This window comes from Tuberibacillus calidus DSM 17572 (assembly GCF_000430685.1).
Taxonomy (GTDB): Bacteria; Bacillota; Bacilli; order Bacillales; family Sporolactobacillaceae; genus Tuberibacillus; species Tuberibacillus calidus.
In genome coordinates this window covers 1-57,671 of sequence record NZ_AUMM01000004.1, presented here as the reverse complement: position 1 = coordinate 57,671, position 57,671 = coordinate 1, and the positions used below count along the sequence as shown (strand labels likewise).

Here is a 57,671-nt window from a genome sequence, read left to right as displayed (position 1 = left end):
TCTTCATTAAGGACGGAAAGCCCCACCTATTGTTTAGCGCTGAGGGACTGCGCACCTTGCGTGATACAGCGATCAACATCTATGATGCGTCCCCTGAAAAAACGGGGAAATGGACCGCTGAGCGGCGTAGCACGTCATCGGAAATGTCGATCATCCCCTTTATAATCGATCAAAATACCGTTGGTTGGCTGGACTACGTCTCCGATGAACATTACCAAATCGGCCTGGCTGCCACTCAGCCCTCAATCATCAAAGAAAGTTTAGCGTATCATACCAATTTTTCTCAATCATTGTCCAATGCCGTTTTATCACTGTCGCGCGTATTTATGTTTATCTTGTTATCGATTGCGTATACCATTCCGACGATATTGGCATACGGGATGATCACCTTTTTCAAAATAGAACTCATCGAACGGGATTCCCCTATCGTTAAGTGGGTGCTTCTGGCTGTGTTCTTTGTTTCCCAAATCTTTTTATTGAACCATTTGGAGGGAGCTGCGTTTTACAGATACGCCCCAAGATATCTGACTTTCCCGTTCAACCACTGGATCATCCCCATCGTCATGGGGGCCATTACCTTACTTCTTGTGAAAGGGTTGGCATCAAAAGAATGGTCGGTGATTTCCAAAACCTTCTATGCCATGGCCTTGTTTTCAATAATGGAATGGTTCACGTTCGGCCCGTATTTCTTTTGAATGGCGAAGGACGTCTTGCGGTTTTCGCAATGCGTCCTTTTATTTCGCCTTTTGGACAAATTGGAAATTATGCGCGATACAGTTTGTAAAGTGCTTGCGTGCCGCTGTTTTCTTCCCCCATCGCTGCCAATTCCTCGTAACGTTCTTTTGCCAAGGCTAGCCCGGGCGTGAGAAGCCCCATTTGTTTGGCGCTTTCCAAAGCAATGGTCATGTCTTTTATAAAGTGCTTGACATAAAAGCCTGGCGCAAAATCACCTTTTAACATACGCGGCCCAAGATTAGACAAGGAGAAACTGCCAGCTGCACCCGTTGAGATGCTCTGCAACATTTTTTCCATATCCAGCCCTGCCCGTTCGCCGTAGGCAAGCGCTTCACAGACGCCGAGCATGTTGCTAGCAATGGCAATTTGATTGGCCATTTTTGTATGTTGGCCGGAGCCGGCTTTTCCTTGATAAACAATATTTTTGCCCATCGCCTCAAAAATCGGCCGTACGCGCTGAAACGCCGCCTCGTCACCACCGACCATGATCGAGAGCGTGCCATTTTTTGCCCCGACATCACCACCGGAAACAGGCGCATCCAAGGCAGCAATCCCTTTGGCTTTCGCCTCTTCATAAATTTTCTGAGCTAGAAGCGGTGAAGACGTCGTCATATCTATGACAACCGAGCCTTCTTTCGCATTGGCCAAAATCCCGTTTTCCCCCAAATAGACTGCTTCCACATCTTGGGGATAACCAACGATCGTGATGATGACTTCGGAACTTTTGGTCAAGGCACTGACAGAATCTTTCCAGACGGCTCCTTCCTGAATTAGCGGTTCGGCTTTTGCTTTTGTCCGATTGTAAATATTTACAGAATAACCCGCCTTCAGCAAATTCCTTACCATTCCCCCGCCCATAACACCGGTGCCAATAAAGCCGATTTTTTCCATGTCATATACCTCCCGCATTAAGAATTAAGGTTCCGGATTTATGGTAACACATGTCCACTTACCCCTCTAGCAAACAAAGCGGCAATGACTAAGCCCTTTTCAGAAAAGTCACTACTAACTGTCATTTCATATGACAAATCTAGGACAAAGGTCCTATAAGGGAGGGAGAAAGCTGTCGAAAAAAGCAAAAACGCAAGAAAACATACTGCATTTAGCCAAAAAATCGATTCCCGAAAGGCGCGACGGCATCCACGCGAAATGGAGGGAGAAGACGGCACTTTGGGAGATCACGCGCGACTGACCGGATGGTTTATTCGGCTTTGGATTTTTAATGGTTTTCAAGGTGAAGGCATTGCCGCCTATAGCGGACCCGCCTCGACCACCCGGCCAAAAACACAATAAAGACAACAGCTCCCACAAAAAGCCATAGCCCGCTTTAATCGGATATAGCTAGCTCAAAGCGATCATTTTTCCAGCGGTAAAGCAGAGTCACCCTTTCTTTAAAAATCAAAAACAGCCTTCCTATTGGCAAAGGCTGCAAAAATAAAAGACCTTTGCCTGTATTAAGGCAAAGGTCTCGCCAACAACGTCCGTTGCCAACAAGGCCGGGGCATTATACCCGAACTGACGACCTTGTTGTGAAAAGGCTACTCCCCTTTGGGCTACTTTTGTTACTTACATTTTATGAATAAGAAAAAAAATATTCAATACCTTTTTGTAGACATTTCTTAACAAATTCTGATTTGCTCTATGGCTGGATATGTAACGGCCGTGATGGAGGCGGCGGTATTTTACTCGAAGGCTATCTCAACATTCCTCAAGAAACACGCTCTGCCTAGCATTTATGCGAAAGTAGGTTACCTTTATGCTGGACTGGAAAATTTTTATCCATTCTTGCTAGCATGAAAAATCATTGGTGAGAAGAACATGGACCGCATCCTCCTTTGATGACCCCCTCCAAAGACCTTCCAATTGCGGTCGTTTGATCGTGACAATGGTCTATACGGTTCAAGAAGTCCAGCCATATTTTAATGGTGAGAATTTTTTAAAAGGGGGTTGTCACATGAGCGATGCCAACCGGAATTACGACCAAAACCGACCGGAGTTGATGCCGTTCGGTGGAGGGCTTTTGCGGAGAATCGATGAATTTTTTGCGGCTAATCCGCAACACAGCATATTAGATGCGATCGATGCGTTTTTCCAAAATCACCCTTTTGCAGCTGGCTTTCCGGTTGACCTTTATGAAACGCAAACCGAGTGGATCGTCAAAGCGGACCTTCCTGGAGTTCGTAAAGAGGATATTCATATCGAAACGCTGGGAGACCGGCTGAAAATTGCCATCGTGAACTCGGAACAAATGGAAGAAAATAATGAAGTCTATAATTATTATCGTCGGGAACGTCGCATGCAAAGGTCGGAGCGCATCATTCCCTTACCGTATACCATTGATAAGCGAAGAACTAAAGCGCGGTTTCAAAATGGGATCCTCGAAATCCGCGGCCCAAAATATCCGAAAACGAGCAATACTTTAGAGGTCGAATAGGGAGATAACATGTAGGATCTTTGGTAAGTTTCGCGAAAAAGGAAATATGTCATATGTCTTAATGCATGCCGCTTTTATTATGAAAACTTGACTCTGCTAAAGAAAACTTGACTCTGCGAAGCCTTTTAGGCGAAGGCAGAGTCTTAGTTGCACTTATGCTGGCCCGATTTAAAGCCAGTGCAAGCCTTTTAGGCAGGCGGAGCCTTAGTTGCCCTTCGATAAAAGAGGCTGACTCAATCGTTCGGACCAGCCCACCAAAACCATCTACAGTATTTATGGACCGTCGTGTAAGTCAGCCTCCTTATGAATCAACCTCTATTTTCCACTAGGATCATATTCATCCCAAACGAGCTTAGTGACCTTCGTATAATTACCGCGCCGAATTTCTTCTGCCGTTGCGTTTTCGTTTAATTCCTCATCGTCATCGATGCCAGTGGCAATGGTCGGCGCTTCATTTTTTATGCGCTTTTTTTTGTCCACGTTATATGCCTCCTGTTATTCTTCGTAAATCATTTTCCGCGTCATCCCACCGTCAACAATTAGATTGATGCCGGTGACAAAGTCGTTGTCTTCATCGGTTAGGTAAAGACAAGCCTTAGCGATATCTTCGGGTTTACCGACTCTTTTTGAAAAATGTTGGGCGTGGTCGGTTTCTTTTAACGCACTATAGTCCCCTGTTTCGATCCAGCCCGGACTGATGGCGTTCACGGTAATGCGCGCCTCGCTTAAGGAAGCCGCTAGCGCATGGGTAAGCCCGAGAACCCCGCCCTTTGACGCGGCATACGCCTCAGAATTTTTTTCGGACATAAGAGCACGGGTTGAGGCAATGTTGACGATCGAGCCGTGGATGCCGCTTTCTTTCATGAGCCGGGCGGCTTCTCTTGCACAGAGGAAATATCCGCGGAGGTTGATATTCAGCACATCATCCCATTCAGCTACCGTCAATTCCTCAAGAGGTTTGAATCGGGAAACACCGGCATTGTTGATCAGAACATCCAGCCTGTGATAACGTTGCCGGACTATTTGAAAGAGCGCACTAATCTGCTCTGGCTCTCTGACGTCTGTCTGAATAAAAACAACGTCCCCACCTTGAGCCTTAATTTCGCTAACTGTCTGTTCAGCATGATCTCGGTCAACATCAGCAATGACCACTCTGTCACCGCGTGCCGCAAAGGCCTTCGCAATCCCCTTGCCAATCCCTTGGGCACCGCCCGTCACAACCACACACCTAACTCTATCCAACACAACCACCTCTCCCATTCTAGTATGTGCAAAAACATCGGGGGTCAGTCCCCCATTACACTAAAGTGTTGAAGCAAAAAATGTGGATAACTTAACTACAGATTTCCATAATCGCCCATTATAGGCGAAAAGAGGGCGGATTGCAGGCTATTTATCCACATTATCCACAAATTTAACCGTTTTTATCGCTTTCATTCTTTAAAGCGATGGGGGACTGACCCCCTATCGTGACGCGCCAGTTGTGGTTGACGGTAGCGTTTATGATTTTGTGTTCTAATATGTAGTTGGCAATGAGTTCGGAGACATCGATGGGGATGTCTTTTACGACCGGGCAGCCCTTGTACATCACGTAATCACCGCCACCACCGGCACGGTAATTGTTCATGACAACGTCGAGCTCTTGGTGGGCTTCAAGCGGCTTACCCTTGTATTTTAAAACGGTCACGCGGGAACCCTTTGGCCGCTTGATATCTATTTCGTATTCAATCCCTTCCCACATGTCATAGTTATAATGCTGCGGTTTCGGTTTTAGAAATTCATCGCTGACCCGTACAGAACCATCGGCTTCTAAATCAAAATAAGTGGCAGACTTCTCAAGGGCCTCTTTAACGATTTGCCCAGTCACTCTAAGGACAACGAGCGTATTCGGATAAATATAATTTGAGACCACATGGCGCATGGTCACATCTCTTGGGAATCCCGGCGATTGATTGTCAAAAAGAGCTGTATTGGACACTTCCACACCAGCTGCATCCATTTGAACGCGATTAATAAATTCAATTAAAGGATGATCTTCCATCCGAATAAGCATCGGATCGCTTGCGGTCATATCGCCTTGAATATGCCCGATCGGTTGATCCAACCACTCTTGAACAGCCCTCTCATATTCTTGAACCATGGCGATGACGTCCTGGTCGGGTTCCACCCCCTCCGAAGAGAGCCATTCGGAAACTTTACCAACGACATGGTACCGTCCGTTTTCCTTTCTCATATCAACCGTGACCTTGCCAAGTCCCATCCCATTACACCCCGGCTGTAAAATAACGACCCCATTGACCGTAACACCGGAAAGCTGTCGATGTTGATGGCCCGTAAGCAAAACATCGATGCCCGGCACATCCATGCATAATTGATAACCTTGGTTTTCCCCCGTCAGCGTCTCAATGGGTTCCCCTGTGTCAAGATCCCGTTCAAACCCGCCGTGATAAGAAACAACGACTAAGTCGACCTGTTCTTTTTCCCTTAAAAAAGGCACCCATTTCTGCGCGGTTTTTACCGCATCGTCAAAACGCATGCCGCGTATATGTTCTTCTTTTTCCCAATTCGGTATGTATTGTGTTGTCAGTCCAAGAACACCGATCCGCGGCCCGTTCGGGAATGCCTTAATCAAATAAGGCTGTCCAAAATAAGGTTCTCCCGTTTCCGCATTAACAATATTGGCGGAAAGCCAAGGATAGCGGGATTCGCGAATCGCTTGTTTCAATAGCTCGAGGCCATAGTTAAACTCATGGTTACCAATGACGCCGGCATCATAGCCAAGCGCGTTCAGAATTTTAATCATCGGGTTTGGCTTCTCCCGTTGAAACTTTGCAAAATGGTAAGTCAGCGGTGTCCCCTGAATGACATCACCGTTATCAATCGTTAATACAGCATGATTTAAATCGCGTTCCCTTTTAATCAATGTGGCAACTTTGGCAAGACCGAGCTCGGCCGGGCGATTGGTTCCATAGTTGAGCGGTAAGACATTTCCGTGCACATCACTCGTTTCCAAAATGCCCAATCTAAAATTCTCCATTCTCTCGTTCCTTTCAGACTCGTTTATCGTTTTTTATACTGGCAAAAAATATACAATTTTAGACTAAACAAAGGTCAACTAAGCCTTTGCCTTTGCCCAATAGGCTTGGCAGAGTTTTCTTTAGTATAGCAAAACAAAAGTTTTTATATAAAGTCATGAGGAGTCATCAAGTTCTTGCGTGAAGTGTGTTCAAGGTCATTTTCCATATTTATGGGGCCTATATGTTCAAAAAAAGGATCCCAACTTTCTTGCCCGAGCGAATACTAGGGTCCATCTCATACGGCGGTTCGGCTTCAAGAATGTTTCCCCTCTTCATACAGCAAGACGTGAGAATATCCACTTGCCGGCTTACTCCCTTTAGAGACATCATATTTGGCAGCTTTCATCAAAAATCCGAGAGCCTTAACATTTTGAGACTCGCTTCAACTGAAACCTTCATTAAAGATTTATCATTTTTTTACAATAAAAATAAATTATTATAAAAAATAATGGGTGACGATTCACATATTTATGCTATATTAAAAAGTACAAGGATTTATTAAATCTTTTAGGGGGGTTCAATTTATGCTTAAAAGATTGACGATGTTACTTGCCGCATTCGCACTAATGATTGGAATACTTGCCGGCTGCGGCAACAATGACAACAAAAGCGATGGAAGTGGCAAAACGATTGATGAACTGAAAGTTAGCTTCGTTCCATCTAAAGATCCAGATGAAATTATTACCGCTACAGAACCGTTAAAAAAGCTTTTAAAAGACGAATTGAAGAAGTTGGGCTATAACGTTAAAAAAGTATCCATTGATGTCGGTACAACATACGAAGCTGTCGGTGAAGCACTTTCTTCGGGCACAACCGATGTCGGCCTGATTCCGGGCGGAACTTACGTCTTATATGATGACGGCGCTGATGTCATTTTAACGGCTACCCGCGCCGGTTTGTCCAATGACTCGAAAAATCCGAAAGACTGGAACGATAACAAACCGACAAAACCGACCGATGAACAAGTTACGTACTATAAAGGCTTAATCATTGCCGGGCCGTCTCCGAAAGGCCAAGAATTAGCAAAGAAAGTGAACAACGGGGAGAAATTGACATGGGATGATTTAAACAGCGCGAACTGGGCTGTCATGGGTTCTTCTTCTTCATCCGGCTACATATACCCAACATTATGGCTCCAAGACAATTATAAGAAGAACATCACCGATTTGGCTCATGTCGTGCAATCCGACTCATACGGCAGTTCATTTGCCCGCCTGGCTGCAGGACAAGTGGACGTTCTGACCGTTTATGCAGACGGACGCCGCGATTATGAAAAAGACTGGACAACGAAATTTGGCGGCAAACATTCCATCTGGGATGATACAAACGTCATCGGCGTGACCGATAATATTTACAACGATACCGTTAGCGTCAGCAAAAACTCCAAAATCATGACGGATGATTTCAAAAAAGCGTTGCAAAAAGCCTTTATCAACATCGCGAAAACAGATGAAGGTAAAAAGGTTATCGCGATTTACAGCCACGAAGGTTATAAACCGGCGAAATCCTCCAATTACGATGCTGAAAGAAAAGCTCAACAACTGCTTCAAAGTTTGAAAAAATAATCATTTTCACAATTAGGGAGAAAAGAGAACATCATTTCATAATGAATGTTCTCTTTTTTCCATCGTATTCTATCATACAAAAAGACTAGGGGCTGGGCCCTCATTGACTTGAGTTTACTAGGATTGGAGTATAACGATGATTGAATTTAACAATGTCGAAAAAACCTATCCCAATGGGACGAAAGCCTTACAAAATATTAACTTAACCATTGAACAAGGTGAATTTGTCGCCATCATCGGTTTATCCGGCGCTGGTAAGTCTACACTTATTCGCTGTATTAACCGCATGCATGACATCACCGGCGGCAAATTAATCGTCGACGGCGTCGATGTCACGAAATTGAAAGGAAAGCAAATCCGCCGCTTCCGCCGGAGAATCGGAATGATCTTTCAATCTTTTAACTTAGTCACACGAACGACGGTTATTAAAAACGTCCTCGTCTCCTTTGTCCCGGATCTACCCTTTTGGCGCAAACTCACCGGACTTTACACAAAGGATCAGAAAATAAAAGCTTTGGAAGCGCTCGATAAAGTAGGCATTCTTGATAAAGCTTATATCCGTGTCGACCAGTTGTCCGGCGGTCAACAACAGCGCGTGGCGCTTGCCCGGACGTTAGCACAAAATCCGGATATTATATTGGCCGACGAACCGATTGCTTCTTTGGATCCAGTCACAGCTCGGCTCGTAATGGATGATTTTAAAAGAATCAATAAAGAAATGAACATTACCGTGCTTTTAAACATCCACCATGTCGAAGTAGCCCTTGAGTACGCCGACCGCATCATTGGGATTCGCAAGGGCGAAGTCGTATTTGACGGCCCATCTAAAGATGTGACTCGGGAGATCTTAAACGAGATATACGGCGGCAATGTCGAGGAATTCGGGGCCGCTTCAGAGGAGAGGGAGCAACATGTATGATAAACTCTTCCCTCCGAAAAAGTTTGTGCTGCCAAACGGAAAGGTCGTTCTGCAAAAGCGATCACGCGTCCCTTTTATCACGCTGATTGTCATCATTGCTGCTGTGATTTCTTATCGTTTTACGGAATTCAGTTTCCAAGTTTTATTTACACGTATCAATGAATTTTTCAAAATTATCGGCGATATGATACCGCCCAACTGGGACTATTTTCCACAGCTTTGGAAAGCCTTATTGGACACGCTGAAAATGTCATTGATCGGTTCGTTTATCGGGGCAATTCTTGCGCTTCCTTTCGCGGTCTTATCATCTTCCAATATTATTAAAAGCAAGACCGTCGTTTCCGTTTTTAAAATCATTTTGAGCTTAATCAGAACAATGCCGACACTCGTTTCCGCCTTAATCGCGACGTTTATCTTTGGATTAGGCCCCATGGCTGGGACAGTAGCCATTATGCTGTTTACCCTTTCCTATGTGGGCAAATTGCTGTATGAAGCGATCGAAAACGTTGACATGGGCGCATTTGAAGCCATGGAATCCATCGGCATGACACGGATCCAGTCGTTCCGCTATGCGGTAATTCCACAAGTATTACCCGGTTATCTCTCGCAATCCTTGTTCTGCTTTGAAGGAAATGTCCGCTATGCTGCCATTCTCGGTTATGTTGGCGCGGGGGGTGTCGGACTTCTCATCAATGAAGGCTTGGGCTGGCGTGATTATCCGAGCGTCGGCATGATCATTCTCGCCTTGGTCGTGACAGTCTTTATCATTGAAAGAGTCAGTGAACACTTCCGGAAAAAGCTTATTTAAAGGAGTTTATACGGACTATGACCACAGTTGAGAAACAGTTAAAAGCAGCCCCCCGCCGTTACGGCTATATTTTAACCATTACCGCTATCACGCTGTTTTTGTTATATTGGTCCTCTTCCGCCATCGACTTTAGCAAAGTCGATGAAAAAGGCATTGCCATCGCAGAGGGCATTATTAAAGGGCTTCTTCAACCCGATCTCAGCCTTTTTAACCTAACAAAACAAAGCGTACCTTATCTGCTTGTTGAAACCTTAGCCATTGCTTTCTTGGGCACCATTGTCGGCGCGATTTTATCCATTCCGTTTGCTTTTTTGGCTGCCTCCAATATCGTCCCGAAACCGGTCGCTTGGCTGACGCGCTTATTATTAATTATCATTCGCACGATCCCCGCCTTGGTGTATGGGCTCATGTTCATTCGCGTGACCGGTCCAGGGCCGTTTGCCGGGGTGTTAACCGTTGGCATCACATCGATTGGGATGCTCTCCAAATTATATGTGGACGCCATTGAAGAATTGGATACGAAAGTTTTAGAATCGATGACGTCCATCGGCTGCTCCACTTTCGAGAAAATTCGTTACGGGATTGTTCCGCAGCTCTTATCCATATTCATGTCCGTGACGATTTACCGCTTTGACATGAATATGCGGGATGCAGCGACTCTTGGCCTTGTCGGTGCCGGCGGGATCGGGGCACCACTCATGTTTGCCATGCGCAGTTATCGGTGGAACCAGGTCGGATCCATCCTCATTGGGCTAGTTATCTTGATCTTAATCATTGAGTTGTTCTCCAACTGGCTGCGCGCCAAACTTGTTAAAGGATAAACAGACCTTTATCTACATGAAAGGCCGTCTCCAACATCCTTGATCGTTGGATGGGAGACGGCTTTTCTGCTATTTACACGACACGTTACTTAATCAACATAAGTGATGGCTTGGCTGCCGAATTGATGCCAAGCTTCAAGAAAATCGCGTTTCGGAGCTTTGGCATTTTTCCTGCCAGTTAGCGGATCATTGAAGAAGACGTTGTCCTTCTCATAGCCCGTGAGGAGAACGGCATGTTCCTTTTTCGTCACGCGGATTGCCCCGCTTCTCGTTTCCCAAGTAACCCATTCAGTGTCCGGGACTTTTTTATACGTGCTTGAGACGATGACCCAAACCGGCCGTCCTTTATCTAAATAATCCGTGACGGTATCAAAAGACGTGCCGCTTAAATCCTTGATTCTTCCCGGCAAGTATTTTTCAGCCAAGTCAGCGATCGGTTTATGATAGACACCTAACCCTGGTTTTTTATAGGAATAAAGACTGCCGACAAAACCCGTATTCGGATTGCCAAAATAAATTTTCCCATTCACTATTTTCATAGGGGTTGGATCTTTTTTTAATTGTTTGGCCAGCGTCATTTTATCGACATGGGCACCAGCATGCGCCAAAAGCATGGCGAGGCTTGTCACTTCACAACCTCTCGGCAATTCAGGCAACTGTTTGATAAGTGGGGCATCAATCAATTGTCGTGGCTCGTTTTCCACGGTTTGATCCATGACGATCTTGTAGTACCCCGTCGGAAAAACTTTTCTCGCAATAACAGGCTGCTCGTTCCATTCCATATATAAAAAAGTGACAGCTAAGATCACGACAAAACCATAGAATAAGAGCTGCATCAAAAGTTTCACAGATTTACCCTACTTTAACAAATTGCTAGTCTTTCAATTATAATATAAAATAAACAGAACGAATGGTACATACATCCGAATGGTGGAAATAGGTATATAAGGGAGGGGGTCCCGTCGTGTATAAAAAATTTATTTTGGGGATGATCCTGAGCTTCGGCCTTGCGATAATGCTTGCCGGCTGCACCAAGGATGATTTGCCAAAACCTGAAACCACATTTTCTAAGTATGTGAAAGCCTGGAAGACCCAGAATTTTTCTGAAATGTATGCCCTGCTCTCCAAAAGCGCTAAAGCAGACATTTCCGAGGATCAATTTGTGAAACGCTATAAAGACATCTTTGGCGGTATTGAGGCGCAGGATTTAAAAATCACCTTCGACAAGCCGAAGGAAAAACGCGATTTAGAAAAGATGAAACAAGAGACGCTGACCTACCACGTCAAAATGAATACCATCGCTGGCCCGATAACCTTTAGTGGCAAGGCAACACTGACAAAGGTTAATCAAAAGGATAAGTCTTTCAAATGGACGGTCAATTGGAAACCGGACATGATCTTACCCGGTCTAAAGGAAGGCCAATTCATTCGCGTTAAAACGATACCGTCTGAACGCGGCGAAATCGTGGATACCAATGGCAACGGCCTCGCCATCAATGGGGAAGCGGTACAAATCGGTCTCTATCCAAAAGAACTGGAAGGCCATGCCGACACGAAAGCTAGACTTGCCAAATTGCTTCATATTCCTGAATCAAGCATTGAAGACGCACTCAGCGCGGGTTGGGTGACACCGGAGAGCTTCGTTCCGGTTAAAACGGTCTCAGCGTTGGATACTGATTTAATTGACCAAGCTGTAAAACTCACCGGCGTTTTGACCCAAAAGAAAAACGCCCGTGTTTATCCATGTGGCGCCGCATGCAGCCATTTGATTGGCTATGTCGGCACCATCACGAAAGAGGAATTGGACAAAAATAAAGGCAAGGGCTATAACGCACAAAGTCTTATTGGAAAAAGAGGGCTGGAACAGCTTTTTGAAAATCAACTGCGCGGGATCGACGGCGCGGAAATTTACATCGCTGATGAAAACGGGAATCCGTTAAAAACGATCGCAAAGAAACAAGCGAAAAACGGTGAAGATATTCAATTAACTATTGATGCTGAAGTTCAAAAAACACTCTATAACCAACTGAAAAAAGATACGGGAACCGCCGTTGCCATCAATCCTAAGACAGGTGAAGTCCTTGGTCTTGTCAGCACGCCGGCCTTTGATCCCAATCAATTTATCCTTGGGATGACCCAAACCGAATACAACCAGCTTGTCAATAATCCAGGAAAACCGCTATTGAATCGGTTTACGGCCAAATTCCCACCTGGATCCTCGATTAAGCCGCTTATCTCGGCGATTGGATTGGAAACAGGTGCTATTACCCCTGATACCGTCATGAAAATCAGCGGGAAAACGTGGAAAAAGGCAAACTGGAAAGGGGATTTTCACATCACCCGCGTCGATTCATTGCCAGAAGTGAATTTACGGGATGCACTTGTCCATTCTGATAATATTTACTTTGCCCGGCTCGCGCTTTCCATTGGAAAAGTTAAATTGATCAATGGCTTAAAAGATTTCGGCTTTGGCGAAAAACTGCCATTTGCCTACCCTATGGAAACATCGCAAATTGCCAATAACGGCACAATCACCAGTGAAGCCATGCTCGCCAACTCCGGTTACGGGCAAGGCGAAATCGAGATGAACCCGCTTCATCTAGCCTTAACCTACACGGCTTTTGTCAATAACGGCAACATCATTAAACCGCAACTTATTAAAAAGGATAGTAAACCTGAATATTGGCTAAAAAATGTCATCCCAAGCTCGGCAGTGAAAACCATTTATAATGATCTCGTGCAAATTGTGGCAAGCCCTGAAGGCACCGCCTACAACCCGCGAATCGACAATTTACCGCCTTTAGCGGGTAAAACCGGGACGGCTGAACTGAAGGAAAAACAAGGTGAAAAAGGAAAAGAAGACGGATGGTTTGTCGCCTTCAATACGAATCAACCAAGTCTTGAAATCGCGATGATGATTGAAGGTGTCCAAGATAAAGGCGGAAGCCACTATGTTGTCGGTAAAGTCAAAAATGCGTTTCACACGTTGTTAAAATAAAGATAGGCTGACTCATAAGAGCTCTGTCCACTGTCTACTTGACAGGGTGCAGTTCACTTTTGAGTCAGCCTCCATTTTTTATACTCGTAAAAAATATCAATCATTTTTCATCCAGTATAAGGGCAGCGAAAGCACTGCCATTACCCAAAAGGGTTGGTAGAGCCACTGTTAATAAAGAGCATAAATTGATAATTGATTGCAGGCGGTAAGCAATACGAAACCACTTAAACGTATTGAAAAAGGGAAAAACTGATAGGAATAGACCCTATCAGTCCAAATTTTTTACATCAAATTAATGCTAATTGTTCGATGACATCAAATTCCGAGTTCTGATCTTCGTTAATTTGGGTTTGTCCAGTTACAATAACTTTAACTTTGAGTTGAGGTTTAGCATTTGAATTTATTTGTTCAATTTTTGCTGAGTATTTCCCATTATTTTTTATTACATCATACATAAAACCGCTATAAAAAGCTGGTACGAATCCCAGTTTCTGATTTGATGTTTTAGTAAAAATAGTAACGGCCTTAGTATCTTTTGGATTGTCTTTATCTAGTTCAAATCTAACTTCTTCGTTTATTTTTAATTGCTGTAAAACCTTTTCACCATCATAATAACGCCAACCAGCAATATAAAAATCAAAATCAAAATGGTCATTATATTTATAAATAGGTGAAACAAACTCGTAAGGGTCCGTTGCTAACCTCCCGCCAGTTGCCCTTAACAAATCCATATCTGTGCAGTCTTTTGACAACCCAAATGACTGTAAAATTTCGTGAAAATCAGGGCGACGTTTATCTGGCAACCTTCTGGCAAAAGCATCAAATAGTCGATTAGACTTATAAACCTTTTTAATGTCTCTGAAGGCAAGGTGTGGTTTATATCCGTTTTTCATAGCATCAAAAAGTGTTCTCCTTTTACCACTTAACTCATAGGAAAAAGTATATTCTCCATTAAGGCTTGATAAATTTCCAATATGGTATCGTTGGCGCGTTTCAACATTTTGCCAAATAAGCCATAAAACAAATGGTCGGTTAGCCATGATTACTCACTTCCATCTAACATTTTAATTAACCAATCTCTGCGGTATAGTAAAAGTTTTAATACCCACTCTTTATATATATCGGACATAATTGCATCGGGTATGGTATTTAGGGTCTTAATAATCATGTCATGATTTAACCCTGATAAATAATTTGCGAAATTTTTTATACATAAAGGGTATTGATTTTTAATAACGGGAATCAATTCACTATACTTTGGTTTTTTCTTATGACCTATACCAATCAGTGAATAACTTCTATTATTATATGCCTCAAACATATTTATGTCCTTAAACATTAACTTTATCCGTTCTTCCTTTAACTGAAATCCTAAAGATGCCCCGTTATCATATATTGGAGCTAACCTATATGATTCAGATCTTGTAACAATTATTCCCCAATTATCACAATGTCTATCTTGGTTTCCAATTAATGCATCAAAGATAGGTATAATCACAAATTGATCATCTAAATTAAAAACAGATAACGCTCGAGAAATATTCTCAAGTGTGTAATTGTCTAATTTGTATCGATCAAAATCTTCAACGATTGTTGTAATAAGATCGCCACCTTCAAAGAATTCTTCTGTTGGTACAGTAAAATTCTTCGCTACAATCCCAATAACATTTTGTCTAATAGCCAGTTGAACATCCATCATTGATAGCCCAAATAAATTACCTAATTCCGCTGTAACTTTTTCAGCCCAAGCTTCTCCTGTGTTTTCTCGAGGAATTTTAAACATATAGTGTTGTGAGGATTCTGGATCTATTATCCAAAATTTCTTTCTAGTCCCTGAAATTTGCTTTTCAGAATCCTTTTCCCAATTACTCACATCAAGAATACCCATGTATTTTCCCTTTTGTTTCATGTTTATTTTTATTTTACATACTATTGTAACAAATATTTATAAAGACAGGGTAGTATAAGAGCTTAAGACAACCAAGACTTTTCCTTCGACTTAAGGATTGATTTTCGCCCGTTAGGAAAAGGTTTTCCACTTTGTTTTCGAAAGCCGATGCTAAAAACTTTTATAGAATTAAATAGAAAGACCATCGTTTCACAATTTCAAAACCGCTAAAAAAGGTTGACCCATGAAGTCGTGGCAAAACCCCGCCAAAACCGTAAAGAGATGGTCATGGCGGGGCCAACACCCTCAGGGGTCAACCTCGATTTATTTCAAATGCGTTTGGACATATTGGGCGACGTCTTCGGCCGTATCGAGATTTAACACAGCGTCGACATGTTTTTCAACTTCGGCTTTTGACAGCTTTTTCAAGAGGCTGCGCGCCGGAAGAATGGAGGTAGCACTCATGCTGAATTCATCCAAGCCCATGGCAAGAAGAATCGGAATAGCCGTCTCATCACCGGCCATTTCGCCGCACATCCCTGCCCATTTGCCTTCTTTATGCGCCGCCTGAATCACGTTATGGACGAGGCGCAAGACCGCAGGATGGTAAGGCTGATAGAGATAGGAGACCTTCTCATTCATGCGATCGGCCGCAAGCGTGTATTGAATTAAGTCATTGGTGCCAATGCTGAAAAAGTCGACTTCCTTTGCAAATCGGTCCGCGATCACAGCCGTTGAAGGAATTTCTACCATCATGCCGACTTCAATGGCATCGGAGACGGGTACACCTTCCTGAATGAGCTTTTCTTTTTCCTCATTGAAAATGGCTTTCGCTTCCCTCAGCTCTTCCAAAGTCGCGACCATCGGGAACATGATTTTTAATTGGCCATACACGCTTGCCCGGCAGAGGGCTCTGAGCTGTGTACGGAAAATATCCTGCCGCTCGAGGCAAAGGCGAATCGCCCGGACGCCGAGGAAGGGATTCAGCTCTTCCGGTAACTCCAGATACGGCAGTTTCTTATCGCCACCGATATCCAACGTGCGAATGACGACTGGTTTTTCTCCCATTGTTTCTAGCACTTTTTTATAAGCTTCAAACTGCTCGTCCTCCGAAGGTAAGCGATCGCGGCCCATGTATAAAAATTCCGTGCGATAAAGGCCGATTGCTTCCGCCCCGTTATTGACAACACCTTCTAAGTCATTCGGATTGCCGATATTGGCACCCAGCTCAACATGAACTCCATCAGCGGTAACCGTCGGCTCATGGACGAGTTTTGCCCACAGCGCTTTTTGTTCCAAGAATTGTTTTTGTTTTTTTTGGTAAGCGGCTTTCTCTTCTTCAGTCGGGTTAACAATGACAACCCCATCCAAGCCATCCACGATTAAAGGCGTGCCGTTATCGACCGCGGAGGTAATCGTCTTCGTCCCAACAACTGCCGGAATTTCCATAGAACGCGACATAATGGCCGAATGAGAAGTGCGTCCGCCGATATTCGTCGCAAACCCGAGGACGAACTGGCGATTCAATTGTGCGGTATCCGACGGTGTTAAGTCGTCAGCAACAATGATGACTTCCTCATTGATGGCAGCTGGCGATTGGAATGTTAAGCCGAGCAAATGGCTCATCACCCGTTTGGTCACATCGCGAATGTCGGCTGCTCTTTCCTTCATATATTCATTATCCATGTTTTCGAAGATCGTAATAAAATCATTCGCGACGGCATCCAAGGCAAATTCGGCATTCACTTGTTCCTCTTCAATCCGGCGCTCAACGGTACCGATTAACTCAGGATCACTTAAGACGAGGAGATGAGCTTCAAAAATCGCCGCTTTATCGGCACCCAATTCCTTTTCCGCTTTGTTCTTTATTTCTGTCAATTCACTTTTGGACTGATCCACTGCCTTATGGAACCGTTTCGTTTCCTCTAAAGCATCTTGGATGGATTTTTTTTCAACTTCAAATGATGGGTTTTCCAGTTTAAATGCTTTTCCTATGGCAATACCTGATGAAGCGGCAATGCCTATTATTTTTTCCGATGCCATGGGTGAACTCCTTTCTTTTAAAAACATGACGCATGGCTACCCAAAGTCCAGGCAACGCAATCTATGCGCCAAGTCATTTATCGATTCAAGCGGATCAACCGCTGTTTCGCGAAGATGCTCCGACATTTCCTTTTATAATTATAGCATTGGCAAAACGAAGATCAGTTTTGCAAACACCACTTATGGATCAGGCTTGTTCAATAAGCCCCTATGTATTGTAATTTGAAAACTTGCCGTTTTCAACCGAAACCCCTTTTCTGTGCATCCCAGTTTGTATATGTTAAGATGATATCGAACTCGCCCTTATTCTAGCAAGCGAATGACATCATGAACAAACGAAAGGAACAGGGAGGAGCTTTCATGTGGGATCGTATCCTTAAGTATTGGACAGAACACAGCGAAACCTTCAATCATATCATTTTGGATACTGCTAAAATCATCGTATTTTTTATTGTATCTCGGATTGCCATTGTCATTTGCACGCGGGTCGTGAGACAGTTTTTTAAAATCCAAGGTAAGTTGGATGATCGGCGACGCGAAACGTTAGTATCGCTTTTTTCCAATATCATTAAGTATGTTGTCTATTTTATTTTCCTTTTAACGGTGCTTCCAATCGTCGGCATTAATATTACAGGGATTTTGGCAAGTGCCGGGGTGGCTGGCATCGCCATTGCCTTCGGCGCCCAAAGCCTCATCAAGGACTTTTTTAACGGCTTTTTCATTATTTTTGAGGATCAGTATGGGGTTGGCGATTATGTCAAAATCAACAATGTGACTGGTACGGTTCATTCGATCGGCTTGCGCATGACAGCCATTAAACTTTGGACCGGCGAAGTGGAAATGATTCCGAATGGTCAAATCACCCAAGTCACCAATTATTCGAAATTTAATTCCATCGCCGTCATTGAGGTCAATGTTGGGTATGGCACGCCCGAAGCCGAAGCGATTGCCATCATCGAAAAAGTCATGAATGACCTCAAGCAAGAATCGGCGGACATAGTCGGAGATGTCGAAGTGTTAGGTGTGCAAAGCCTGAATGATTATAATTACACCATTCGAGCCACCGCAGAATGCGCTCCCAATACTCATTGGGGCATTGAACGTCTTGCCCGGCAAAGAATCCGGGCGGCTTTGCAGGAGGCTGGGGTCGACTTGCCTTATCAAAAAATCATTTATTTGCATAAAGAAAAAGACGAACAATCGGACAGAGAACGCTCATAGGGTAAACAGGCATGCTCCATTGGCTTACGGGGCATGCTTTTTTGTGAAGAAATCTCGCGCCGCCAAACCTTTAGGTGAGGCAGAACCTTCGTCGTCCTTATACTGGACTAAAAATGAGAAATCCATGCTTACTGCAGCGCTTTTGTTGCTGGTCCGTAAAAACGATAAACTTTCGTCCCAGTACAAGCCTTTTAGGCAAAGCAAAAAATAAAAAGCGCCACATTCCGGTCTGAGAATGGTGACGCCCACAATATAATCCCTATTATTTTCCAAACCACTTATGCCATAAATCTCGCGCTGTCCAGTTGAATTTGAGGACGACAATCCACGAGAAAGCTAGGATGACGTAATCGATCGGTTTGTTTTCAATGTTTAAAAAGATGTTCGCAAAAAACATAAAGGTCAAAGCGACGGTGAAACAAATCCCCAAGATCTCAAGGTACGACTTCAATTTCATTAAATCCAACACGCATACCTCCGTCATCTTTTCCTGCCCTTTATAATAATACAATCTGCACATAAGGTAAAGAACATTCCGACGACGATGTAACAAAAATGTTATCCATTACTAGTCGTCATCCGAATACCTCAGTTACTCAAATAAAACTTTATACTCGCCGTAACCTTCTTTTTCAAGGTCCTCTTTTGGTATAAATCGCAGGCTTGCGGAATTGATGCAATAGCGGAGTTTCGTTGGCCCCGGTCCATCATTGAAAACATGACCCAAGTGCGAATCCCCTAACAAGCTTCGGACTTCCGTACGAATCATCCCGTGGCTTAAGTCCAGCTTTTCCTTAATATGAGCTTTGTGCAGCGGTTTGGTAAAACTCGGCCAACCGCAATGAGCTTGGAATTGATCCTTAGAGCTGAAAAGCGGTTCGCCGGAGACGATGTCAACATAAATCCCTTCCCGCTCATTATTCCAATATTCATTTTGAAACGGCGGCTCTGTTGCATTGTTTTGCGTCACTTCATATTGTAACGGGGTCAAGCGCTTCTTCAATTCCTCTTTATCCTTATTAACGGTCCAATGCTTTTCTATAAAAGCTTTTCTCCCTGAGCCTTCATGATATCTTTCGTAATGGTACGGATTTTTCTTATAGTAATCTTGATGGTACTCCTCGGCGGGATAGAACGGACCTGCCGGCAGAATCGCTGTTGCAATCGGCTTGTTGAACCGGCCGCTTTTTTCTAAAGCCTCTTTAGACTTTTCGGCTAACACTTTCTGTTTTTCATTATGATAAAAAATGGCGGTGCGATACGAACTGCCGCGGTCATGAAATTGTCCGCCGGGGTCAGTCGGGTCAATCTGCATCCAGAAAATATCCAGCAACTTTTCATATGGGAAAATTTCCGGATTAAAGGTGATTTGCACCGCTTCATAATGGCCGGTTGTTCCGGTCGTCACTTCTTCGTATGTTGGATTTTCCGTATGCCCTCCCGTATACCCCGAGATGACAGAATGAATGCCGGGAAGCTCATCAAATGGTTTTACCATGCACCAAAAACAGCCGCCGGCAAAAGTCGCTTTTTCCAACGATTCGGTCGACACCATCAACACCCCATTCTTTTTTAAAGATATGCTTATTTTATACTGGAAAAAAAGGATATTATTCTTTGGACCAGTATTAGGTTGACTTAGGCCTTGCTTTTTGCCAAAGACCTGGTCAAGCCTAGTTTTCTTTATCTTCCTACCCATTATTATTATAATAATAATGGCATTAAAATGAGGGAGATGAAGCTTATGTATAAAGCGTTAACGATTGCCGGGTCCGATTCTTCCGGCGGCGCCGGCCTTCAAGCCGATCTGAAAACCTTCCAGGAACTCGGCGTTTACGGCATGTCCGCGGTGACAACCATTGTCGCCATGGATCCTTATAATCATTGGCATCATCAAGTTTTCCCGGTCGATGTATCCATCGTGAAGGCCGCGCTCGATACAATTGTTGTCGGCTGCGGGGTCGAAGCGATGAAAACCGGCATGCTTGGCTCACCGGAAATTATTGAACTGGCCGCGAAAACGATTGAAGAAAATAAACTAAAAAATGTCGTCATTGATCCCGTGATGGTGTGCAAAGGGGAAGATGAGGAACTCGCCCCCGAAAATACGGTCAGCTTGCGTGAACTGCTCATTCCGAAAGCTACTGTGACAACGCCAAACCTTTTCGAAGCCGCAAAACTGGCACAAATGGCACCGATTACAACCGTTGACCAAATGAAGGAAGCCGCCGCACGCATTCATGAACTTGGCGCCCAATATGTCCTCGTAAAAGGCGGAAGCAAAGTGGCGCATGAAAAGGCTGTAGATGTCCTATATGACGGAAAAACATTTGAACTTTTGGAAAGCGAAAAAATCGACACGACCTATACCCACGGCGCAGGTTGCACCTACTCAGCGGCCATTACGGCAGAACTGGCCAAAGGCCAAGATGTCAGAACGGCCATTCACACTGCAAAAGCCTTTATCACCGAAGCCATTAAACACGGATTCCGTTTAAATCAATTTGTCGGTCCGGTCCATCATGGCGCTTACCGTTTGCGGTTAACAAAATAGAGAGCACAGGCAAGATCATTTTCCTGTTAATGTTAATACTTGTGAAAACTTTGGCCTCGGATTTTTATCTGGGGTTTTTTTCCATTGATTATTGTGTCTGTCTTCGGCAACTAAGTATCCATCCTATCATTTAAGAAAACGCCTCGTTCAGTCCATGCGGTATGATTCCACCTCTTTGCCTTTTCTTGGTCTTAAATATTTTGGCATTTCCCCTTATCTTACGCCTCTCTTACACGTTTTCCCTCAAAATTTCTTCAAAAGCATGACCCAATTGGTGTTTGGTAAAAAATCGTTGGAACATTACTCGAGGCGCATACAATAACAAAGTTTTGAAACCAACTTTCCATCACCATAATAGCAGAATTTGTCGAATTTTTCTAATAGACTATCTACCTGTTTTTTGAGATTATGGATGTGGACCCAAAATTAGGGAAAGGGGATAAACTAAATTAAAAAAATATTAAAATATTTTCTACTACCTTTATTTTTATTTACAATGACAATCTTTGGTTGTGGAGATGTAAACAAAACATTTGCTAAGAGCTCTGGATCAGAAATATCAGCAATTTATGAAGTAATAGATGGGAAACTGGTACCAGTTCCTATAACTCAATGGGAGAATTACAAAGAGGTACAAAATTGGGAAGACACCTCAAATGATTTAAAGAGCATACCTCCAAACAATCATATTATCTCACCACAAAGTTATGCTTGTGTTGAAGGCTGGGAATTTTCAGGCACACAAAAAGACCCTGTTTTTTATAAGATTGTTGAGGGAACTCATTACTTAAATAAAACAAAAGATAACATTACTGTCACATCGACATTTACCGGTAGCCATTCTAAAAGTTCAACTGCCAGTGCTTCGTTGGAAGGCGGATGGGGACCCATCAGTGCGGAAGTAGGATATAATGCCCAAAAAACAGTCAAATGGACTAGCTCCGAAGCTGTAAAAATTACTATCCGTCCTAATTATGAAGGATGGAATAATTACGGAACAGAACGTGATATTTGGGTTGGAACTTACTATTATTTAACAAGTAGTTGTAAAGAAACAAATTCCAGTTCGATCACCGTTTATATTCCGAAAGTAAAAGCAGTGGAATCACATACAAGACATCTTTAGAAAAAGGTCGGAAAAGCTATGTTTCGTTTGTTTTATCAACTTTTATATGTGGTGCTACTCACTTTTTCCTTTATTCTAATTAGTTGTACCGAAACTACTCCTCGTCATCATGCCAAATATGAACCTCAAACAAAGAATATAAAGGAAAATATCAAAGTTAAACCGGTTAACCTTAATCAAATCATTATGAAGGAAGCACCAAATGAGCATAAAAATGATCCATTAGATGTAGTAATCTATGGAACCGAATGGACTTTTTCTAATGGGGAAGTAGATTCACCTGCCAAAAAAGATATTTTATGGGCAACCACTCTGGGTAACGAAGCAGTCGTAACCGTCAAAGTACCAAAGATCAATGAATCTAGAATCAATATATTTTCTTTAACTTTAAATAACGGCAAGTGGATGATTAGAAATATGGTTGATGTCCCAACTTTTATTTTAGACGATCATATTAAGGGGTTACATCTACCCTTTACGAAATATACTGTCAGCGAATCTCATTTTGATCATAAATCATCATGGGAAATTACTGATGGTCAGAAAATGATAATGATCGCTAAATATCCTAGATTTACATTTACGCCGCCTAAAGAGACAAACAAAATAAATATTAATGATCATGAAGCTTTTGTTAACACCATGTCTAACGGACAATCATTACTTTACTATTTTGATCAAGAAAAACTTATTTGGATAGCCGGTAATCTAACTAAAAATGAGATTATCAATTTGGCTAAGTCATTACCCAGTGCGACATCCCCATATTTTCCAGGAAAGCCTTAAATATCACTTTTCATTCGGCAAATGATACACAGAGACGTCGATCGCTTTTAAATGACCAAATAAATGCGCAAAAAGGGCAAGGTCAGCCTTGTCCTTTTTTGCATACTTATAAACTAAACTTGCTCTGCCAAGCCTTCTAAACGATGGTAGAGCCTTCGTTGCCCTTATACTGACCTCAATCCAGTATAAGATAAAATTTATGCCTTAAAGCGGGGCAAAACCTTCATGTTTTTCGGCGGTCATTTTCCTTTAACTTCATCGGTATCATCGTGTGTTTTTTCCGCTTAACGCCGCGGAACGGCCGGCCGTATATCCAGTCGCAAATGCGGCCGTGATGTTGTACCCGCCTGTATAGCCATGAATGTCTAAAATTTCACCGCAAAAATATAAACCGGGCATGATTTTTGAAGCCATCGTCTTAGGGTCGACTTCCTTTAAGGACACGCCCCCGCCGGTAATAAAAGCGTTTTCTATTGGAAGGGTGCCGTTAACGCGTACGGAAAAGCGTTTTAGTGCTTCAGCCATTCGCCTAACTTTTTCCTTCGACAATTCATGGACGGCAAGATCAGCCGGTATATCGACCTGGTGTAATAAAAATAGCAAATATCTTTCCGGCACAAGGCCTTTCCAAGCCCTTTTGACGGATTTCTTCGGGTCTTCTTTTGCTAATGCCAATAGCTCTTGAAAAACGGCTTCCACCGATAAATCCGGCTTTGTATCAATGGTGATTTCCACATCTTTCGTCTTAAACTTTTTCAATGCTTTCACCACAAACTGACTGGCGCGCAGCACGGCGGGGCCGGATAAACCGAAATGGGTAAACAGCATGTCCCACCGATGGGTGATGATGACTTTTCCTTTTGGGTCACGAACCGAAACCGCCACATCGCGCAATGACAGCCCTTGTAAAACCTTTTCCCGAATAAAAGGTTCATCGGATGTCAACGGCACTTCCGTCGGATAAAGGTCGGTGATGGTATGGCCCGCCTTTTTGGCCCAGGCGTAGCCATCCCCCGTCGAGCCGGTTTGGGGAACGGATTTGCCACCAACCGCCACAATGACGCTTTCGGATCCTATTTTTTCTCCATTTCGCAATAACACGCCTTCTACCCCGCCCTGCCCGTATAAAACGGTATCCACCGGCGCGTTAACGCGGATCTCCACGCCGTTTGCTTGAACTTTTTTTAAAAGCGCCTGCACAACGGATTTGGCGGAATCCGTCACCGGAAACATGCGGCCAAAATCCTCTTCTTTTAAAGCAATGCCAAGGTTTTCAAAAAAATGGATAATATCTTTATTGTTAAAGATAGAAAAAGCGCTGTGCAAAAACTTGCCGTTTCCAGGGATATGGCGGATCAGTTCGGGAATCGGCATGTTATTGGTGACGTTGCAACGGCCACCCCCGGAAATCGCGAGCTTACGGCCAAGTTTATCCCCTTTATCCACTAATAAAACAGCCGCCCCGTGTTCCGAGGCCGCTATACTAGCCATGAGCCCCGAAGGACCGCCCCCGATGACAATGACATCATACCTGGTTTTCATGAGTTTCCACGCTTCTTAATTTTTCTCTTCTTCAAGGCATCAACCATGGTTTTTCCTCCGAATCATTCCTTAATATACCACATTATAACGAAGGGTTTAACCTTTAAAGCGGTTTCGTCAATCACTATGACACGAGGGCATCTCCTTTTAAAAGGTCATCGGGGCAATTTCCGGAAATCGTCGATCGTATCGATGTCGATAAAAGGAGCTGCTTGAGACTTTTTCATCCATAGACCTTTACCGCTTTGCTTCATGATGATGGCACGCGCGCCTTTATCACCTTTTAAGCGTTTTAAGTCAGAAAACATCGTTTGATCAAAAAGGATGGGTGGACCGATGATACCATTTCGAATATATCCAATAAAATGCTCGCCTTTCATCCGCATGCGAAAACGCCTGAGCAACCCATTTAAAAGTTTTGTCGTCACCATCGGTTGATCGGCCAATTGCACGATGACAGCGCCCATCTTCTCTTTTTCCGCCCGATCGACCCCGCAACGAATGGATGCGGCCAGTCCTTCTTCAGCATCAAGACAAAAAAGAAGGCGTACTTTTGGGCAATCCTTCCAAGGTATCACCCATTGATTATCATTATTGGGGTTTAAAATAACGTACACCCGATCAAGCTGTGATTGAACCGCGGCCTTCAAGCCGTAAGCCCCAAGTGGCTTGCCCTTCCAAGGCATGGCTAATTTATTTTGCCCCATTCTGGAACTGACACCGGCTGCCAAATAAACACCTGCGACTTTTTTAACCATGAGCAGCGCCGACCGTTTTTTTAGCCCACCGAAAGACTTTTATAATTTCCGCCATGACGCTGATGGCAATCTCTTCAGGACCTTCCGCACCAATCGCCAGACCGACGGGAGCGTGCAAGTTTTGCGGCCAAGGCTGACCTTTCAGCAGACGATTCGTTCGCTCGCGAGGCCCCAATAGCCCAATGTACCCACGATGTTTACCTATAAGACCGTGCAAAATTTTTTGATCGGCTTGAAAGTCATGCGTCATCACAACGACGGCATCCTGTTCCCTTAACAGTAAGCGCTCAGCGATCGCCCCAGGTTCTGCGACGATGCAAAAGTCCGCTTCGGGAAAACGCCCTTTATGACAAAGCGCTGCCCGAAAATCAGCGACCGTCACCCGCCATCCCGTACGAGCGGCAAGGGCTGACAGTGGTTTGGCATCATCAGCTGCCCCAATAATGACGAGCCGGGGACTGACCGCATGAGGAAGACGAATCATGTTTTCGGGAAGCGGGGCATGCATGACCGTTTCGTAATCGATGCGGGAAAACACATGGCGAAAAGCCCACACATCGCCCATTTCCAACCCGTTCTCAAATAAGAAGGCTCTTTTTACGCATTGATTTTTTTCCAACTGCCTCAAGGAGACACCGGAGTGGCCTTGATCGAGCTGATGTTTCAAGCGTTTAAGTTGATGCCGGAACGTCTCCGTTACCGGCTCGACCAAGATGGTAATCACACCGTTACACCCCGGCCCCCGTCCCCAACCACTGTCGTTTTCTGAACGGAGATCATAGGTAAGAATTTGCCCATTTAAGTTTTCAAAATCACTCGTCGAAAGCTCAAACCAATCCTGCACCCGGCTTTCAATATCCATTTCCAGACAACCGCCGCTGATGAGGCCGATTCGCTGATGGTGGTGAAATAGGAGCATGGCCGCTCCCGGTTTTCGGTAAAAGGAACCCTGTACATCGATCAAAGTGACCAAAGCCGCGCGTTCTGATGTTTTTTCCACTTTATCCAATATGCGTTCAATGTCGCCCATTCCCCATCCCCCTATTTGTATTTCGTCCAATAAAGCTTTCACATTATTTGCTATATGTAAAAAAGCATTGATTCATGTCAGGGGGGGTGGGCTTTACAAAAAAAAAACTTAGCTATGCGAACATTTGTAGAACTGATTGATTAATATGAGGTTAAGAAATTTAGCGCTGCCAAAAAAGCATATCAATTCTCACCTTAAAGACCAGCATTTTGATACGCAATCCGGAATTGTATATCGATATTACATTTTGCCGATTTCCGGGGTGATTCCCCTACGTATGTAAATTATACAAAATTTCATTTTTTGGTATAAATGCCCAAAATATGGCGTTTTGTCTATGTTCAAGTTCCTCGAGGTTTGGAGAACTCTTTCAAAAAGAGAAATTGCATATTATTTTCCTGCCAGAAACCCTTACAACTGATACGCAATCTTTATAAAAGGAAAAAGTTGATAAAGAATACTTGGAGCCGCCAAGCTTTTTGGGCGAAGGCGGAGCCGTAGTTGCCCTTATTCTGGCCCGATTAAAAGCCAGTGCAAGCTTTTTAGATGTTGGCAATTCGTTGCCCTTATACGGCCCTGAAAAATAACAGGCTTTTTCCCGTCTAAAAAAAAAAAAGCGCCCCGACAAAAGACGGGACACTTTTTATTTTTTTAATCAAAGCTTTTATCCAACTCATCGATCAGAGAGCCGACATAGGCCACGGCTGTGCGGATCGCGTCGGGTTTGGACATATCAATGCCGGCCATTTTAATGAGCTCTAAAGGTTTCATCGTGCCGCCAGCCTTAAGCACATTCAGCCAACGGTCTACAGCCGGCTGCCCTTCCTCGCGGATCATTTTGGCTTGCGCTGTCGATACCGTAAGCCCCGCCGAATAAGTGTAAGGATACAAGCCCATATAATAATGCGGCTGACGCATCCATGTCAGGCTGGCCCCTTCATCGATGTCCACGGCATCTCCCCAGAATTTAGAGAGGAGATCGGCTTTTTGTTCGCATAAAACGGTAGCCGTGATCGCTTGCCCGCTTTCAGCCAATTGATACACGCGGCGTTGCAACTCCCCTTCAAGTAAATGGGTGACAAAATTATGATAATAGGTGCCAAGCAGTTGCAAAATAACCCAGCGGCGCATTCTGGGGTCATTGGTTTCCCTCATCAAATAGTCTCCCAAAAGCATTTCATTCATCGTCGAGGGAGCTTCCACAAAATACATGGATGGACGCACATTCGTTAATGATTGATGTTTTCCTGCTAGATAAAAATGCCCGGCATGACCGAGTTCATGGGCCAATGTAAAAGCGCTTCGCATCGTGTCCGTCCAAGTCATTAATATGTAAGGATGTGCACCATAAGGACTGGAACAAAAAGCTCCTGTGGATTTGCCAATATTGTCAGCCAGGTCGACCCATCGTTCCGTTAGCCCTTTCTTGATGATAGCGGCATATTCAGGACCCATCACAGAGACGGCTTCAAGAATTAACTCCGAAGCCTCCTGATACGTCGTTTTCGGAACAAAGTCGGGATCAAGCGGCGCCTTCAAGTCGCAGAAACGCAAGGTCTCCAAACCAAGGACGCGCTTAATTAGTCTAGCATAACGGCGCATATGTGGAGCCAGTTCTTCCTGTATCACATCTAATTGGTTGTGGTACATCTCTTGGGTGACTTGCTGAGGCTCAAGCAACATTTCCGTGACGGAATCGTATTTTCTAATCTTAGCGAGCGCGACTTGCTTATTGATTTCCGTCGCATAAGTCGCCGCAAAGGTATTCTTGTATCTCTTAAGGCCTTCTACGAAAGCATCAAACGCTTTTCTGCGCAGTTCGGTATCGGGATGTGATTCATATAAATCTTCATATAAGGCAAAAGAAAGCGGGCGTTCATGACCTTCTTCATCTTTGATTGGTGCAAAGGTCATATCCGAAGACTTGCTTCTTCCGTAAATCATATACGGGGCACCCAAAACCGTTCCCAAGGCCGCAAGCGCTTCTTCCGTTTCAGCCGAAAGCGTATGCGGTTTTGCCTCCAAGATATCTGCCAAAAACTTTTGGTAGTTTTCAAGACCGGATTCCTCAGCAATATAGCGCTCGATCAGTCCATCCGCTAACGACAGGATTTCCGTTTTAATAAAAGACAGCTGTGCCGAGATGAATGAAAGGGCAGCATCCGCCTTCGAGGCATTCGCTTGGTTTTTCGGATCGGTGCCATCGGCAGATTGACGCAGCCATGCATAGGTATCGACACGAATCACCCGCTCCAAAAGGCTTTCCCTTTCTTTTAAACAAGCAAGGAGCACCTGCGGGCCTTCCGAGAGTCGGCCTTTATATTTCGTGACCCTCGTGACATTATTCTGGATCGCATCGAGCTCTTTTTCCCACTCTTCTTCCGTGCTGAATAAATCCGTTAAATCCCATGTTAACGCCGCCGGAACCTCTTCCCGCTTTAATCGCACATTTTTTGTCTGTGTCATCGGCTTAGTCCTTTCCCCATGAAAAATTTAGGCGAGTCAATGCCTATCTAATGTCATTAATATATCACTTTGCAAAATATTATGAAACCTGTTTGCTGAACGGGTAATAGATTCGACGACACTAACGCCCTTTACGGTGCGACCTTTGCATTCTTTTCTTTTTTCTTATCGATGGACCAAGTTGGTTTTCGGATTTTGCCACACGAGATTTAGGTGCCTGTTGTAAGCCTCTCTGCACTTTTTTAAATCCCGCTTTCTTTTTCTCTTTAGGCCGCTCATTTTCGCCCTCGTCAAGGGCCGTAAAGGTCTTGCGCTTAATCATGCTTTTCGTACCCTTTTCAATAAGGCGCAGTGACATCCGGTCCCTTGGAGTGACAAGGGTGATCGACATGCCTTCTGCACCAGCCCGGCCTGTTCTTCCGATTCGGTGAATATAACTTTCCGCATCACGCGGGATATCGTAGTTAATCACATGGGTCACCCCTTCTACGTCCAACCCGCGTGCGGCAACATCGGTCGCCACCAAATATTGAATCTCCGCTTTTCGAAACCGTTCCATCACTTGTTCACGTTTTGCCTGTGATAAATCACCGTGCAATTCTTCAGTCTGGTAACCTTGGGCTTTTAAACTTTCATTCAGTTTAGCCGCCCTTCTTTTTGTACGGCAGAAAATGATGGCTAGGTACGGGCGATAGTGATCGAGGATATACTGTAATGTTTCTTGCTTCTTTCGTTCCGTTGTTTCAACAACATATTGTTTCACTTCTTCGACCGTCACCGATTTTCCGGGAACGTGAATCTTTACGGGTTTATGCATATATTTTCTTGCCAGAGATTGAACCGCAACCGGCATCGTCGCAGAAATGAGCAACGTTTGCTTTTTGGAAGGTGTCCGTTCGATGATGTCATCCACTTCGTTCCGGAACCCGATTTGAAGCATCTGGTCAGCCTCATCTAAGACAAGCGTGGATATTCTCGAAAGATGCAGGCTGCCTCTTTCTAAATGGTCGATTAGACGTCCCGGCGTCCCGATGACGAGATGGATCGCATCACCAAGTTTTTTCATTTGCCTTTCGACGTCTTTTCCTCCATATACGGCTAAAACACCGATTCCAGGTCGGCTGTCCACCAATTTATTTGTTTCTGCGGTGATTTGTATAGCGAGTTCCCGAGTCGGTGTCATGATGAGAGCCTGGATATCGGATTGTCTCTGATCGATTCTTTGAATAATGGGGAGTAAAAAGGCAAGCGTTTTCCCCGTTCCCGTTTGCGCTTGTACGATGCAATCATTTCCTTTCATGATGGCGGGGATGGCTTTTTGTTGGACGGGCGTTGGATGCACCATTCCTAATTCCTTCAACGTTTTTTCTAACTCCACGGATATTCCTAGCTGCGTAAAGTATCCCAAGCAAGATCCCCCTTTCCTTCTATATTGGAGCAACTGACTTTTCTGGTTTTCCCGAAAAACGTATAATGAAGTAAATTTATTTTTTCCCCGCTTCACTATTTTTAGTAAAGACGAGAAAAGAAAGGCCGACTTTAACCAAAGATTGGAGGAGTGGCAATGGGACAGGTCGAACGATTTTTGGAAGAAAAGTATGGGGCGGCAGGACGGTTATCTGGGGGTTATACCAATTTAGCCTATAAAATTGAGACAAACCCTCCTCTGGTCGCGAAAATTGCTTCCTTATCCAATGAAGATCTTTTAAATGAAGCCAATGCCTTGCAAGTTTTACATGGGAAGGTCCCAACTCCTAAATACATAGATGATCATTCTTTGGAATCCTCTTTTATCCTCGTCACTTCTTATGAACGAGGGGAAAACGGCCAGTCGATCCTTGACACAGGAGATATGGCGAAAGCGGAAGCGGTATTTAAAAATATGGGGCTTGTCCTTGCCAACCTTATTCATTCCCATGCATATACCGACGGAAGTTTAAAGCTCCGCAAAGCGAAAGTCTTAGAACCGGCATCTTTAGACTTTGTCCCTCAGCCGCTTGTAGAAAAGAGCCGCACGTTTTTCCCATTGTTATCCACCGACATGAATGAATGGGTCCTTTCGCACGGGGATTACGGTTCACATAACATCCTTTTTGATTCAGATGGTAAAATAACGGTCATTGATTGGGAATGGACGGAGTGGTTTCATCCGCTTGTAGATATCGCTTGGACGCTTTGGAATACGAAGCTGCATTATCCGCATATGGCGGACCGCCTTAATCAAGCATTTCTTAAAGCCTATCAATCGGTTCGGCCGCTTGCTTATACAGAACCACTCATCAAAGCCTATGTCCTATATAAAATATGGCATCTGCTCAACCGCCTTCACCATGCGGATGCGGCTGTACAAAACAATTGGGTTTCCCGATTAGACTGGACATTGCGGACAAATATCCTTTGAAAATCCATCACCATGGTAAACGATGATGGGTGTTCATTTCTTGCCTTCACTTCATAAAAGATTTTTTCAGAAAAGGGAGTTCTCGTTCGGAAAAACCATCTTGCAATTTCTTTGGCCAAGTTTATAATTATTTCGTCTAGATTAGTATTTTTATAGAGGAAGATGCGCGATGCAGTTTGTCACCTTCAATCCCCTACGCACGATTGGTATTCCGAACACCCTTTACATAAAACCGGAGCTCATGTTTAAAAATAAAGAGGATATTCTGAGAGCCGATTGGGTCTTATTCCCTGAATATTGGCAAGTGAACAGTCTTGTTTATGGGTTGAAGAAAGCGATTTTCCCGAGTGTTTCGTCTTACCACCTCGGCCACGATAAAATTGAAATGACACGGGCTTTACAAACCATTTGTCCTGAGCATGTGCCTTATACGGAAATCATGGCGGCGACACCCGGAAATATCCAGACGATTTTAGAGCGCCTCCCCTTTCCTTTTATCGCCAAAGAGGTGCGCAATTCCATGGGGCGCGGTGTTTTTTTAATCGAAAATGAACGTGATTTCAGAGACTATGCCGCAAAACACGATATCCTCTATGTTCAGGAAAAACTCGACATCGACCGCGATATTCGCATCACATTAGTCGGGCAAAAGGTGGTCGGTGCCTATTGGCGCTTGGCGCACGAGGGGAACTATCTGAATAATGTCGCCCAAGGAGGGACGATTTCCTTTGAACCGGTTCCCCGGGAAATCATTGACCTTGTCGAAGCCGTGGCGCAGGCCCTCGAAATTGATCATGCCGGTTTTGATGTCGCGGTTGAAAATGGCTGGCCATATTTTTTAGAATTTAATGTGCTGTTTGGGAATGTTGGCTTACAAAAATTGGGGATACCTATTGAAAAACTGATTTATGATTATCTTGTGAATCAAACGCCCCGAAGCACGCCGCCTTATTCGCCCATTCGGCCTTTCCGTTATACCAAAACGAGTTAAAGGGTGACACGCTCTCTGTGTCATCCTTTTTTGTATTAGCTAGAAAGTCTATCATTTTTCAGGCTAGTATAAGCCAACGAAGGTTATATTTACACCCACCTGGCTTATCAGAACCAAATTTTTTAACGAATCCGCCCCAAAAGGGTTCATCATAAAAATTTCTCGAGCTAAATGAAAATGATTATAAAGTGGCCGTAAATCCTTAAAATCAGGTGGTAAAATATGAAAACCCGACGGTAAATCCTCAAAAGTTGGCGGTAAAACCTGAAAACTTAGCGGTAAATCTTCAAAAGCCAACGGTAAAACCTGAAAACCAAGGTAAAAGACCTGCGCGTAAACAATATAAACCCAGCTTAACGCTGGATTTAAGGCAAAGGATGGGTGTTAAAACGCATCCGGTTTCGTCATTCACCTTCTTTTAGCTGGCTCAGCGGTACGGTTTGTTCATTTTCAGGGTTATCAAGTGGGTAGATCCTTGCCGTTTCGGTTTCATCATCTACGTTTTGTATGTAAATCGGTTGCCCATTATACGTGACGTTCACCATGTTGGGCGATGAAACAATTTCTTTTGCCCTTTGTTTATTCAAACCCTCCACCTTCTCTCGTTTGATCACCTGTATTCTTTGTCATTGAAGGGCAGTTTATACGTTCATCCGGATATAAGATTTGCAGTTAAATGTGTCTCTTTGAGCAAAAGGCTTGAAGAGGCGTGTTGGACTCCGTAAAATGAATGTATTATTTTGGGGAAATGGGAAATGGAGTGTGACATCGATGCGATCAAATGAGCAAATAACCGGCGCGGCTGCTGCTCTAGGGGCTTATTTCCTCTGGGGAATCCTGCCCGTTTACTGGAAGTGGATCACGGCGGCGACCGCTGAAGAAGTCATCGCCCATCGCGTGCTGTGGTCGTTTGTTTTTATGATTCTTTTAATCCTTGTAACCAAAAACGTCCAATCCCTTAAAGAGGATTATCTCAACCTGTACCGCCATCCTAAGCGACTTATCACCATCATCGCGGCATCGCTTTTGATAACGCTGAACTGGTACATTTTTATATGGGCCGTTTCCCATGACCATGTTGTGCAAGCAAGTCTCGGCTATTACATCAATCCGTTGATCAGCGTTTTACTCGGTCTTATTTTTCTTAAAGAAAAACTGTCATTTTGGCAGATCGTTTCCTTTTTCATTGCGTTTATCGGCGTCTTTATCATGACCGTTCAAGTCGGCGTCTTTCCGTGGATTTCTCTAGGCCTAGCCTTAACATTTGGTTTATACGGACTGCTTAAAAAGAAGGTGCAGCTAAAAGCCATGACCGGTCTGACGATTGAAACCGCCATTGTCACGCCGCTTTCCTTAATTTATCTATTATGGATCGACCCGGCCAAGGCGCCGTTTCATTTTAATGATCCTGGGCAGGCTCTGCTTCTTATGGGTGCAGGTGTCGTTACCGCGGTTCCACTCATTTTATTTGCCGCTGGTGCGAACCGCATTTCCCTGACGATGGTGGGATTTTTCCAATATGTTGGACCGACATTGATGCTCATACTTGGCACCCTTATATATCACGAACCGTTTGACCGCGAACACCTTTTTTCTTTTATCATGATTTGGCTCTCCCTCATCCTCTTTACCTTTTCGCGGACAAAATGGCTGTTGCGGCTTGAGGAGAGACTTCTGCATCGTAAACCCATGGCAAAATCCGCGGAAGGTCGTTGAAGGCTATAAGAAAAACTTGGCACGGTCTTCGCCCAAAAGGCTTGGCCGTGCCTTAGTTGTCTTTATGCTAGCCTGAGAAATGATAGGCTTTCTTAATTGTATAAAAAAGTTAAGGCTGACGTTATGAGTCAACCTTTTTTTCATCTAGGGAGCGGATGTCCGTTCCCGGGAAATAAAATTGGATAATCTCCTTATAATTTTTTCCGCGTTCCCCCATACGGCTTGCCCCCCATTGACTCATGCCGACACCGTGACCATACCCGCGACCTTTGACGGTACAAAGCCCTTTACGGCACGTCACGTCATCAATCAGATAGCTTTTGAAAACGTCTCCACCAAAAATCGGGCGAATTCGCTTCAAGGATACATGTTCCAAGCGGACTTCTTCGTAACGAAACAAACCGTGAAAACGCTGCAAGAAGGTTACGGTCAGCGATCCTGTTAAAGCTCTTCCGGAAGCGTTGCGCGCATCATCGATGGAAAACCGTGGAATGTCAAGAATTTTAATGTCGGGGCCATAGCCTTGCCTTCTCAGCCATTGTTTTATGTTTTCAGCGATCTTCGCCTCTTTTTCATGAGTGCTTGACCACTGAATCGGACGGTTCGCTCTTATTTGGTTTTGGTGAAACGTCAACTGCCACGGTTGTTTGGGATCGTAAGGGTCTTTTTTAATGGGATAAAAAGGCTTATTTTCCCCTCCCCAAACGTGGGCATTATTTTCGGTGACTCCGCCGTTACTTGCCGAATAAAAGGCGTCAATTAAACGGCCGTGATACGTGATCACCTCACCTTTCGTTTCCTCAACAGCTTTTGTCGTCTTCGGGTTCCAAAGATAACCGCCATAAACTTGGTCCTGAATCGTATCGACAATCTCTCTGTGAAGATGGCTTGCCGCATAGGTTCGTGCCGCGAGCGCCTGGGCCTTTAGTGCTTCCATATGCCAAGAAGGGAATACTTCAAAGGGGACAACGCCTTTCAAATAATCTTCCATCGGTAACTGATTCACAGGGCGAATATGATCTATCTCCAGCCGAAAGGCCATCGCACCTAAATACGGTGTGCCATTCAAAAAGATCATGTGCGCCCGATCATACGTCTTTGGCGCGATGATAAACGTTCGGCCAAGGCGATACATCGCTTTACCGTCCTGTAAAACAAGTCGTCCCTTATGCACTTTTAGTTTGTACTGATGGCGTTCAAAAAGCGGTATGCCCAAATCCGGCGTAAAATAATCCCCCCTTAGCCGAAAATGGAGTGTCGTTGGACTGCCGATATTTTTTATCAGGCGGACAGTTACCATTTCTTCTGCTTTTGCAGAATGACCCATAAAGAGTAAAATGGGGATAAGAATGATCAAGATCTTTTTCATAGCTAAAAGTATTCCACAAAATCCCCTTTTCAATAAAAAGGGATTCGCTAAAGGAGTGACAAACGATGGGTGAAAAAAACATTGCCTTTATTGGGCTCGGTATTATGGGAAGCAGGATGGCCAAAAATCTTTTAAAAGCCGGGTTCCCCTTAACAGTACATAACCGAACAAAAGAAAAAGCTGAGGATTTAATCAGAAGCGGTGCGCAATGGGCGGATTCACCGAAAAAAGCGGCGGAAAACGCCGATATCGTCTTTACCATGCTTAGCCATCCCGAAGTCGTCGAAGCGGTCGTTTATGCGGATAACGGGTTATTTTCAGGGATAAAGCCGGGTGCGCTCTGGGTGGATATGAGCACGGTTCATCCGACTTTCAGCAAAAAAATGGCGGAAGCATCGAGTGCCCAAAACATCCGCTTTCTCGATGCCCCCGTTTCCGGCTCGAAAATCCCTGCCGAAAGAGGCGAATTAATTTTTCTTGTTGGCGGCGAACAAACGGATTTTGAAGAAGCAAAACCGTATTTCGAAGCTATGGGAAAAGCCGTGCATTACCTTGGGAAGCACGGCAACGGAAGCGCCATGAAAATTTTGATTAACCTTATGCTCGCACACAATATGGCGGCTTTTTCGGAAACCGTGCACTTAGGGGAAGCCATGGGTTTGGATAAAAGCATGGTAGTGGAGATGTTATTGAACCACCCGGTAAGCGCGCCCATCCTTCAGGGGAAAAAAGCGAAAATCATGGTGTTGGATTTCACTCCCGAGTTTCCGCTTGAACATATGCAAAAAGATCTTCATCTCGTGGCTTTAACCGCTTTCGAAAAAAATTATGCCATGCCGCTGGCTAATGTCCTAAAAGAACTGTATGCCCAAGCCAAACAACATGGGTATGGAAGAATGGACATGTCTGCCATTTTCAAGTGGCTTGGCCAAGAATAGTCAAGACGGGCCTGAGTGGCTGTAAAGCCCTCTCTGGCCCTTTTTTTATACCAGTAAAGCCTGCAACCGTCTTGATGTAGCCCCTTAAACAAATTCCCTATTAGGACAATTTCCCGATCCAAATAGCCGCCATAGGATAAGGATGAGGGACAATGGTCTTTTTGAGGAGGCGATGTGATGTATTGGCCCACTTTCGAGCCTACGGTTTATCCTGGTTATGAATCGAGGGTATATGGATTAGGAAATTTAGGGAATTTGGCACCGCTTCTCGGCATGGGAAGCAACCTGGCCAATTCCATGGGTCATAAGCAGTTAGCCAATGTCATTGGGTCTTTCGGCGGCCTCATGAATCAGTTTAAATCCCTTTTTCCGAACAATCCCGCTAGTACAGGAAGCGCTCAAAGCATGCCGTTTCCTTTCGGATTTGGACAGATTGGGTTTCCTTTTAGTGGTTTCCAAAATAGCGGCAGCCTCTCCTTTAATCCAATGGGCCCCGGACTAACCGGTTTCGCACCGCCGTTTACTGGACCACAAGGAAGCGGTTTGGCAAGTTTTATGCCAACCCTTTTTGGTGCGCCTGGTACGGCGGGAATTCCGGGCTTTTTTTAACCTCTCCTTTCCCGTGCCCTAGGAGGTACGGGGTTTTTTATATGTCAAAAAACTAGGTGCGCTTTTTCAGGATGGACGTTTCATGGTTTTTTTAAATCAAAGCTCACCAAGCCATGCTTAAAAGGGATTTTGGCATTGCAACCAACGGTGTGAAATTCACGCATAAAGATTCGGAATCCTTTTTATGTCATCCTGTGGTGACTATAAAATTCCGCAACCAAAAACATTCTACCAACCTTACGGACAAGGTCTAATCAAAAATTCCCAATTTTTTGTCCAGTATTCTAACAAATCGTATATAATTTAAGAAAGCTGGTTTTTGAGTAAGGGGGGACTAATTTGGCGTTACCCATTATTTTTGCTCATCGCGGCGCATCAGGCTATTATCCCGAAAATACGATGCTTGCTTTTACCAAAGCCGTCGAAATGGGGGCGACAGGCATCGAAACGGATGTCCACATGACAAAAGACGGAAAACTCGTTCTCATTCACGACCACTCCCTTGAGCGAACATGTGGGGTGCGCGGACTTATCAAAGATTTTTATTTAGAGGAAATCAAGCAAATGGATGCTGGTTCATGGATGGATGAAGATTACAAGGGTGAAAGGGTTCCAACATTAGATGAATTATTTGCTTTCGTTAAACAACTGGATCTAGTCATCAATCTGGAGTTAAAGAGCGGCGTCGTTCTGTATCCTGAAATAGAAAAGCGTGTGGGAGAGGCGATCCGTGCACATGACATGACAGAGAGGGTTATTATTTCAAGCTTTAATCACTATTCCTTAGTCGAGCTAAAAAGGCTCGCTCCGGAGATTCCCATCGGCTTGCTTTATAACGAAGCCCTTTTCGAACCGTGGCATTATGCGAAATCCATTGGGGCTAGCGCCCTGCACCCTATTCATTATGCCGTTTTGCCCGAATTCGTACGTGCGGCAAAAAGGGAAGGCATTGCGTATTATCCCTTTACTGTAAACGATCGGAATGAGATGAAGTGCCTTCTTCAATCAGGTGTCTCCGGAATCATCACCGATTATCCCGATCGGTTGGCAGATCTCCTAAAAGAAAAGTCCGAACTTTGTCGTCCATGTTCACCTGAAATATAAAACTTCATTTGCAAATTGAACGGGACATGGACAATTTGATACTTCCTATTTGAGGAGCTGAATGTATGAAGAAAGTATGGTTGCTTGGCTTTGGCTTTTTTAGCATCAGTTTAACTTGGGGGCTGTATAATGCCTTCGTGCCCCTTTTCCTTGATGATTTCATTAAAAGCACGGCACTTATCGGGTTTCTGATGACGGTCGATAATTACTTTGCTCTGTTTATACAGCCTTGGATCGGCCATCGCAGCGACCGGACGGATACGCGTTTTGGAAAAAGAATGCCATATCTTCTAATCGGCATGCCGCTTTCAGCCATATTTTTTGCCTTTATTCCTTTTCACATCAGTTTATGGACCTTGGTTTTATTTATGGTCCTTATGAACTTGTCCATGAGTCTTTATCGCTCGCCGACAGTCTCCCTCATGCCCGACATTACAATGGATGCGAAACGCTCACAAGCCAACGGCATCATCAATTTTATGGGTGGGGTGGGATCTGTCATTGCCTTTAGCATCGGCTCAAAGCTTTATGATATTCATCCATCATTTCCGTTTCTTATGGCCTCAGCCGTTATTCTCCTATCGCTTTGGATCCTTGTAACGAATATTAAAGAAAAGCGGGATGCGGTCGGTTACAGCGTAGCGGAGAAAAGAACAATCCGCATCCGCGGGGAATTGGACCGATCGACAATTTTCTTGCTCGGTGCCATTTTCTTTTGGTTTACTTCCTATCAAGGCATTGAGGCTTTATTTACTTTATACGGCACCCATCACCTAGGCATGTCTGACAGCGCGGCTTCCTTCTCTTTGCTTTTCTTTACTGGGGCCTTCCTCTTGTTTACCTTGCCGAGCGGGTGGCTTGGCGGGAAATTTGGGAAAAAGACAATGATCACTATTGGGGTCATCGGAATGGGGGCATGTTATGCGGCGATGATTTTTATAGACGCTGCGGTATGGCTCAGGCTCTTCCTTGTCATTGGAGGTGTGTTTTGGGCATGCATTAACATCAACTCATATCCGTTTGTCGTTTCAACCGGACGCGAAGCATCTATCGGTACACGAACCGGTTTATATTATCTCGTCTCAGCACTTGCCGCAATTATATCTCCACCGCTCTTAGGCCGACTGATTGACCTCTTTGGCTACACGGTGATGTTCATTTACACAACTTTCGGCATGATCCTAGCCTTGATCTCCATCTTACTCGTCAAAGATAAAGGTCGGACTTCAGCAAAAAAGGAAGTGATTTATGAAGGTTGACCTGCCATGCGTCAACCTTTTTATACTGGTAAGAAGTCTATCATTTTTTCAGTTAGTATAGGATAAATTAAAGGTTCTTCCTTCGCCAAAAAGGCTTGGCAGAGCCAAGTCTCCTTGATGAGAAATACGTCAAAATCTTTTTGTTTTCTTTTCCGAGAGTTAACGATACAATATGTTTATTCTTTTTTAAAATGGCGAAGGGGTTTTCGGTTTGGACAGCAAAAGGACATACCAAGAACAAACACTCTTTGACATCACATGGCCGCTCTTTATTGAACTTTCCTTACACTTAGGCATGGGCATCATGGCGACATTGATGCTCAGTCACTATTCGGATGCAGCTGCCAGCGGCGTAGGTGTGAGCAACCAAATTTTAAACATTTTTATTTTAGTTTTTAATGTCACGGCCATCGGCGGAACGATTCTTATCAGTCAAAGTCTCGGAGCCCAACGACTCGATCACGCCCAAAAACTCTCTTGTACGGTTTTTGGTTTGAACTTTTGGTTTGGTCTCATCGTGAGCGCCATCGTTTTCCTTTTTGGCCGCTTCTTCCTCGGGTTATTTCATGTGCACGGGGCGGTTTATGCGTACGGCCTCACCTTTATTCACATTTCCGGGGCCTCGCTCATTCTTGAATCCTTATCGCTTGCGCTGAGTTCCATTCTGAGAAGCTACGGCTTTACGAAACAACCAATGCTCGTTACAGTCACGATGGATTTAATAAGTATTATTGGCAATATATTTGCGACCACTGGCCCATTCGGCTTACCGGTTACTGGGGTTGTCGGCGTCTCTTGGGCGATGGTTATCGCCCGGCTCTTTGCGGTGCTCGCCCTCTTGTATTTTATCAATCGCCAACTGGCATTGCGGTTTAAATGGACCGATATGATTCACTTAGACAAAAAAAATATACGGGGGCTCCTTGCGATCGGTATTCCTTCGGCTGGGGAAAATTTGTCCTATCAATTATCCCAGCTGGTTATCACAGGCATTGCTGTCTCTGTCGGAGCTGCCGCCTTGGCTGCGAGAGTCTATATAATGAATATCTGCATGATCTGCTATTTATTTACCCTTGCCATTGCCCAAGGCACACAGCTTCTTGTCGCCAGATATGTCGGTGGACGCCAGCATGAAAAAGCCGTGCATCGCGGTCTTAAGACTTTAAAAATTTCCATGCTCGTTTCACTTGTTGTCTCACTTTGTATAGCGATCATTGGTGAACCGGTTCTCAAAATTTTTACGAACGATCCGCAAATCCTTCTGGTCGGTGTTCCTGTCCTTTGGGCTGTTGCGTTTACTGAGCCGGGCCGCGCGATGAATATCGTTTTAATGGGGGCACTAAAATCGACGGGTGATGTTCGCTTTCCCGTCGTCATCGGTATTTTTTCCATGTGGACCTTTGCCGTCGGCTTAAGTTATATTCTTGGTGTGACTTTGGAATTTGGTTTATTCGGCATCTGGATGGCCCAAGGCACCGATGAATGGTTTCGCGGCATTTTTGCCTGGCGGCGTTGGCTCAGCATGCCGTGGTTAAGAAAAACAACCATAAAGCAACATGCCAATCATCCCGCCTAGCTGCGGGTTTTTTCTTAATTATTGATATTGCAGCAACGTTTATCCTGTTTTACCACATAACATGATAAAATAGATCTATCTTGAAGAGGGAGGGTTTCAATTGAAAGAAGAATTGATTCAACGGTTTACCTCTTATGTCAAAGTGGACACACAGTCGAATGAAGAAAGTCAAACCGTGCCATCTACGCCTGGGCAATTGACTTTGCTCCGACAATTGGTGGAAGAGTTAAAAGCGATCGGCATGGAAGATGTATCCATCGATGAAAACGGCTATGTCATGGCGACACTCCCAGCTAATACGGACAAGGAAGTCCCAACCATCGGCTTTTTAGCTCACGTGGATACGGCCACCGATTTCACGGGGAAAAATGTCAACCCGCAAATCGTGGAAAATTATGACGGCCAAGACATCGTTTTAAACGAAGCGCTCAATATCGTTTTGTCACCAAACGATTTCCCGAATCTGAAAAATTACATAGGTCAAACACTGATCACGACGGACGGTACGACATTGCTCGGTGCCGACGATAAAGCCGGTGTTACCGAAATTATGACGGCCATGAACTACTTCATTCAGCATCCGGAAATCAAGCACGGCAAAGTTCGCGTCGCTTTTACCCCAGATGAAGAGATCGGCCGCGGACCGCATCACTTTGATGTTCAAGCTTTTGATGCTAAGTTCGCCTACACCGTTGACGGTGGGCCGCTCGGTGAATTGGAATATGAGAGCTTTAATGCGGCAGCTGCCAAGATTACTTTTAAAGGCAACAATATCCATCCAGGTTCAGCTAAAGGAAAGATGATTAACTCCGCAAAAATCGCTATGGCGTTTAACGACCGTTTGCCGGCTGACGAAGTGCCAGAAAAAACGGAAGGCTATGAAGGGTTTTACCACTTAATTTCTATCAATGGTGATGTAGAACAAACAAAACTCTACTATATCATCAGAGACTTCGATCGGGAAAACTTTAACGCCCGCAAAGAAACGATTCAGAAACTAGTGGCGGAATTCCAAGCCCAATACGGCGAAGATAATGTCATTTTGGAACTCAAAGATCAATACTATAACATGAGGGAAAAGATTGAACCGGTTAAAGAAATCGTCGACATCGCCTCACAAGCGATGAGAAATTTAGACATTGAGCCGAAGATTACACCGATCCGCGGCGGCACAGACGGCTCACAGCTCTCCTTTATGGGGCTGCCAACGCCGAACATTTTCGCTGGCGGGGAAAACATGCACGGAAAATATGAGTACGTCTCCGTTGAAACGATGGAAAAAGCGACCCGAGTCATCATTGAAATCATTAAGCTTTTTGAAGAAAGAGCTTAAATCATACGAAAACCGTCCTCGCAATAAAGGGCGGTTTTTTTTATAGAAAAAGTGAATATTTTGAGTCCAGTCTTTCTAGATTCAAAGAGATTTGTCTACTGAAAACATAATAAAGGGGTGACCTAGAGAGGAACCTGGTTCTTCTAAGTCACCCTTTTTCTTATTGTTGCCCTAAAAGCTTCTCGATTTCATCCATGATCTTGCCGGAATCTTCCCAACGGCCATCCGATACAGCTTTTTTATAGTCCTTAAACAGTTGGGCAAGCTGTTTCAGTTTTTCATTGGCTGTTGTGCTCGTCTCGGTTTTGCCATTCGGCTCTTCCCCATCGTTTTTGCCGGATGGGGGTTCTACCGACTGTTCTGGATCTATAAGGCTTAGCAGTTCATCTAGAGATTGATCCAACGTCGGCTCCATGACAATTTTATCACCATAGGCCACGACAATGCGCTTGACTTCCGGAAGCGATGTTTCATTACTGGACTCAATGTAAATCGGCTCGACATATAAAAGCGTGTCCTCGATAGGGATGACGAGCAAATTCCCGCGGATTACCTTCGACCCGCCTTGGGACCACAGATTCAATTGTTGTGATATTTCACTATTTTGGTTGATGCGGTTTTCGATTTGCTGCGGCCCGTAAATGTTTTTCTGTTTCGGGAAGCGATAAACCATTTTTTCCCCATAGTGCTCTCCGTCATTACGCACGCCGATCCACGCGATCATATTTTGTTTGTTTTTCGGCGTAAACGGCATCATGAGAATAAATTCTTCTTTGTCTTCTCCAGGAAGTTTCATCGTCACATAATACGGCTCCATCGTCACGTCTTCGTTATAGTATTTTTCAGTCGGAAACTGCCAATAATCTTCCCGGTTATAGAAAACTTCCAGATTTGACATATGATACGTTCCGTACATCGCTGCTTGAATCTTAAACAGCGTTAAAGGATAACGGAAATGCGCTTTAATGTCGGCGGGAATCTTGTCGGTAAATAATTCCGGAAAAATGTTGCGATATGTTTTTAAAATGGCATTATCCGGTTCGACTACATAAAATGTCACCTTGCCAGTATAAGCGTCAATGACAGCTTTTACAGGATTGGCGATATAGTTTAAATCATGTGAAAATGGTTCTGAATACGGATAATTTTTTTCCGTTAAATAAGCATCGACAATCCAAACTAAAGTGCCATCATCTCTGACTACTAAATACGGGTCTTCATCATAAGTGAAAAACGGGGCAATCCGTTCCAACCGATCCATGATATTGCGTGTCTCAAGCAATTGACTTTTCGCGGAAATTTGGTTGGAAACGAGAATTCGTAAATCCCCTTCCTTCAAAGCGAAGAGGACGCGATTGAGCCCTGTAAGCGGAATGCCAGCCTTTTCTTTATAGGTCGTGTTGACATTCGTTTCGCCGGACGGATAGTCAAACTCACGGACATTGCTGTCGACGACGACACTATCATAGTTTTCTTCGCCAAAATAGATTTGTGGACGGGTGACCTTTACACTTCCTTTCGGCGGCAAGTTTTCCACCATATATTTGGGTTGGCCTTGTTCTGTAATTTGATTGACATGGCTCATGCTAATGCCGTAGCCGTGCGTGTAACGAAGATTTTTATTCACCCATGTTTTCGCTTGGTCCGGCAAATCGCCGGTGCTCAGTTCACGCGCACCCACGAAGACCTGCTGATATTTGCCATCAACCATGTACCGATCAATATCAACATCTTTAAATTGATAGTACGTACGGAACGTTTGCAACTGATTATAAACATCGATCAGCGGCCGGGCATCGTTAATGCGAATATTGCTTACGGTCAGTTCGTTGCGGTCGAGCATCTCTTTTGAAAGCGTTAGGTTACCGGGATGCTGTTTTTCTTTGATGTGATTTAACTCGTATGCTGTCTTAGTAAAATCAAGATTATGCTTTAAATACGGTTTTTCTTTACTAAACTCATTCGGTGAGACAATAAACTGTTGAACGACTAAGGAAGCAACAAATCCTATAATTGCAAGGCCGACGTATGCCGCCACTGGTGTAAAGAATTGCCGAAGACTCTGTTTTCGTATGGCGATGATCATCCATACAGCACCAATTATGGAAAAAGCGGCTAAGACATACTCAACCGGGATATTGACCCAACGATCCGTAAAACTCAAGCCATAAACAGCACTTTTTTGAAAAAGATTGACCTTATCTGTCAACAACGTCTCGAAAACGTCTAATATGTGTTTGCACGCTAAAAAGACGCCCGCTAGGATAAGATTGACCGCAAGATGACCCTGTGCCCGCTTGCTTCTGAAGATTAGCTGTGTGAAGACATACGCCAAGGTTTCTAAAACAAGAATAAAAAGACTTAACCCAATCAATAAATTGTCAACAAACTTTAAAAACGGCAGTATAAACAGATAAAACGAAATATCTAAATGGAAAAATGGGTCCACCTGATGGAAAGGCGTTTGGTGGAGAAGTTTTAACCATCTTTGCCAACCGAACCCTTTGGCCATGCTGCTGCCGAGAAGGCCAAATAGGACGGAGAGAAGGGCGATGACCCAAACCATTTTCCTCGTCGAAACGACGAGCGGTATTTTGTTGTTTAATAAAGGATCTTTCGTATATGTCCGCCATATACCAAATAACGTGATAAAAAGCGCCCCGGAAAACAGCAAAAAGCCGATCACACCAAGAAGCACTTTGGACATTAATACGGTTATGTAGACTTCCGAATAACCGACCGAGTTCATCCAGATGTAATCTGTTATCAGGCGGATAATGGTCCCTCCAAAAGAAAGGACAAGGAAAAGCAAAATGAGCCAAATGATGATTTTAATCGGTTTCCTTCCGCCAGTCGCTTCACTTTTTCCGTGCCAAAATTTTTTTAATACCAAATGCACACACCTCTCCCAGAGCAATTTAATTATTTTACGATAGGGCAAGCCGTCAGGTTTCAACAGCCATTCTTCTTAAAACCGCAACGATGGCTTCCGGATGCGTGACGACAACATCGGCTTGATGTTCCGGCGAAAGCTCATGGGTATTGATAAAGAGCGTTTTCACGCCAAGTTTTTGCACAGGATAAATCTCGTTGACCCAATTATCACCAACACTTAGAATTTCCCCATATTCAACCGCAAAGGCCTCTTTAATGGCTTCAAAATGCTTTAAGGTTTGCGCCGGTTTCTTGCCATTGAAAATCATTTGGTCAAAAAGAGCATCCAAATCGAGCTTCCGTAAAATCGCCCGGCTGTCCGGTTCCGGACTGTTTGTTAATAAAACAAGTTTATTCGTCGTACGTAATTTTTCCAATGTCTCCTTGAGTCCAGGGATTTTCTTCATCGTAAAATCGGGACTCATCATGTAGCGCCTTGTCTCAAGAAAAGCCTCATGGCAAGCGTCAAAATCCAAGCCGTAATGATAGGCTATCGGAACGGGCACCCACCAAAAATCGCCGATGCTGATCTGTCTTTCATTATCAATGACAAGCGGCTCCGGATATAACCACTTAACCCGCTCCTCCGGTATTTTATAGCCGTTCCATTCATAAGCCTCGGTTACGATTCGATCGCAATGAACAAGGATGAGGTCATGGAGGACATCATAGACCCGACCAACCTTAATCACATGTTTTTTCTTCTCGGCCGCCCGATAATCTCTTATAAAATCATCTTGTACATCTTGAGGAAGCCTTTCCTTCAGCCGTTCCGCATAATACGCAAAATGACTGGTTTCCGAATAGAGCGTCCCGTCTAAATCAAACACAATAACCTTGATGTTTTGTGCATTCAAGAGATCCTCTCCTTAAAAAGAGCATAACATCACATCTTTATTTTCAAACAAAACAGCATCTATTGCAATACTTTCCTGAAGGTTAAACAGCTAAACAACTTAAAATCAGCGCTTCAAAATTAACTATTGACAACCGAAAGCAAAAACTGAATAATGAATATACTTAAATTATATGATTTACCTTATCCAGAGTGGTGGAGGGACTGGCCCAATGAAACCCGGCAACCCCTGCGGAAAGCAGGACGGTGCTAATTCCTGAAGAGCCCAACGGCTCTTGAAGATAAGGCGGAGTGAACGACCATCAGGCTCTTCCTTATCCAAGGAAGGGCCTTTTTTACAACCGAAACACCCGCCAATATTAAAAAAGGGAGAGGGATGAACAAATGAGCGAATTAAAAATCAATCAATTCCCAGAAGCTAGAAAACGGACGAAGCCCCCGTTTCGCTTCGACCACGTCGGCAGCCTTTTAAGACCAGAACGGCTAAAAGAGGCGCGCCAGCAAAAAGCGGCGGGTGTGATCACTGCAGAACAATTACGGGAAATTGAAAACGAAGAGATTACGCGAATTGTTGCAAAACAAAAGGACATTGGTCTTTTGGCGGTGACCGATGGAGAATTGCGCCGTGCTTGGTGGCACTTCGACTTTTTGGAAAACTTAGTCGGGGTCACAGGTTATGAAGCCGAGCGCGGGCTCCAGTTCCATGGGAAGGAGACGAAAACACATGCCGTGAAAGTCACGGGAAAACTCGATTTTAACGGACACCCCATGTTGGAGGATTTTAAATTTCTTTTAAGCCAAGCTGGTGACAGAATCGCCAAAATGACCATACCGAGTCCGAACATGTTGCGCGTGCGGGCGGCAGGTATTTCGGATATTTATAAAGATGAAGATGAATGGACACATGATTTGGCAGAAACGTACAGAAAAGCCATTCGTGCTTTTTATGAGGCAGGATGCCGTTACCTGCAAATTGACGATACCTCTTGGGGGCTGTTTTGTTCAGAGGAACATAAAGAACAGCTGCGCGCAGCCGGCAGAGACCCGGAAAAATTAGCTGCGCGATGTGCCGAAACTTTGAATGAGGCGCTCAAGGGACGGCCGGAGGATTTAACCGTCACGATGCATATTTGCCGGGGCAACTTCCGCTCGACTTGGATCTATTCTGGAGGCTATGAGCCCGTTAGCGAATATATTTTCAACATCGATGTAGACGGATTATTTTTAGAGTTTGATTCGGATCGCGCTGGTGGTTTTGAACCATTGCGTTTCGTTAACCGAAACGATTTGCAAATCGTTTTGGGACTCATTACTTCAAAATACGGGGAATTAGAAAATCCCGATGTTGTAAAGCGCCGGGTGGAAGAAGCCAGCCGCTTTGTCGACATCAACCAATTGTGTTTAAGCCCGCAATGCGGGTTTGCCTCCACCGAAGAAGGCAATCTCGTTAACGAAGAACAACAATGGGCGAAGCTCCGCCACGTTGTGGAAATCGCAGAATCCATTTGGAAGTAAAAATTTCAAAGGTTGACAGAAAAATCAGGGGTCATGCTTCATTCATCCAATTGAATCGGCCGCAAAACATGCGGACCATGGTGAGCGCAAGACCCCTCATCCGTCAACCTCTTAGCCTTTTTCCACAAAATATTTTCTCAGCGCATCCGGGACTTCCCTGCTTTTGCGCGTCGCCACATCCATCGTCACGCTGGTGACAAGGGCGTCCGCACAACATTCACCCTTTTGATTATAGATTTCCTGACGCAGGACATAGCTTGTGCGTCCGACTTTTTCCGGACGGGTTTTAATCGTTAAACGGTCATTTTGCACGCATTCTTTGCGGTAGTTAATATTGATATTGACGGTCACCGTTTGAATGCCCATTTCAAGAAACGTTTGATAATCGAGGCCCGCTTGTTCATACCATTCTTCGCGTCCCCATTCTAAATACTCGAGGTATTTAGCGTTGTTCACATGACCATTGACATCAATTTCCGTCGAACGAACCACAATTTCTAATTCTGCTTCCATCATCCATCCCTCTCAGCCAATGTTGGGCGTGTCTTCATCCATTCGTCTTTCCAGATGGATTCATTTAAATCAGGATAAACTGATGAAACAAGAGCGAATGTCTCTAGCGATGGATATGCCTGAGGTTTTTTCGTTTGGTTGACAGGCACTGGCATCGCCATGCTCTTTTCTCGTAAATCCATCGGTTCACCTTTCCCCGTCGAAGCGAAAAAAATGCCGATATTAAAGCTTCCGAGTATATTTTATAGTATTAACTATTATAGCATAAAGCGCGCGGATCTCGGTTTTCGTAAAACAGGCGATTGTAACGGATATTTATGGTTGTTAAGACTTAAAATAAAAAAACGCCCTGCAAAGTTGTGTTATCATCATTTCCTTTTGACCATATGTTCTTCCTGGAATTCTTGCGCCCTTTTAATAAATGAAAAATGCCACCGGTCACTTTACTTTGACAAACCCCATATTTTTCATATGCAAGAAAAAGTGCCGCAAGCAGTGGCTTCCGGCACCTAATTAATATTTTTCCCGTAAAAAATTTCATCCATTTCCGTACGCAGTTTTTCCGTAATCACTTGCTGCTCCTCTTTTGATAAAACATCCTTTTTATATCCGAAAAGGTAATTGTTTAAATCAAAATTCTTAAGTTTACATTTTGTATGGAAAATATGCTCCTGATAGACATTAACATCAATCATTTGGTATAACTTCTTCACATCATCCGGGATGTAATTTTGGATCGAGTTGATCTCATGGTCAATAAACAATTTTTTGCCATGCTTATCCCGGGTGAAGCCGCGCACCCGATAATCAATGGTCATAATATCCGTATCAAAAGAGTAAATGAGATAATTCAGCGCCTTTAAAGGTGAAATTTCCCCGCAGGTGGAGACGTCGATGTCCGCCCGAAACGTGCTGATGCCCTCATAAGGATGATATTCAGGATACGTATGTACAGTTATATGACTTTTATCCAGTTGGGAGACGACCGATGTTGGCAGCGGTCCCGGCGTCTCCTCTCGGGTGTCGGTGGGAACTTCCACTACCGGACCTTCGGAAATGAGGAAAGTGACGCTAGCCCCTTGAGGGACATAATCTTGCTTGGAAATATTCAAAACGTGTGCACCGATGATGTCCGCCACATGATTTAAGATCTCCGTCAATCGGTCTGCATTATATTGATCATCGATATATTCGATATACGCCTCGCGTTCTTCTCTGGTTTTCGTATAACAAATATCGTACATATTAAAACTTAAAGATTTTGTCAGATTATTAAAGCCGTGTAACTCAATACGTCCTATCGATGACTGTTCCATCCAGACATCCCCCCTTTTCAAGAGGATGCCCCGTTAAGCCGAAAATATGAAAACCCACAAACTTGCGAAAATATTCCTTGATATGAAAAAGATCGTCTACACCACCCATTTCTCTTGATCTAGCTCAAGCCGAGAAAGCGGCAAGTTGCAACCGTTTTTATATGGTTTCCTTTTGTATAGCTTCCTGTTCGCTAAAGCGGTCCCAATGAATGAAGTTTTCTAAAATGACCGCCAATAAAATGCCCATCAATAAGCCGTTTGATAGTAACGGCCGGATTAAAGCCGGAAGCCCTGCAAAGACCTCACGCGGCAGATTCATCAACGCGATGCCAAGTAATGTTGGGGTGGCAATGCGATAAACGGTTCGAAAATCAAAAGTCATGCCGCGAATGTTCTTCAAAGCCGAACCGAACAGTTGTAAATAGGCAACAAATAAAACGGCATCACCAACGCTTTCGGGGAGCGTCGAAAAAAATGCCCCTAGAACCGGAATCGCACCCAGGAGAATAAACAACCCCGCCCCGAGCATAAAGGGAACACTTTCCTTGATGCGTGTGGAATATAAAAAGCCCAAGGAAGATGTATAGGGGGCATATGGGACAAGACCGAACAAGCCACTAACAACCGAATTAAATCCGGTTAAAACAAAAGAACGTCGATATTGGCGGTCCGTCACAGGTTTTTCGTAAAAGACCTCAGCTTCCTTCAGGGTCGCGACAGTATTCGTCGTATTGATCAACCCGGCAAGTATTGCGGTGAGAATAATCCCAATGTTCCAATGCGGACTTCCCCACGGCCATAAGTCAAAAAGCGATGAAGCATGAGCGGCTGTTTCGGTTTTTGCATCGGCAAACAACAAACGAAAAACCACCCACCCGACAACAATGCCAATTAAAAGAGCAAAATGACTTATCAGACCTTTTCCTTTAATCATCAACAAGATGACCAAAAGGATCAAAAGCACCGAAAGCCCCGCCGTCGGCAAATGGATCCGTGCGTGGTCATTAAGACCAAGCATTCCTTTGAAAAAAATGGTGATCAACTGCGTTGCCAGCAAAAATAAAAAAACGCTCATCACAACGGGCGTAAACCATTTTTTTAATAGCCGGCCCATACCTATTGCCCCGAGGATGGCAATGAGAATCCCGCCAAAAATGATGCCAATGGATAGCGAGCCCCCTAGCTCATTATAAGATTCGGGCGGATAAGAGACCGCAAGTCCAAGAATGACGCCCCACCATAAACCCGATTGGCCCTCCATCAGTGCCAAACGATGACCCAAGAGCGCCTGCAGAAGGCAAGCGATTCCAGTATATATAAAAGACCTTTGCACGGCACCCGCAATGTCAGCGTCCGACATCGCTAAAGCACCGCCAATGGATAACGGGATGACAACCGTGTTCGTAAACATAAACAAAAGCCATTGACAGCCTCCGAAAAGCGTTTTTGACATCATTTGTGTGCCCATTTCTCTCCCTCCCAAACTATTATTCATTATAATATAAATTCCGTTAATTGGGTAAAAATTCTGTATTGACAATGTTCATGGACAATGGGAAAATTTTTGATAACGGAAGAAAGGAGGATTGCAATGAAAGAAGAAAATAGCCAAAAAAAGAAGTCTAATTACTGGTACCTCTTGTTGCTCGTCTCGTTCATCGCCATTACTTGGCCGGGGCTGTACGCTTTCGACGAGCCGCGGTTATTCGGGATTCCGTTCTTTTATTGGTATCAAATGTTAATGGTCCCAATCTCAGCTCTTTTAACCGGCATCGTTTATTTCAAAACGAAAGATGAGTAATCGACATTTATCAAGAGAGAGGAAGGTTAGCGGATGAACTGGACGGCACTGACCGTATTTATTATCTTTTTTATCTTTGTAACCGTTCTCGGTTTCTATTCCGCCCGCTGGCGGCGCGGTGATTTAAACCAATTAAATGAATGGGGTTTGGCTGGCCGCCGCTTCGGAACGGTCATTACCTGGTTCTTGCTTGGTGGTGACCTTTACACGGCGTATACCTTTATTGCTGTGCCCGCCTTAATGTTTGGCGCCGGTGCCATGGGCTTTTTTGCTGTTCCTTATACCATTCTTATTTACCCATTTGTCTTTGTCGTCATGCCTCGATTGTGGTCGGTTTCCCGCAAACACGGTTACATCACCGCTTCCGATTTTGTGCGGGGCCGTTTTAACAGCCGTACACTGGCTTTGGCTGTGGCCATTACGGGGATTCTCGCCACCATGCCTTACATCGCCTTGCAACTTGTCGGCATGCAAGCAGTCATTCAAGCCATGGGCTTTCATGGCAGCGGACTCGTCGGTGAGCTTCCGCTGATTATCGCCTTTGCCATTTTAGCACTTTATACGTATTCGAGCGGTCTTCGCGCCCCTGCATCCATTGCCATCGTCAAAGATCTTATGATTTATATCACTATTCTCGTTGCCTTTTTCTACATTCCATATAAACTTGGCGGATTCGGTCATATCTTTGATGCAGCGCAAGAAGCCTATGCTGCGAAAAATCCCCCAGGCTCGATGATCCTGACTTCACAATCGTTTTTCGCATATGGATCGTTGGCATTGGGGTCGGCACTGGCGTTATTCTTATATCCCCATTCACTCACAGGGGTATTAAGTTCCAGCAGCCGCAACACCATTAAGAAAAACGCTGCGCTTTTGCCAGCCTATTCTTTGGTGCTCGCATTCCTGACTTTGCTCGGCATGATGGCTTTGGTTGCCGGAGTTAAAGTCAATTCTGCTAATGACGCCGTTCCGCAATTGTTTTTAGCGATGTTTCCTGATTGGTTCAGCGGTTTTGCCTTTGCCGCCATTGCCATTGGCGCGCTCGTACCGGCTGCCATTATGTCCATCGCAGCGGCCAACTTATTTACACGAAATATTTATAAAGAATATATTAACCCCAACTGCACTGACCAACAGGAATCTAAAATGGCTAAACTTGTGTCTTTAGTCGTTAAAGTCGGCGCCTTGGCCTTTATTATTTTCCTGCCGCTCGATTATGCGATTAACTTGCAATTGCTCGGGGGCATATGGATTTTGCAAACATTCCCGGCCATCATCATCGGTTTGTACAACAACTGGTTCAACCGTTGGGCGCTGGTGCTCGGCTGGCTCGTCGGCATGGTTTCTGGGACCTACATGGCCTTTGCAGCGGGATTAAAATCAACATACGCCCTGCATTTATTCGGTTTCACACTCCCGGGATATGCCGCCATTTACGCCCTTGTGCTTAACTTTGTCGTCGCCATCGTGCTCACCTTCGTCTTTAAGGCGCTCGGCATGGAAAACGGCAAGGACGAAACCGTTAAAGAAGACTATCTCACGGCATCTTAATACAAAAGCCGAGGGACTACTTGATCCCTCGGTTTTTCTATATCACCGTGACCAGCTGACTTATTTTTCTTGAGAAAGGTTTATTATGATTACAGGAAAGTTAATTAGATTACATTCATTCTTAACCAATAAAAACATTTAGGACAAGTAGCATAATGAGTGAAGTTAACCAGGCAAGTGTTGTAGGAACAGACCATGTTAAGATTTGCTCTTTGACATTTTTAATACCTAACATTCTATTAACTACCCAGAATAAACTGTCGTTAAAATATGAGAATACCATGGCACCCAAACAAGCGGCTTGCGCTGCCAATGCCATATTGACATCCATTTCCGCTAAAATCGGTGCGGAGATCGAAGCACCCGTAATCATAGCCACGGTTCCACTACCTTGAATTAAACGTACGAGTGTAGCAATAATAAATGGAATTAATATTGCTGGCAAATGAATGTTTGCAATTTGATGCGCGATAAAATCACCGCTACCGCTTACGCGAAGTACATTACCCAAAGCGCCGCCAGCACCTGTAACAAGAAGTATAATACCGGCAGATTGAATACCTTCTTCCATTCTTTCAAGCGCCTCAGATTGTTTGACATGTCTATAAAGTCCATAAATTGCAAATATTAAGCCGATACCGACCGCAATAACCGGATTCCCGATGAAAGTAAGATAATCATATACCCCACCAGTAAGTTTTAATGCGGATATTAAAGTGTTAATGAATATTAAGATGATCGGAACAAAAATTGGCAGAATTGATAGAGTCAATGATGGTAAATTCTTAGATTCCTTTTCTTGTAAATATTCTTCTACTGTGATTTGTTTTTCCGGCCTAACAAAACCTAAACCACTTTCATCAGGGAGCTGATAAATTTTCTTTCCCACCCATTTTGCATAGATTACGCCAACAATAACAATCGGTATCGCTAAAATCATACCCCATAGAATCATTAAACCAACATCAACTTTAAAAATACCTGCTACCCCCAACGGACCCGGAGTCGGCGGTACTGCATGGTGCGTGGCAACTAGACCAACAGCTAAAGCAACACCCAAGGAGATAACTGATTTCCCTGTTTTCTTTGAAAGCGCTTTAACAAGTGGGGATAAAATAATGAAAGCGGAGTCAACGAAAATCGGGATTGATACAATATAACCTGTAATGGCCAACGCCCATTCTTCTTTACGCTTTCCAAGTACTTTTACAATAGAATATGCCATTCTTTCAGCAGCACCCGAAACCTCCAAGATACGCCCCATCATTACACCAAAACCGATAACAATACCAATAGATCCAAGTGTGGAACCGAAGCCGTCGGTTATGGCTTTAACAACTTCCGGAGCTTTCATGCCACCTATTAAACCAGCTACAGACCCAGAAATAATGAGTGCTAAGAATGCGTGAACCTTTGTTTTTAAAACCAACAAAATAAGCAGTACAACACCAATTACAAGACCAAGAATCATTTGAGAACCTGATAAAGGCATTATTTTTTTCCTCCTTTTTTCCCCTTATGGTTTTTATAGTTTATTTTTAAAGAGATTGACCCATAAGGGGGTATGCCCCCCAAGCTTACGAGTCAACCTCAGATATCTAATTAATAATCAATTAGTAAAATTTAGGACCATATTTTGCGGCTAACTTTATGCATTCTTCCATACTGGTACTTGAAGCGATATTTTTACCTGCGATATCGAAAGCGGTACCGTGGTCAACTGAGGTGCGAAGGAATGGCATACCGTTTGTAAGAGAAATGGTTTTTTCAAAATCAGCCATCTTCGCCGCAATGTGCCCTTGATCATGGTAAAGAGAAAGAACAGCATCATAATTTCCGAGCATGGCTTTATGGAATACAGAGTCTGCTGGAACTGGACCTACCGCATTGATTCCATCGGCAATCGCCTTTTCAATACCCGGTTTAATTTCCTCTATTTCTTCAAAGCCAAACAAACCGTTTTCACCGCCATGCGGGTTTAAGGCTGCAACAGCGATGATAGGTTTTTCAACACCTAAACGTTTTAGTGCCGCTTCACAGCGAACTAAGTAATCATATACTCTTTCTTTGGTTATTTGGGTAATCGCATCTTTGAGCGATAGGTGTCGAGTTAAAAAGAAGATGCGCAAATTTTTGACCTCAAACATGGTTAATGGATCTTCCGTATTGGTTAATTCCGCAAAAATTTCAGTGTGACCAATGAATGGAACCTTCGCCGCTTTTAAAGATTCTTTGTTTATCGGTGCCGTAGCGACAGCAGCTACTTTTCCTTCCTTGGCCAAATTTATTGATTTTTCAATGTACTCATAAGCAGCTTGACCACATTGCGCTTGTACGGTTCCCCACTCAAGAGTGTTCATATCCAAATTATCCAATGAAATCACATCGATGGTTCCATGCTTGTATTGGCCTTCCGATGGCTCAGAAATTTCATTAATAGCAAGGGAAATATTGGTTACCTCTAGAGCATTTTTTAGAACAGCTGTATTCCCAATAACAACTGGTTTGCAGATATCATAAATTTCCTTTTTGTCCAATGCCTTAACCGTAATTTCAGGCCCAATACCTGCAGGGTCACCCATAGTTACTGCTATGAAAGATCTTTCGTTAATCATTTAAAACAGCTCCCCTTTGACTTAAAATTTTTGTTTGTAAAAATTTAACGCTCTCATAAATAGCTCGATTATCCCCAATCATGCCACCCTTTGTGACTATATGAAGACCGTTTAGATGACCTCCAACCAATCGCCCATATGCAGCGAGAGGCAATACCTCATCTAATAACTCAATACCATTGGCTCTTCCAACAGCACATAGAGATGCGGTAACATCACCCCCACTTGTAAAACACCCACTAATTTCAAATGAAGAAAGCTCTATAATTTTGCGGGTAATGACTGCAAGACCATCCGTAATTCTCTTTGCCAATGCATCCTCAGAAACCTGCTCTGATTCAGCCAATTTTCTTAAGTCAATAATCTTATTTTTTGGATTATGGGTAGTAACTACTAATATGGATTGCGATTTAAGAGCTTCAAGGCCTTCATTTATTGCCCTATCAACTTCTTTCTGCCAACTGTCACTATAACTGGCTAATTGATTTGGATCTACATACACCGGACTAGCATTAGTTTTAGCTAGTAAATAATGGATTTGGTGACCGGTTAAGGAAGTCACGCTTCCAATCGTCACTAACAGCTTTTGTTCTTCAACCTTTTGATGTAAGTAGCATTTTGCATAAAAAGCTGTTAAGGGGCCAGGGTCAACAGGAACCATCATTTTATCATCAAAACTTGCCATAGCATGTGCAATAGATTCTATTTGCTCGTCGTTCACAGCATCACAAACGATCACTCGTATTCCGTTATCCATCTGCTTTCGAAGTTCTTTTACGATTGCCTGGGCACCTGCTAAAATAGTGTCCAAAGAAATTAAACCGACTTTATATTCGCTTTGGTCTTTGATGATGGCTGGAACATAAGACTTCGTAATGGGTGTAATCGGATCGTTTGCAACGTCAGTGTCTTGAACCGGAACACCGCCCACAAGTAAATAGCCGCCCGTTGTAATCCTCCCGGAATCAGGAAAGGAAGGAACAACAATTGCTATGGCGCTTTCACCTAACTCATCCAGAACAGCATCAATTTCGACACCTATATTGCCACGTATTGTACTATCTATTCTTTTGCAAAATACTTTTGTGTTCCATTCTTTAAAATCACTGATAACCTTTCGAACGCGTTTTTTTGCGATTTCTTTTGCTACATATCGGCTGTCTGTATCTACACAAATGGCATCGTATACATTTGATGAAGGAAATGGGGCATCTCGGACGACAGTTGCTGTTTTAAACCCTTGTTTTGCAAGCCGCACACCGGTTGCATTGGCACCCGTTAAATCATCAGCTATAACTCCGACCTTCATTTCCCTCCACTTCCTTCGATGTGCAAAATGACTTCCCTTTCATATCGTTTTCTTTCATCCTCACTTAAACCTACATCGGTAATTATTCCTTCTAATTTTGAAATCGGGCAGATAGAGGAGAATGCTTTTTTGCCAAACTTGCTTGAGTCAGCAAGTAACCAAGTTGTCTCTGCAGCATTCATCATTAACTGTTTTATTAATGATTTTTCTAGAGTCGGGGTTGAAACTCCGAACTGTAAATCGACCGCATTTGCACCCAAGAAAAATATTTCAACGTGTGTATTTTCTAAAAAGTGGATAGTAGGTCCGCCATATAATGCACCAACATTGTTTTGCAACTCACCTCCAGTTACTATGACATGTAAATCGCTTTCAATTAACTCTGCAGCGATTTTTATATCATTCGTCACTACAGTTAAATCACTTCGGAATTTTAAGAGTTTTGCTAACTCAAGTGTCGTTGTACCAGAGTCTAAAATAATACGTGAATTCTTAGGAATAAGTGAAACTGCCCGTTGGGCTATTGCTTTTTTTTGTTCAAGATTCTTACCTTCTTTAAACGAATAGGGCAATTCCCTTATTAACGATTCGGGAGATATAGCACCACCATGGGTTCTTATAACTTTCCCGAGTTTTTCAAGTTCAGCTAAATCTCTCCGAATGGTCATGGTGGAAACATCAAGCCTTTTTGCTAATTCCTCAATATCTACCTTTCCGTATTTTATTATTTGCGCTTCTATCCAATTACGACGTTCCAACGGTAGCATTTTTCATACGCTCCCATTTTCTATTTGTTTATTTTTAACATAATTACTGTTACATTATGTTTCATTTGTTCGTTTATGTCAATTATAATTTAGAAGTTTGATGCAGTCAAGTTTTTGTGGGCATTTTTTTGTACAATAAAGTTTGAATTATTTTGTAAGCGTTTACTTCTCCCCTTAGTTTTGCTTTATTTGAATAACCATCCTTTTAAAAACCAACCAATCCTTTTAATGCATGATAAATGGGTGTGCCTGATGATTGCTTTAGATAGGCGATATTATCCCGTGTCAAATGTACAGCTTGTTTTTTATATCTTTTATGCAACGATCGTTGTATACGGTCTGAAGCTTGTTGTTCCTGAGCTGTTTCCCAAAGTCCAACCAGCGTCTTTACGGTTAGTTGATCTTTAAGGGCGATGATCATTTTGGT

51 protein-coding genes, 1 pseudogene and 1 riboswitch (1 of these 53 running past the window's edge) are annotated in these 57,671 nt (G+C 43.9%); of the genes and pseudogenes, 24 read left to right on the top strand and 28 right to left on the bottom strand.

Annotated features, from left to right (window positions below; all coding sequences use genetic code 11):
• Nucleotides 1–695, top strand: the 3' portion of a protein-coding gene (locus tag H532_RS0101310) for a hypothetical protein (protein WP_027723958.1). 532 nt of this gene lie to the left of the window's left edge; 695 of the gene's 1,227 nt are visible here — the last part of the coding sequence; the start codon falls outside the window, past its left edge; the stop codon is at nt 693–695.
• Nucleotides 696–762: 67 nt separating this feature from the next.
• Here the strand turns inward: H532_RS0101310 and H532_RS0101305 are convergent, their stop codons facing one another.
• The gene (locus H532_RS0101305; protein ID WP_027723957.1) at nt 763–1,626 is read right to left on the bottom strand and encodes an NAD(P)-dependent oxidoreductase; all 864 of its coding nucleotides are present in this window, start codon (nt 1,624–1,626) and stop codon (nt 763–765) included.
• A gap of 279 nt (nt 1,627–1,905) precedes the next feature.
• Here H532_RS0101305 and H532_RS20910 point away from each other — a divergent pair, with 279 nt between their 5' ends.
• Nucleotides 1,906–2,028, top strand: coding sequence for a hypothetical protein (locus H532_RS20910; RefSeq protein ID WP_281169022.1), 123 nt, complete (start codon nt 1,906–1,908; stop codon nt 2,026–2,028).
• Nucleotides 2,029–2,689: 661 nt separating this feature from the next.
• A complete protein-coding gene (locus tag H532_RS0101295; RefSeq protein ID WP_027723956.1) occupies nt 2,690–3,169 on the top strand; it encodes an Hsp20/alpha crystallin family protein in 480 nt (159 codons plus the stop codon).
• A 315-nt stretch (nt 3,170–3,484) separates the two neighbouring features.
• On the opposite strand, the gene H532_RS20580 is transcribed toward H532_RS0101295, so the two are convergent.
• The 3 genes from H532_RS20580 to H532_RS17545 form a co-directional block, all read right to left on the bottom strand.
• The gene (locus tag H532_RS20580; protein WP_169721023.1) at nt 3,485–3,649 is read right to left on the bottom strand and encodes a hypothetical protein; all 165 of its coding nucleotides are present in this window, start codon (nt 3,647–3,649) and stop codon (nt 3,485–3,487) included.
• A gap of 15 nt (nt 3,650–3,664) precedes the next feature.
• Nucleotides 3,665–4,429, bottom strand: a complete 765-nt coding sequence (locus H532_RS0101285; protein WP_081412259.1) for an SDR family NAD(P)-dependent oxidoreductase — start codon at nt 4,427–4,429, stop codon at nt 3,665–3,667.
• Between the two features lie 154 nt (nt 4,430–4,583).
• On the bottom strand, nt 4,584–6,206 hold the full coding sequence (locus tag H532_RS17545; RefSeq protein ID WP_051263063.1) for a bifunctional metallophosphatase/5'-nucleotidase: 1,623 nt from the start codon (nt 6,204–6,206) through the stop codon (nt 4,584–4,586).
• Between the two features lie 564 nt (nt 6,207–6,770).
• Between H532_RS17545 and phnD the strand changes: the two genes are divergently transcribed.
• The 4 genes from phnD to phnE (H532_RS0101260) all read left to right on the top strand — a co-directional run bounded on the left by phnD (nt 6,771) and on the right by phnE (H532_RS0101260) (nt 10,359).
• Entirely contained in the window at nt 6,771–7,811 is a 1,041-nt protein-coding gene (gene phnD, locus H532_RS0101275; protein WP_027723954.1) for a phosphate/phosphite/phosphonate ABC transporter substrate-binding protein, read from the top strand.
• Between the two features lie 136 nt (nt 7,812–7,947).
• The gene (gene phnC, locus H532_RS0101270; protein ID WP_027723953.1) at nt 7,948–8,730 is read left to right on the top strand and encodes a phosphonate ABC transporter ATP-binding protein; all 783 of its coding nucleotides are present in this window, start codon (nt 7,948–7,950) and stop codon (nt 8,728–8,730) included.
• Nucleotides 8,723–9,538, top strand: a complete 816-nt coding sequence (gene phnE, locus H532_RS0101265; protein WP_027723952.1) for a phosphonate ABC transporter, permease protein PhnE — start codon at nt 8,723–8,725, stop codon at nt 9,536–9,538. The genes phnC and phnE (H532_RS0101265) overlap by 8 nt, the downstream gene beginning before the upstream one ends.
• A gap of 17 nt (nt 9,539–9,555) precedes the next feature.
• Nucleotides 9,556–10,359: a phosphonate ABC transporter, permease protein PhnE gene (gene phnE, locus H532_RS0101260; protein ID WP_027723951.1), complete on the top strand. Its 804-nt coding sequence runs from the start codon at nt 9,556–9,558 to the stop codon at nt 10,357–10,359.
• A gap of 89 nt (nt 10,360–10,448) precedes the next feature.
• Here the strand turns inward: phnE (H532_RS0101260) and H532_RS17540 are convergent, their stop codons facing one another.
• Entirely contained in the window at nt 10,449–11,207 is a 759-nt protein-coding gene (locus H532_RS17540; protein ID WP_051263062.1) for a C39 family peptidase, read from the bottom strand.
• 116 nt (nt 11,208–11,323) lie between these two features.
• Here H532_RS17540 and H532_RS0101250 point away from each other — a divergent pair, with 116 nt between their 5' ends.
• Nucleotides 11,324–13,357 carry a penicillin-binding transpeptidase domain-containing protein gene (locus tag H532_RS0101250; protein ID WP_027723950.1) on the top strand — a complete coding sequence of 678 codons (2,034 nt, stop codon included), beginning with the start codon at nt 11,324–11,326 and terminating at the stop codon, nt 13,355–13,357.
• Between the two features lie 287 nt (nt 13,358–13,644).
• Here the strand turns inward: H532_RS0101250 and H532_RS0101245 are convergent, their stop codons facing one another.
• From H532_RS0101245 to ptsP, 3 genes are all read right to left on the bottom strand, one after another.
• Entirely contained in the window at nt 13,645–14,397 is a 753-nt protein-coding gene (locus H532_RS0101245) for an HIRAN domain-containing protein (RefSeq protein ID WP_027723949.1), read from the bottom strand.
• Between the two features lie 2 nt (nt 14,398–14,399).
• Nucleotides 14,400–15,245, bottom strand: a complete 846-nt coding sequence (locus tag H532_RS0101240) for a HipA domain-containing protein (RefSeq protein ID WP_027723948.1) — start codon at nt 15,243–15,245, stop codon at nt 14,400–14,402.
• A 324-nt stretch (nt 15,246–15,569) separates the two neighbouring features.
• The gene (ptsP, locus tag H532_RS0101235; protein WP_027723947.1) at nt 15,570–17,288 is read right to left on the bottom strand and encodes a phosphoenolpyruvate--protein phosphotransferase; all 1,719 of its coding nucleotides are present in this window, start codon (nt 17,286–17,288) and stop codon (nt 15,570–15,572) included.
• 360 nt (nt 17,289–17,648) lie between these two features.
• On the opposite strand from ptsP, the gene H532_RS0101230 reads away from it, so the two are divergent.
• The gene (locus tag H532_RS0101230; RefSeq protein WP_051263061.1) at nt 17,649–18,509 is read left to right on the top strand and encodes a mechanosensitive ion channel family protein; all 861 of its coding nucleotides are present in this window, start codon (nt 17,649–17,651) and stop codon (nt 18,507–18,509) included.
• 262 nt (nt 18,510–18,771) lie between these two features.
• On the opposite strand, the gene H532_RS0101220 is transcribed toward H532_RS0101230, so the two are convergent.
• Complete coding sequence (locus H532_RS0101220; protein WP_027723944.1) at nt 18,772–18,975, bottom strand: hypothetical protein; 204 nt, start codon at nt 18,973–18,975, stop codon at nt 18,772–18,774.
• A gap of 126 nt (nt 18,976–19,101) precedes the next feature.
• Nucleotides 19,102–20,064 (bottom strand): peptide-methionine (S)-S-oxide reductase MsrA, encoded by a 963-nt coding sequence (gene msrA, locus H532_RS0101215; RefSeq protein WP_155994934.1) that lies wholly within the window; start codon nt 20,062–20,064, stop codon nt 19,102–19,104.
• Nucleotides 20,065–20,253: 189 nt separating this feature from the next.
• On the opposite strand from msrA, the gene pdxK reads away from it, so the two are divergent.
• The 3 genes from pdxK to H532_RS0101200 all read left to right on the top strand — a co-directional run bounded on the left by pdxK (nt 20,254) and on the right by H532_RS0101200 (nt 22,975).
• Entirely contained in the window at nt 20,254–21,063 is an 810-nt protein-coding gene (gene pdxK, locus H532_RS0101210; protein ID WP_027723942.1) for a pyridoxine/pyridoxal/pyridoxamine kinase, read from the top strand.
• A gap of 496 nt (nt 21,064–21,559) precedes the next feature.
• On the top strand, nt 21,560–22,189 hold the full coding sequence (locus tag H532_RS0101205) for a hypothetical protein (RefSeq protein ID WP_051263060.1): 630 nt from the start codon (nt 21,560–21,562) through the stop codon (nt 22,187–22,189).
• Nucleotides 22,190–22,207: 18 nt separating this feature from the next.
• Complete coding sequence (locus H532_RS0101200) at nt 22,208–22,975, top strand: DUF4367 domain-containing protein (RefSeq protein WP_027723940.1); 768 nt, start codon at nt 22,208–22,210, stop codon at nt 22,973–22,975.
• Nucleotides 22,976–23,239: 264 nt separating this feature from the next.
• Here the strand turns inward: H532_RS0101200 and H532_RS0101195 are convergent, their stop codons facing one another.
• The 5 genes from H532_RS0101195 to H532_RS0101170 form a co-directional block, all read right to left on the bottom strand.
• A complete protein-coding gene (locus tag H532_RS0101195) occupies nt 23,240–24,517 on the bottom strand; it encodes a BaiN/RdsA family NAD(P)/FAD-dependent oxidoreductase (RefSeq protein ID WP_027723939.1) in 1,278 nt (425 codons plus the stop codon).
• Between the two features lie 155 nt (nt 24,518–24,672).
• Nucleotides 24,673–25,275, bottom strand: coding sequence for a nucleotidyltransferase family protein (locus tag H532_RS0101190; RefSeq protein WP_027723938.1), 603 nt, complete (start codon nt 25,273–25,275; stop codon nt 24,673–24,675).
• Complete coding sequence (locus tag H532_RS17535) at nt 25,268–26,305, bottom strand: XdhC family protein (RefSeq protein WP_051263059.1); 1,038 nt, start codon at nt 26,303–26,305, stop codon at nt 25,268–25,270. Before H532_RS17535 ends, H532_RS0101190 begins: the two co-directional genes overlap by 8 nt.
• Before the next feature lie 651 nt (nt 26,306–26,956).
• Nucleotides 26,957–28,771 (bottom strand): oligoendopeptidase F, encoded by a 1,815-nt coding sequence (gene pepF / locus H532_RS0101175; RefSeq protein ID WP_027723937.1) that lies wholly within the window; start codon nt 28,769–28,771, stop codon nt 26,957–26,959.
• A 121-nt stretch (nt 28,772–28,892) separates the two neighbouring features.
• Complete coding sequence (locus H532_RS0101170; protein ID WP_038111259.1) at nt 28,893–30,179, bottom strand: DEAD/DEAH box helicase; 1,287 nt, start codon at nt 30,177–30,179, stop codon at nt 28,893–28,895.
• A 156-nt stretch (nt 30,180–30,335) separates the two neighbouring features.
• On the opposite strand from H532_RS0101170, the gene H532_RS0101165 reads away from it, so the two are divergent.
• Nucleotides 30,336–31,172 carry a phosphotransferase family protein gene (locus H532_RS0101165; RefSeq protein WP_027723935.1) on the top strand — a complete coding sequence of 279 codons (837 nt, stop codon included), beginning with the start codon at nt 30,336–30,338 and terminating at the stop codon, nt 31,170–31,172.
• Nucleotides 31,173–31,341: 169 nt separating this feature from the next.
• Nucleotides 31,342–32,163: an ATP-grasp domain-containing protein gene (locus tag H532_RS17530; protein WP_051263057.1), complete on the top strand. Its 822-nt coding sequence runs from the start codon at nt 31,342–31,344 to the stop codon at nt 32,161–32,163.
• A 404-nt stretch (nt 32,164–32,567) separates the two neighbouring features.
• Here H532_RS17530 and H532_RS0101150 read toward each other — a convergent pair whose 3' ends face one another.
• The gene (locus tag H532_RS0101150) at nt 32,568–32,750 is read right to left on the bottom strand and encodes a small acid-soluble spore protein H (protein WP_027723933.1); all 183 of its coding nucleotides are present in this window, start codon (nt 32,748–32,750) and stop codon (nt 32,568–32,570) included.
• Between the two features lie 184 nt (nt 32,751–32,934).
• Here H532_RS0101150 and rarD point away from each other — a divergent pair, with 184 nt between their 5' ends.
• A complete protein-coding gene (gene rarD / locus H532_RS0101145; protein WP_027723932.1) occupies nt 32,935–33,879 on the top strand; it encodes an EamA family transporter RarD in 945 nt (314 codons plus the stop codon).
• A gap of 121 nt (nt 33,880–34,000) precedes the next feature.
• Here the strand turns inward: rarD and H532_RS0101140 are convergent, their stop codons facing one another.
• Entirely contained in the window at nt 34,001–35,248 is a 1,248-nt protein-coding gene (locus H532_RS0101140; RefSeq protein ID WP_027723931.1) for a SpoIID/LytB domain-containing protein, read from the bottom strand.
• Between the two features lie 65 nt (nt 35,249–35,313).
• Between H532_RS0101140 and H532_RS0101135 the strand changes: the two genes are divergently transcribed.
• The 6 genes from H532_RS0101135 (at nt 35,314) to pepT (ending at nt 42,067) form a co-directional block, all read left to right on the top strand.
• Nucleotides 35,314–36,186, top strand: a complete 873-nt coding sequence (locus H532_RS0101135; protein WP_027723930.1) for an NAD(P)-dependent oxidoreductase — start codon at nt 35,314–35,316, stop codon at nt 36,184–36,186.
• Nucleotides 36,187–36,363: 177 nt separating this feature from the next.
• The gene (locus tag H532_RS0101130; RefSeq protein ID WP_027723929.1) at nt 36,364–36,795 is read left to right on the top strand and encodes a hypothetical protein; all 432 of its coding nucleotides are present in this window, start codon (nt 36,364–36,366) and stop codon (nt 36,793–36,795) included.
• 339 nt (nt 36,796–37,134) lie between these two features.
• Nucleotides 37,135–37,899: a glycerophosphodiester phosphodiesterase gene (locus H532_RS0101125; RefSeq protein ID WP_027723928.1), complete on the top strand. Its 765-nt coding sequence runs from the start codon at nt 37,135–37,137 to the stop codon at nt 37,897–37,899.
• A gap of 65 nt (nt 37,900–37,964) precedes the next feature.
• Nucleotides 37,965–39,158 (top strand): SLC45 family MFS transporter, encoded by a 1,194-nt coding sequence (locus H532_RS0101120; RefSeq protein ID WP_027723927.1) that lies wholly within the window; start codon nt 37,965–37,967, stop codon nt 39,156–39,158.
• A gap of 211 nt (nt 39,159–39,369) precedes the next feature.
• On the top strand, nt 39,370–40,734 hold the full coding sequence (locus H532_RS0101115; protein WP_027723926.1) for an MATE family efflux transporter: 1,365 nt from the start codon (nt 39,370–39,372) through the stop codon (nt 40,732–40,734).
• A 100-nt stretch (nt 40,735–40,834) separates the two neighbouring features.
• On the top strand, nt 40,835–42,067 hold the full coding sequence (pepT, locus tag H532_RS0101110; RefSeq protein ID WP_027723925.1) for a peptidase T: 1,233 nt from the start codon (nt 40,835–40,837) through the stop codon (nt 42,065–42,067).
• 160 nt (nt 42,068–42,227) lie between these two features.
• On the opposite strand, the gene H532_RS17525 is transcribed toward pepT, so the two are convergent.
• Nucleotides 42,228–44,960: a UPF0182 family membrane protein gene (locus H532_RS17525; protein WP_051263067.1), complete on the bottom strand. Its 2,733-nt coding sequence runs from the start codon at nt 44,958–44,960 to the stop codon at nt 42,228–42,230.
• A 52-nt stretch (nt 44,961–45,012) separates the two neighbouring features.
• Complete coding sequence (locus H532_RS0101100; RefSeq protein ID WP_027723924.1) at nt 45,013–45,858, bottom strand: HAD family hydrolase; 846 nt, start codon at nt 45,856–45,858, stop codon at nt 45,013–45,015.
• Nucleotides 45,859–46,037: 179 nt separating this feature from the next.
• Nucleotides 46,038–46,145, top strand: a riboswitch (SAM riboswitch).
• Between the two features lie 96 nt (nt 46,146–46,241).
• Here H532_RS0101100 and H532_RS0101095 point away from each other — a divergent pair.
• The gene (locus tag H532_RS0101095; protein ID WP_051263056.1) at nt 46,242–47,372 is read left to right on the top strand and encodes a 5-methyltetrahydropteroyltriglutamate--homocysteine S-methyltransferase; all 1,131 of its coding nucleotides are present in this window, start codon (nt 46,242–46,244) and stop codon (nt 47,370–47,372) included.
• Nucleotides 47,373–47,483: 111 nt separating this feature from the next.
• On the opposite strand, the gene H532_RS0101090 is transcribed toward H532_RS0101095, so the two are convergent.
• The 4 genes from H532_RS0101090 to H532_RS0101070 all read right to left on the bottom strand — a co-directional run bounded on the left by H532_RS0101090 (nt 47,484) and on the right by H532_RS0101070 (nt 50,669).
• Nucleotides 47,484–47,885, bottom strand: a complete 402-nt coding sequence (locus tag H532_RS0101090) for an acyl-CoA thioesterase (protein ID WP_027723922.1) — start codon at nt 47,883–47,885, stop codon at nt 47,484–47,486.
• On the bottom strand, nt 47,885–48,067 hold the full coding sequence (locus H532_RS20160) for a hypothetical protein (RefSeq protein ID WP_155994932.1): 183 nt from the start codon (nt 48,065–48,067) through the stop codon (nt 47,885–47,887). Before H532_RS20160 ends, H532_RS0101090 begins: the two co-directional genes overlap by 1 nt.
• Nucleotides 48,068–48,394: 327 nt before the next feature.
• Nucleotides 48,395–49,201 (bottom strand): adenosylmethionine decarboxylase, encoded by an 807-nt coding sequence (gene speD, locus H532_RS0101075; RefSeq protein WP_027723920.1) that lies wholly within the window; start codon nt 49,199–49,201, stop codon nt 48,395–48,397.
• A 157-nt stretch (nt 49,202–49,358) separates the two neighbouring features.
• Nucleotides 49,359–50,669: a uracil/xanthine transporter gene (locus H532_RS0101070; RefSeq protein WP_051263055.1), complete on the bottom strand. Its 1,311-nt coding sequence runs from the start codon at nt 50,667–50,669 to the stop codon at nt 49,359–49,361.
• 123 nt (nt 50,670–50,792) lie between these two features.
• Here H532_RS0101070 and H532_RS0101065 point away from each other — a divergent pair, with 123 nt between their 5' ends.
• The gene (locus H532_RS0101065; RefSeq protein ID WP_027723918.1) at nt 50,793–51,002 is read left to right on the top strand and encodes a DUF3311 domain-containing protein; all 210 of its coding nucleotides are present in this window, start codon (nt 50,793–50,795) and stop codon (nt 51,000–51,002) included.
• A 33-nt stretch (nt 51,003–51,035) separates the two neighbouring features.
• The gene (mctP, locus tag H532_RS0101060) at nt 51,036–52,553 is read left to right on the top strand and encodes a monocarboxylate uptake permease MctP (RefSeq protein ID WP_027723917.1); all 1,518 of its coding nucleotides are present in this window, start codon (nt 51,036–51,038) and stop codon (nt 52,551–52,553) included.
• A gap of 121 nt (nt 52,554–52,674) precedes the next feature.
• On the opposite strand, the gene H532_RS0101055 is transcribed toward mctP, so the two are convergent.
• From H532_RS0101055 to H532_RS20490, 5 genes and pseudogenes are all read right to left on the bottom strand, one after another.
• On the bottom strand, nt 52,675–54,045 hold the full coding sequence (locus H532_RS0101055; RefSeq protein WP_027723916.1) for a GntP family permease: 1,371 nt from the start codon (nt 54,043–54,045) through the stop codon (nt 52,675–52,677).
• A gap of 121 nt (nt 54,046–54,166) precedes the next feature.
• The gene (gene pdxA, locus H532_RS0101050; protein ID WP_038111257.1) at nt 54,167–55,168 is read right to left on the bottom strand and encodes a 4-hydroxythreonine-4-phosphate dehydrogenase PdxA; all 1,002 of its coding nucleotides are present in this window, start codon (nt 55,166–55,168) and stop codon (nt 54,167–54,169) included.
• Nucleotides 55,161–56,477 carry a four-carbon acid sugar kinase family protein gene (locus tag H532_RS0101045; RefSeq protein ID WP_027723914.1) on the bottom strand — a complete coding sequence of 439 codons (1,317 nt, stop codon included), beginning with the start codon at nt 56,475–56,477 and terminating at the stop codon, nt 55,161–55,163. The genes pdxA and H532_RS0101045 overlap by 8 nt, the downstream gene beginning before the upstream one ends.
• Complete coding sequence (locus H532_RS0101040) at nt 56,474–57,244, bottom strand: DeoR/GlpR family DNA-binding transcription regulator (protein ID WP_027723913.1); 771 nt, start codon at nt 57,242–57,244, stop codon at nt 56,474–56,476. The genes H532_RS0101045 and H532_RS0101040 overlap by 4 nt, the downstream gene beginning before the upstream one ends.
• 205 nt (nt 57,245–57,449) lie before the next feature.
• Nucleotides 57,450–57,671 (bottom strand): annotated as a pseudogene (locus H532_RS20490) (hypothetical protein); the annotation flags it as partial.

Excerpts from the sequence above, each read along its gene's own strand:
- H532_RS0101305 (WP_027723957.1), bottom strand. The coding sequence starts at position 1,626 with ATGGAAAAAATCGGCTTTATTGGCACCGGTGTTATGGGCGGGGGAATG.
- H532_RS0101295 (WP_027723956.1), top strand. The coding sequence starts at position 2,690 with ATGAGCGATGCCAACCGGAATTACGACCAAAACCGACCGGAGTTGATG.
- H532_RS0101285 (WP_081412259.1), bottom strand. The coding sequence starts at position 4,429 with ATGGGAGAGGTGGTTGTGTTGGATAGAGTTAGGTGTGTGGTTGTGACG.
- H532_RS17545 (WP_051263063.1), bottom strand. The coding sequence starts at position 6,206 with ATGGAGAATTTTAGATTGGGCATTTTGGAAACGAGTGATGTGCACGGA.
- phnD (WP_027723954.1), top strand. The coding sequence starts at position 6,771 with ATGCTTAAAAGATTGACGATGTTACTTGCCGCATTCGCACTAATGATT.
- phnC (WP_027723953.1), top strand. The coding sequence starts at position 7,948 with ATGATTGAATTTAACAATGTCGAAAAAACCTATCCCAATGGGACGAAA.
- phnE (WP_027723952.1), top strand. The coding sequence starts at position 8,723 with ATGTATGATAAACTCTTCCCTCCGAAAAAGTTTGTGCTGCCAAACGGA.
- phnE (WP_027723951.1), top strand. The coding sequence starts at position 9,556 with ATGACCACAGTTGAGAAACAGTTAAAAGCAGCCCCCCGCCGTTACGGC.
- H532_RS0101245 (WP_027723949.1), bottom strand. The coding sequence starts at position 14,397 with ATGGCTAACCGACCATTTGTTTTATGGCTTATTTGGCAAAATGTTGAA.
- H532_RS0101240 (WP_027723948.1), bottom strand. The coding sequence starts at position 15,245 with ATGGGTATTCTTGATGTGAGTAATTGGGAAAAGGATTCTGAAAAGCAA.
- ptsP (WP_027723947.1), bottom strand. The coding sequence starts at position 17,288 with ATGGCATCGGAAAAAATAATAGGCATTGCCGCTTCATCAGGTATTGCC.
- H532_RS0101230 (WP_051263061.1), top strand. The coding sequence starts at position 17,649 with ATGTGGGATCGTATCCTTAAGTATTGGACAGAACACAGCGAAACCTTC.
- msrA (WP_155994934.1), bottom strand. The coding sequence starts at position 20,064 with ATGGTGTCGACCGAATCGTTGGAAAAAGCGACTTTTGCCGGCGGCTGT.
- pdxK (WP_027723942.1), top strand. The coding sequence starts at position 20,254 with ATGTATAAAGCGTTAACGATTGCCGGGTCCGATTCTTCCGGCGGCGCC.
- H532_RS0101205 (WP_051263060.1), top strand. The coding sequence starts at position 21,560 with ATGACAATCTTTGGTTGTGGAGATGTAAACAAAACATTTGCTAAGAGC.
- H532_RS0101200 (WP_027723940.1), top strand. The coding sequence starts at position 22,208 with ATGTTTCGTTTGTTTTATCAACTTTTATATGTGGTGCTACTCACTTTT.
- H532_RS0101195 (WP_027723939.1), bottom strand. The coding sequence starts at position 24,517 with ATGAAAACCAGGTATGATGTCATTGTCATCGGGGGCGGTCCTTCGGGG.
- H532_RS0101190 (WP_027723938.1), bottom strand. The coding sequence starts at position 25,275 with ATGGTTAAAAAAGTCGCAGGTGTTTATTTGGCAGCCGGTGTCAGTTCC.
- H532_RS17535 (WP_051263059.1), bottom strand. The coding sequence starts at position 26,305 with ATGGGCGACATTGAACGCATATTGGATAAAGTGGAAAAAACATCAGAA.
- pepF (WP_027723937.1), bottom strand. The coding sequence starts at position 28,771 with ATGACACAGACAAAAAATGTGCGATTAAAGCGGGAAGAGGTTCCGGCG.
- H532_RS0101165 (WP_027723935.1), top strand. The coding sequence starts at position 30,336 with ATGGGACAGGTCGAACGATTTTTGGAAGAAAAGTATGGGGCGGCAGGA.
- H532_RS17530 (WP_051263057.1), top strand. The coding sequence starts at position 31,342 with ATGCAGTTTGTCACCTTCAATCCCCTACGCACGATTGGTATTCCGAAC.
- rarD (WP_027723932.1), top strand. The coding sequence starts at position 32,935 with ATGCGATCAAATGAGCAAATAACCGGCGCGGCTGCTGCTCTAGGGGCT.
- H532_RS0101140 (WP_027723931.1), bottom strand. The coding sequence starts at position 35,248 with ATGAAAAAGATCTTGATCATTCTTATCCCCATTTTACTCTTTATGGGT.
- H532_RS0101135 (WP_027723930.1), top strand. The coding sequence starts at position 35,314 with ATGGGTGAAAAAAACATTGCCTTTATTGGGCTCGGTATTATGGGAAGC.
- H532_RS0101130 (WP_027723929.1), top strand. The coding sequence starts at position 36,364 with ATGTATTGGCCCACTTTCGAGCCTACGGTTTATCCTGGTTATGAATCG.
- H532_RS0101120 (WP_027723927.1), top strand. The coding sequence starts at position 37,965 with ATGAAGAAAGTATGGTTGCTTGGCTTTGGCTTTTTTAGCATCAGTTTA.
- H532_RS0101095 (WP_051263056.1), top strand. The coding sequence starts at position 46,242 with ATGAGCGAATTAAAAATCAATCAATTCCCAGAAGCTAGAAAACGGACG.
- H532_RS0101090 (WP_027723922.1), bottom strand. The coding sequence starts at position 47,885 with ATGGAAGCAGAATTAGAAATTGTGGTTCGTTCGACGGAAATTGATGTC.
- H532_RS20160 (WP_155994932.1), bottom strand. The coding sequence starts at position 48,067 with ATGGATTTACGAGAAAAGAGCATGGCGATGCCAGTGCCTGTCAACCAA.
- speD (WP_027723920.1), bottom strand. The coding sequence starts at position 49,201 with ATGGAACAGTCATCGATAGGACGTATTGAGTTACACGGCTTTAATAAT.
- H532_RS0101070 (WP_051263055.1), bottom strand. The coding sequence starts at position 50,669 with ATGGGCACACAAATGATGTCAAAAACGCTTTTCGGAGGCTGTCAATGG.
- H532_RS0101065 (WP_027723918.1), top strand. The coding sequence starts at position 50,793 with ATGAAAGAAGAAAATAGCCAAAAAAAGAAGTCTAATTACTGGTACCTC.
- mctP (WP_027723917.1), top strand. The coding sequence starts at position 51,036 with ATGAACTGGACGGCACTGACCGTATTTATTATCTTTTTTATCTTTGTA.
- H532_RS0101055 (WP_027723916.1), bottom strand. The coding sequence starts at position 54,045 with ATGCCTTTATCAGGTTCTCAAATGATTCTTGGTCTTGTAATTGGTGTT.
- pdxA (WP_038111257.1), bottom strand. The coding sequence starts at position 55,168 with ATGATTAACGAAAGATCTTTCATAGCAGTAACTATGGGTGACCCTGCA.
- H532_RS0101045 (WP_027723914.1), bottom strand. The coding sequence starts at position 56,477 with ATGAAGGTCGGAGTTATAGCTGATGATTTAACGGGTGCCAATGCAACC.
- H532_RS0101040 (WP_027723913.1), bottom strand. The coding sequence starts at position 57,244 with ATGCTACCGTTGGAACGTCGTAATTGGATAGAAGCGCAAATAATAAAA.